Source organism: uncultured Gemmiger sp., from assembly GCA_944388105.1.
Lineage (GTDB): Bacteria > Bacillota > Clostridia > Oscillospirales > Ruminococcaceae > Gemmiger.
Map to the genome: position 1 here is coordinate 1 of CALXHN010000002.1, position 57671 is coordinate 57671.

General features: G+C 63.3%; 44 protein-coding genes and 1 pseudogene (1 of these 45 running past the window's edge). 43 read left to right on the forward strand and 2 right to left on the reverse strand.

The genetic code is table 11. The features are described from left to right. Nucleotides 1–569 (reverse strand): EFR1 family ferrodoxin (locus Q0K17_RS00330; RefSeq protein WP_294538430.1); only part of this gene is annotated, 569 nt, incomplete at its 3' end. 157 nt (nucleotides 570–726) lie between these two features. On the opposite strand from Q0K17_RS00330, the gene Q0K17_RS00335 reads away from it, so the two are divergent. Continuing rightward, complete coding sequence (locus Q0K17_RS00335) at nucleotides 727–1716, forward strand: Gfo/Idh/MocA family oxidoreductase (RefSeq protein WP_294538432.1); 990 nt, start codon at nucleotides 727–729, stop codon at nucleotides 1714–1716. Between the two features lie 78 nt (nucleotides 1717–1794). Here the strand turns inward: Q0K17_RS00335 and Q0K17_RS00340 are convergent, their stop codons facing one another. Continuing rightward, nucleotides 1795–2298, reverse strand: coding sequence for an HD domain-containing protein (locus tag Q0K17_RS00340; protein ID WP_294538434.1), 504 nt, complete (start codon nucleotides 2296–2298; stop codon nucleotides 1795–1797). A 365-nt stretch (nucleotides 2299–2663) separates the two neighbouring features. Here Q0K17_RS00340 and Q0K17_RS00345 point away from each other — a divergent pair, with 365 nt between their 5' ends. The 42 genes and pseudogenes from Q0K17_RS00345 to Q0K17_RS00550 form a co-directional block, all read left to right on the forward strand. After that, on the forward strand, nucleotides 2664–3590 hold the full coding sequence (locus Q0K17_RS00345; RefSeq protein WP_294538436.1) for an ABC transporter permease subunit: 927 nt from the start codon (nucleotides 2664–2666) through the stop codon (nucleotides 3588–3590). Then, nucleotides 3590–4471 (forward strand): carbohydrate ABC transporter permease, encoded by an 882-nt coding sequence (locus tag Q0K17_RS00350; RefSeq protein ID WP_294538438.1) that lies wholly within the window; start codon nucleotides 3590–3592, stop codon nucleotides 4469–4471. The genes Q0K17_RS00345 and Q0K17_RS00350 overlap by 1 nt, the downstream gene beginning before the upstream one ends. Before the next feature lie 85 nt (nucleotides 4472–4556). After that, complete coding sequence (locus Q0K17_RS00355) at nucleotides 4557–6050, forward strand: extracellular solute-binding protein (RefSeq protein ID WP_294538440.1); 1494 nt, start codon at nucleotides 4557–4559, stop codon at nucleotides 6048–6050. A 67-nt stretch (nucleotides 6051–6117) separates the two neighbouring features. Then, nucleotides 6118–8649 carry a glycoside hydrolase family 2 protein gene (locus Q0K17_RS00360; RefSeq protein ID WP_294538443.1) on the forward strand — a complete coding sequence of 844 codons (2532 nt, stop codon included), beginning with the start codon at nucleotides 6118–6120 and terminating at the stop codon, nucleotides 8647–8649. Then, nucleotides 8630–10504 carry a beta-N-acetylhexosaminidase gene (locus tag Q0K17_RS00365; RefSeq protein ID WP_294538445.1) on the forward strand — a complete coding sequence of 625 codons (1875 nt, stop codon included), beginning with the start codon at nucleotides 8630–8632 and terminating at the stop codon, nucleotides 10502–10504. Before Q0K17_RS00360 ends, Q0K17_RS00365 begins: the two co-directional genes overlap by 20 nt. A 27-nt stretch (nucleotides 10505–10531) precedes the next feature. Further along, nucleotides 10532–11632: a GntR family transcriptional regulator gene (locus Q0K17_RS00370; protein ID WP_294538446.1), complete on the forward strand. Its 1101-nt coding sequence runs from the start codon at nucleotides 10532–10534 to the stop codon at nucleotides 11630–11632. A gap of 7 nt (nucleotides 11633–11639) precedes the next feature. Further along, nucleotides 11640–12917, forward strand: a complete 1278-nt coding sequence (locus Q0K17_RS00375) for a glycoside hydrolase family 125 protein (RefSeq protein WP_294538448.1) — start codon at nucleotides 11640–11642, stop codon at nucleotides 12915–12917. A 153-nt stretch (nucleotides 12918–13070) separates the two neighbouring features. After that, a complete protein-coding gene (locus tag Q0K17_RS00380; protein ID WP_294538450.1) occupies nucleotides 13071–13784 on the forward strand; it encodes a YoaK family protein in 714 nt (237 codons plus the stop codon). 172 nt (nucleotides 13785–13956) lie between these two features. Further along, nucleotides 13957–14928, forward strand: coding sequence for a sugar ABC transporter substrate-binding protein (locus Q0K17_RS00385; protein WP_294538452.1), 972 nt, complete (start codon nucleotides 13957–13959; stop codon nucleotides 14926–14928). Then, complete coding sequence (locus tag Q0K17_RS00390) at nucleotides 14928–16253, forward strand: sensor histidine kinase (RefSeq protein ID WP_294538453.1); 1326 nt, start codon at nucleotides 14928–14930, stop codon at nucleotides 16251–16253. The genes Q0K17_RS00385 and Q0K17_RS00390 overlap by 1 nt, the downstream gene beginning before the upstream one ends. After that, nucleotides 16250–16918, forward strand: coding sequence for a response regulator transcription factor (locus Q0K17_RS00395; protein ID WP_294538455.1), 669 nt, complete (start codon nucleotides 16250–16252; stop codon nucleotides 16916–16918). Before Q0K17_RS00390 ends, Q0K17_RS00395 begins: the two co-directional genes overlap by 4 nt. After that, nucleotides 16915–18225 carry an extracellular solute-binding protein gene (locus Q0K17_RS00400; RefSeq protein ID WP_294538457.1) on the forward strand — a complete coding sequence of 437 codons (1311 nt, stop codon included), beginning with the start codon at nucleotides 16915–16917 and terminating at the stop codon, nucleotides 18223–18225. Before Q0K17_RS00395 ends, Q0K17_RS00400 begins: the two co-directional genes overlap by 4 nt. A 294-nt stretch (nucleotides 18226–18519) precedes the next feature. Continuing rightward, nucleotides 18520–18945 (forward strand): PTS sugar transporter subunit IIA, encoded by a 426-nt coding sequence (locus Q0K17_RS00405; protein ID WP_294538459.1) that lies wholly within the window; start codon nucleotides 18520–18522, stop codon nucleotides 18943–18945. A 43-nt stretch (nucleotides 18946–18988) separates the two neighbouring features. After that, the gene (locus Q0K17_RS00410) at nucleotides 18989–19480 is read left to right on the forward strand and encodes a PTS sugar transporter subunit IIB (protein ID WP_204648031.1); all 492 of its coding nucleotides are present in this window, start codon (nucleotides 18989–18991) and stop codon (nucleotides 19478–19480) included. 23 nt (nucleotides 19481–19503) lie between these two features. Next, nucleotides 19504–20349 (forward strand): PTS sugar transporter subunit IIC, encoded by an 846-nt coding sequence (locus tag Q0K17_RS00415; RefSeq protein ID WP_294538462.1) that lies wholly within the window; start codon nucleotides 19504–19506, stop codon nucleotides 20347–20349. A 2-nt stretch (nucleotides 20350–20351) separates the two neighbouring features. Then, nucleotides 20352–21179 (forward strand): PTS system mannose/fructose/sorbose family transporter subunit IID, encoded by an 828-nt coding sequence (locus Q0K17_RS00420; protein WP_366776578.1) that lies wholly within the window; start codon nucleotides 20352–20354, stop codon nucleotides 21177–21179. A 115-nt stretch (nucleotides 21180–21294) separates the two neighbouring features. After that, nucleotides 21295–21585, forward strand: coding sequence for a hypothetical protein (locus Q0K17_RS00425; RefSeq protein WP_294538464.1), 291 nt, complete (start codon nucleotides 21295–21297; stop codon nucleotides 21583–21585). 6 nt (nucleotides 21586–21591) lie between these two features. After that, a complete protein-coding gene (locus Q0K17_RS00430) occupies nucleotides 21592–22422 on the forward strand; it encodes a Cof-type HAD-IIB family hydrolase (RefSeq protein ID WP_294538466.1) in 831 nt (276 codons plus the stop codon). A gap of 344 nt (nucleotides 22423–22766) precedes the next feature. Then, the gene (locus Q0K17_RS11250; RefSeq protein WP_366776581.1) at nucleotides 22767–23963 is read left to right on the forward strand and encodes a LuxR C-terminal-related transcriptional regulator; all 1197 of its coding nucleotides are present in this window, start codon (nucleotides 22767–22769) and stop codon (nucleotides 23961–23963) included. Nucleotides 23964–24288: 325 nt separating this feature from the next. Next, nucleotides 24289–25761: a LuxR family transcriptional regulator gene (locus tag Q0K17_RS00445; RefSeq protein WP_294538468.1), complete on the forward strand. Its 1473-nt coding sequence runs from the start codon at nucleotides 24289–24291 to the stop codon at nucleotides 25759–25761. Between the two features lie 103 nt (nucleotides 25762–25864). Next, nucleotides 25865–26701 (forward strand): hypothetical protein, encoded by an 837-nt coding sequence (locus tag Q0K17_RS00450; protein ID WP_294538471.1) that lies wholly within the window; start codon nucleotides 25865–25867, stop codon nucleotides 26699–26701. Then, the gene (locus tag Q0K17_RS00455; RefSeq protein ID WP_294538474.1) at nucleotides 26673–28499 is read left to right on the forward strand and encodes an ATP-binding protein; all 1827 of its coding nucleotides are present in this window, start codon (nucleotides 26673–26675) and stop codon (nucleotides 28497–28499) included. Before Q0K17_RS00450 ends, Q0K17_RS00455 begins: the two co-directional genes overlap by 29 nt. After that, nucleotides 28496–35833 carry an FN3 associated domain-containing protein gene (locus Q0K17_RS00460; RefSeq protein WP_294538476.1) on the forward strand — a complete coding sequence of 2446 codons (7338 nt, stop codon included), beginning with the start codon at nucleotides 28496–28498 and terminating at the stop codon, nucleotides 35831–35833. The genes Q0K17_RS00455 and Q0K17_RS00460 overlap by 4 nt, the downstream gene beginning before the upstream one ends. 45 nt (nucleotides 35834–35878) lie before the next feature. Then, nucleotides 35879–37687, forward strand: coding sequence for a hypothetical protein (locus tag Q0K17_RS00465; RefSeq protein ID WP_294538479.1), 1809 nt, complete (start codon nucleotides 35879–35881; stop codon nucleotides 37685–37687). 40 nt (nucleotides 37688–37727) lie between these two features. After that, nucleotides 37728–38621 (forward strand): hypothetical protein, encoded by an 894-nt coding sequence (locus Q0K17_RS00470; protein ID WP_294538481.1) that lies wholly within the window; start codon nucleotides 37728–37730, stop codon nucleotides 38619–38621. Nucleotides 38622–38642: 21 nt separating this feature from the next. After that, nucleotides 38643–41312, forward strand: coding sequence for a methyl-accepting chemotaxis protein (locus Q0K17_RS00475; RefSeq protein ID WP_294538483.1), 2670 nt, complete (start codon nucleotides 38643–38645; stop codon nucleotides 41310–41312). Nucleotides 41313–41340: 28 nt separating this feature from the next. Further along, on the forward strand, nucleotides 41341–43170 hold the full coding sequence (locus Q0K17_RS00480) for a hypothetical protein (protein ID WP_294538486.1): 1830 nt from the start codon (nucleotides 41341–41343) through the stop codon (nucleotides 43168–43170). Between the two features lie 7 nt (nucleotides 43171–43177). Then, nucleotides 43178–43756, forward strand: a complete 579-nt coding sequence (locus Q0K17_RS00485) for a DUF4255 domain-containing protein (protein ID WP_294538488.1) — start codon at nucleotides 43178–43180, stop codon at nucleotides 43754–43756. A gap of 44 nt (nucleotides 43757–43800) precedes the next feature. Beyond that, nucleotides 43801–44505 (forward strand): hypothetical protein, encoded by a 705-nt coding sequence (locus Q0K17_RS00490; protein WP_294538491.1) that lies wholly within the window; start codon nucleotides 43801–43803, stop codon nucleotides 44503–44505. After that, entirely contained in the window at nucleotides 44490–44885 is a 396-nt protein-coding gene (locus Q0K17_RS00495) for a DUF4280 domain-containing protein (RefSeq protein ID WP_294538493.1), read from the forward strand. Before Q0K17_RS00490 ends, Q0K17_RS00495 begins: the two co-directional genes overlap by 16 nt. A gap of 71 nt (nucleotides 44886–44956) precedes the next feature. Further along, nucleotides 44957–46672, forward strand: coding sequence for a phage tail sheath family protein (locus Q0K17_RS00500; protein ID WP_294538495.1), 1716 nt, complete (start codon nucleotides 44957–44959; stop codon nucleotides 46670–46672). Nucleotides 46673–46711: 39 nt separating this feature from the next. Beyond that, complete coding sequence (locus Q0K17_RS00505) at nucleotides 46712–47161, forward strand: phage tail protein (RefSeq protein WP_294538498.1); 450 nt, start codon at nucleotides 46712–46714, stop codon at nucleotides 47159–47161. 76 nt (nucleotides 47162–47237) lie between these two features. Beyond that, nucleotides 47238–47609 (forward strand): phage tail assembly protein, encoded by a 372-nt coding sequence (locus Q0K17_RS00510; RefSeq protein WP_294538501.1) that lies wholly within the window; start codon nucleotides 47238–47240, stop codon nucleotides 47607–47609. A gap of 11 nt (nucleotides 47610–47620) precedes the next feature. Continuing rightward, nucleotides 47621–47785: pseudogene (locus tag Q0K17_RS11255) on the forward strand (DUF6760 family protein); the annotation flags it as partial. Between the two features lie 3 nt (nucleotides 47786–47788). Then, nucleotides 47789–48295: a phage tail protein gene (locus tag Q0K17_RS00515; RefSeq protein WP_294538502.1), complete on the forward strand. Its 507-nt coding sequence runs from the start codon at nucleotides 47789–47791 to the stop codon at nucleotides 48293–48295. Nucleotides 48296–48324: 29 nt separating this feature from the next. Continuing rightward, entirely contained in the window at nucleotides 48325–51120 is a 2796-nt protein-coding gene (locus Q0K17_RS00520; protein ID WP_294538505.1) for a hypothetical protein, read from the forward strand. A 3-nt stretch (nucleotides 51121–51123) separates the two neighbouring features. Beyond that, a complete protein-coding gene (locus tag Q0K17_RS00525) occupies nucleotides 51124–51939 on the forward strand; it encodes a hypothetical protein (protein ID WP_294538508.1) in 816 nt (271 codons plus the stop codon). A 21-nt stretch (nucleotides 51940–51960) separates the two neighbouring features. Continuing rightward, entirely contained in the window at nucleotides 51961–53061 is a 1101-nt protein-coding gene (locus tag Q0K17_RS00530) for a contractile injection system protein, VgrG/Pvc8 family (protein ID WP_294538510.1), read from the forward strand. Then, complete coding sequence (locus Q0K17_RS00535) at nucleotides 53058–53846, forward strand: phage baseplate assembly protein V (protein WP_294538512.1); 789 nt, start codon at nucleotides 53058–53060, stop codon at nucleotides 53844–53846. The genes Q0K17_RS00530 and Q0K17_RS00535 overlap by 4 nt, the downstream gene beginning before the upstream one ends. A gap of 40 nt (nucleotides 53847–53886) precedes the next feature. After that, complete coding sequence (locus Q0K17_RS00540; protein ID WP_294538515.1) at nucleotides 53887–54303, forward strand: GPW/gp25 family protein; 417 nt, start codon at nucleotides 53887–53889, stop codon at nucleotides 54301–54303. A gap of 20 nt (nucleotides 54304–54323) precedes the next feature. Then, a complete protein-coding gene (locus Q0K17_RS00545) occupies nucleotides 54324–57191 on the forward strand; it encodes a baseplate J/gp47 family protein (protein ID WP_294538517.1) in 2868 nt (955 codons plus the stop codon). 55 nt (nucleotides 57192–57246) lie between these two features. After that, on the forward strand, nucleotides 57247–57671 hold the 5' portion of the coding sequence (locus tag Q0K17_RS00550) for a baseplate J/gp47 family protein (protein ID WP_294538519.1). It continues 1654 nt past the right edge of the window; 425 of the gene's 2079 nt are visible here — the first part of the coding sequence; the start codon lies at nucleotides 57247–57249; the stop codon falls past the right edge of the window.

Consider the following 57671-nt stretch of genomic DNA (forward strand, 5'->3'; position numbering starts at 1 on the left):
ACACAGGCATCGGAGACGGTGAAAGGCTTGGCCTTGATCTGGAACCGGTAGAAGGCCTTGTTGATGAGCCCGGATTTCAGCCGGTCCAACGCACCTGCCGGCAGGGTGGGGAAGTCCTGGCCGGCCCGGATGTGTGCGGCGGCCGCTTCCAGGGCCGGGTGTGCCGCCCGGATGATGGAGCGGGCTTCCTCCGGCTCGGGGGCGCCGAACATGGCAATGTAGTTTTCCGGCATGACGATGGCCGCAGTGCCCCGGTACACCAGTCCCTTGTCACGGCACAGAAGCCGGTTGGCCGGTTCGGGGCTGCCCGCCTCACTGCCGCAGGTCATGACAAAATAGGCGTCCCGGCTGCCGCGGAACTCACCGCTGCGGATAAACCGGACAAAAAGGCGGGGCAGCTGCCAGGCATAGGTGGGGGACACAAAGACCCAGGGCTTGTCCGAGGTGAAGTCGGCGGCAATGCCCTCCCGGATAAAGCGGAACGCATCGGTGCACACATCCCCCAGCCTGTCCGCCAGAAACTCGGCACAGTAGCGGCTGTTGCCGGTGCCGGTAAAATAGACGATCATAGTTTTCCCTCCCGTCAGAAGTTCCCGTCCCGGGAACGGCTTCATTGTATATCGGGACAGCGGGCGCGTCAAGGGGCGGAGGTTGCCCGTTTTGTCCGCCCCGTGGTATACTGGGAGCAGACCGGAACACAAGGACCGCAACAAGGAGGAACCCGCAATGAAACTGGGAATTCTGGGGGCCGGACAGATCGCCGGCGTCATGGCCAGGACCGTCCGCATGCTCAATCAGAACGGCCACCCGGAGGTGGAACTGTATGCCGTGGGGGCCCGGGACCTGTCCCGCGCCCGGACGTTTGCCGACGCCAACGGGGTGCAGAAGGCGTTCGGCAGCTATGAGGAGATGCTGTCCGACCCGGCGCTGGATCTGGTGTACATTGCCACGCCGCACTCTCACCATTATGGACATATCAAGCTCTGTGCCGACCACGGCAAGCACATTCTGTGCGAAAAGGCCTTCACCGTCAGCGCCCGTCAGGCGGAGGACGCCATCCGGTATGCCCGGAGCAAGGGCGTGCTGGTGACCGAGGCCATCTGGACCCGCTATCAGCCCGTGCGCCGCCTGATCCGGGAGACCCTGGACGCCGGACTCATCGGCGAACCCCGGCTGCTCACGGCCAACCTGGGATATTTCATCACCGGCAATCACCGGATCGTGGTGCCGGAACTGGCCGGCGGCGCTCTGCTGGATGTGGGGGTCTACACCCTGAACTTCGCCGAGATGGTGTTCGGCCGGCCCGATTCCCTTCATGGGCTGTGCACCAAAAATGAGAACGGGGTGGACCTGACCGACAGCATCACCCTGACCTGGCAGGATGGCCGGGTGGCCAACCTGACCGCTGCCGCCAATTCGGTGTCCGACCGGTACGGCGTGATCTACGGTACCAAGGGATACATGATGGTGGAAAACATCAACAATCCCCAGGGCCTGCGGGTCTATGACGCCGAGAACCGGCTGATCCACAGCCTGGACTGCCCTGCCCAGCTCACCGGCTATGAGTATGAAGTGCTGGAAACGGTGGACTGTATCCGAAAGGGCCTGACCGAATGCCCCTCCATGCCCCATGCCGAGACCATCCACATGATGGAGCAGATGGACCATCTGCGGGCCCAGATGGGCATCCGCTACCCCTGCGAAGAGATCGGCTGACCTTGCAAGAACAGCCCCCGCCGGACGGGAATCCGTCCGGCGGGGGCTGTTTTGTTTTGGCGTCCGGGAAAAGGCGGGTCACTTCACCCCGTAGATCTCGGCGCACAGGTCCCGTCCGGCCCTGGTGCGGAAGATGGTATCCCTGGCATGACGGATGCCCTCCTCACCCACGCCGTCCTCGTACAGGTTGACCAGAAAATCCGCCTCTACCAGGATCTGATAGTCCGGGCCGTCAATGCCGGTGTAGGTGTGATGGTGGCCCACCAGATAGCAGATGCGGTCGATGTCGGGGGCTGCAAGCCCCAGCTCTTCCAGCATGGGACGGGCGTAGGCGGGGCCTTCCTGCTCCTGCAGCTTTCCGGTGCAGCTGCCGTATTTGGCTTCCGCAGGGCGGATGCCGATATCGTGCACCAGGGCGGCACATTCCAGCACCATCTGGGTGTGGTCGTCCAGCCCTTCCATGCGGCCGATGAGCTGGGCAAAGCGGTGTACCTTCATCAGGTGCTGGATGCGCTTGGCGTCTGCCGCGTTGAAGGCCAGCATTTTGCGGGTCAATGTATCGATCAGTTGTGTGGTGTCCATGGCTGAGCTCCTTTCCGGCGGGAGACAGTTTCTCCCGTACCCCTATGATAGCGCAAACTGGCCGAAAGTTCAAAACCCCGGACCGGAGCAAAAGGAATTCCCAGTATTGCCCCGGCGGCCCTTGCCTGCCGCAAAGAGGGAAAAACGAGGAAATGATATAAAGAGTATAAAATAAGAAATATTGGGTATAAGGCTTGAAATTGCACAAAATCAATGGTACTCTGGTGACAGAAAATAGTCGATATTTCAAATAAACGCCCCGAATGTTCCAGAAAACCATGGCGTCCGGCCGGAAAATGACTTCCCTGAAAAGAAGGAATGATCCGCAAATGATATATATGATATGTTAAAGGCGGTCGAGGAAAATGAAAACGAACAGGTACACCATATTCACCGACATCCGAAGAAACAAGGCAGCCTATGCCATGCTGATCCCGGCGGCGCTGTACACCTTTATCTTCGGATACTGCACCATCCCGTACATGGTCATCGCCTTCCAGAAATTCAGTTACCGGAAAGGCATCTTCGGCAGTGATTGGGTGGGGGTGGACAACTTCCGCTTCTTCTTCGGTTCCCAGGACGCGTGGCGGATCATCGGCAACACCCTCAAGCTGAATCTGCTGTTCATCTTTTTCACCATCCTGGCGGCGGTGGCCCTGGCCATCATGATCAACGAGATCCGCTGCCGGTATTTCAAAAAGGTGGCCCAGTCCACCTACCTGCTGCCCTATTTCCTGTCCTGGGTCATCGTCAACTATATCCTGTACGGCATCATCGGCAGCAAGTACGGTCTGCTGAACCGGGTCATCGAATTCTTCGGCGGCACTGCCATCAACTTCTACAACGCCCCCGGGTACTGGACCGCCATCCTGGTGGTGGCCAAGGTGTGGAAGGACCTGGGAATGAACATGGTCATCTATCTGGCCACCCTGGTGGGCTTTGACGATGAGCTGTATGACGCGGCGGCGGTCAGCGGTGCCACCCGATGGCAGATGTGCTGGAAGATCACCCTTCCCATGCTGATGCCCACCGTCATCATGCTGGGCATCCTGTCCATCGGCAAGGTGTTTTACGGGGACTTCGGCATGATCTACGCCCTGGTGGGGGACAACGGTGTTCTGTACAACGCCACCGACGTGATCGACACCTATGTGTTCCGGCTTCTGCGCTCCACCGGCAATCCCTCCCAGGCCATGGCCATCGGGCTGTTCCAGGCCATCATGGGCTTTCTCTGCGTGTGGGGCACAAACTACATTGCCAAGAAGAAATTTGAGGAAGGAGCGTTGTTCTGATGGGCGTCGCGGCCAGAAAAGTCACCTTCGGCAAGGTGCTGCTCTATCTGTTTACCACCCTGGCGGCGGCCTTCTGCCTGCTGCCCCTGCTGCTGATGGTCATTGTCTCCTTCACCTCCGAGCAGGCCATCGTCCGCAACGGGTATTCCTTCTTCCCGGCGGAACTGAGCCTGGATGCCTACAGGACCCTGTTTGAAAACGGCGCCGAAGTTGCCCGCTGCTACCTCAACTCGGTGGGGATCACGGCGGTGGGCACCGTGCTGGCGGTCATCGTCACCTCCATGGCGTCCTATTCCCTGGTGAACCCCTCGGTCAGATACCGCAACGGCATCGCCATGTATTTCTTTGTCACCATGGTGTTCAACGGCGGCATGGTGCCCTGGTACATGATCTGCACCAAGGTGGGCCTGACCGAAAACTACTTCGCCCTGCTGATCCCCAACCTGGTGTTCAGCCCCTTCAACCTCTTCCTGGTACGCAACTACATGCGGGAGATCCCCCTCTCCCTGATGGAATCGGCCAAGCTGGACGGTGCCAACGACGGGCAGATCGCCTTCCGCATCTATTTCCCGCTGTGCAAACCCATTCTGGCCACGGTGGGGCTGTTTTACGGCATCGCCTACTGGAACGACTGGTGGAACTCCATCATGCTGGTGTCCAATTCCAATATGTACACCATCCAGTATTACCTGATGAAACTGAAATCCGATTTGAACTTCATGCGCAATCTGCAGGGCGGCGGCATCGGCGGCGGCTTCCCGCCCACCGAATCCCTGCAGATGGCCACCGCGGTGGTCACCATCGGGCCGCTGATCCTTCTGTATCCGTTTTTGCAGCGATATATCGTGAAAGGTCTTGTGATAGGAGGTGTGAAAGGCTGATTCTTTCCCTGCTGCGCGCCGCGCAGACCCGGCCCCGTGACCCTGAACGGGGCGCAACCGATCATCTTCAAGGAGGAGCTTATCCATGAAAAAAGCCATTGCTATGGTGCTGACCGCCGGACTGTGCACGGCGATGCTCGGAGGCTGCGGCCAGTCGGGCAGCAGCAATGCCACCACCGAAAACGCCGCCGCGGCTGCCGCGTCGGGGGAAAAGACCGTTGTCACCTACCTGCGCCCCGGCACCGAGGTGGACCACAATGCCGAGCTGGTACAGGCCATCAACGACAAGCTGGACGCCGACGGCACCGGCCTGCAGCTGGAAATCATGTACATCCCCTCGGATGTGTTCCAGGACAAGGTCAGCCTGATGCTTTCCACAGGGGAAGCCTTTGACCTGCTGTGCGTCATGGAAGACCAGAAGCCCTTCACTTCTTTTGTGGCCAGTGAAGGCATCATGCCCATCACCCAGTATGTGAATCAGTCCGAAAACCTGAAGCGTGTCATCCCCGACTATATGTGGGATGCCGCCACCATCAACGGGGAGATCTACACCATCCCCGCCAACTGGTGCGAGCAGGCCGACCAGAACAACTGCATCACCATCCGCCGGGAAAAGCTGGAAGAGTTCGGCCTGGAAGACCCCCAGACCATGGATGACCTGCTGAACATGTGTGAAGTGTTCACCAAAAACTGGGACGGCCCCAACAAGCCGGTGGTCATCCCTCTGTACAAGGAACCCTTTACCTATCTCTTCCGCACCCTGGACACCTATCCCTTCACGGTGCAGAAGGACCTGATCTTCATTGACCAGCAAGGCAACGTGAAAAACTGGATGGAGACCGATGAATTCCGTCAGTGCGCGGATTTCTTCCACAAACTGTACCAGGGCGGCTATGTGCCCGAGGACGTGCTCTCCGCCGGATGGTCCAGCTGGAACACCATGCTCACCGGCGATTTCATCTGGGTGGACCAGTGCCAGCTGTGGGATACCGAGCAGGTCTGGAAAGAGCGCATCCCAGGCGTGCAGCTGGATACGATCTACCTGAATCAGGAGGCGCCCCAGTTCCGTTCCAGCTCTTTCCGCAACGACACCGCCGTCTCCGCCACCTCCGAACATCCCGAAGCCGCGGTGAAATTCATGGACTGGATGTATTCCAGCCAGGAAAACTATGACCTGATGGTCTACGGCGTGGAAGGCCTGACCTGGAACGATGCGGGCAACGGCCTGTACACCAAGAACGATCCCGCCTTTGAGTTCAACGCCGACTGGATGATCGGCAACCTGGACTATGTGCGGTATCAGGAAGGCACCTACGACAAGTTCATCGAGATCATGGGCATCGAAAAGCCCGACGCCGTCAACAGCGTGGCCCTCAACTTTGTCTTTGACCCCGCCAATGTGGCCGATGAGTACGCCGCCTGTCAGGCGGAGGTGGAGCAGAGCATCTACCCCATCAAACTGGGTCTGGTCTCCTATGAGGAAGGCTACGAGAATGCCCTGGCCCGGATGAAGGCCGCCGGCATCGACAAGGTCATTGAGGAATACCAGAAGCAGCTGGATGCCTATCTGGGCAAATAAGATCGTTTGAATGAGAACCGCCCCAGTCCGGCTGCGGCCGGACTGGGGCGCATTCCGGAGGAAGCCTATGGACCGCCTGTGTCTTGACGGGAGCTACAAGCTCAACTATTTTGACCACGAGACCTTCCAAATCCAGGATGTGATGCGCCCGGACTTTTTCCCCGACGGCTGGATCGACACCCAGGTGCCGGAGGACGTGCGCACGGCGCTGCGCCGGTACGGGTATATCGACGGACATTACTACGGCAAGGATCTGGACAAGGAACGCTGGATCGATGAGAAGGACTGGGTATATTACCGCAGTTTCACGGTGGACGAAAGCTGGCGCGGCCGTGCCTGTGCGCTGTGCCTGGAAGGGGTGGATACCGTCGCCCGTGTCTTTCTCAACGGCCGGCTGCTGGGTGTGTGCCGCAATATGTTCCGCCGCTACGCCTTTGATGCCGGCGCAGCCCTGCGCATCGGGCAGGAGAACCGCCTGGTGGTGCAGGTCCTTTCCCCGGTGAACTGCACCGCCGGCATCAGCCGGGAGGGGATCTATCCCCAGGAGGACACCACCCGGATGCTGATCCGCAAGTCCCAGATGAACTGGGGCTGGGATTTCTGCGGGCACTGCCTGACCACGGGCCTGTGGAAATCCGTTTGCCTGGAAAGCCGGGACACCCCCTGCCTGACCAAGACCCGCCTGACCACCCTGTCCCTGAGCGAGGGGCAGGCCTGCCTCCGGTTCGAGTGCGATGCCCGGGCGCCGGAGGACTGCCAGGCGGAACTGGAACTGACGGCGGAAGGAAAACCGGTATACAGCGGGCGCATTGCCGGTGCCCGCACATCCGGGCTGGATTTTGTGCTGCCGGAGCCCCGCCTGTGGTGGCCCCGGCCTTACGGGGAACCTTTCCTGTATGATGTGCGGGTCACCCTGCGGCAGGGGAGTACCCTGTGGGAGGAGCGCCGTTTCCGGTTCGGGGTACGCACCGCCGAACTGCTGCAGGACCGGGACGAGGGCGGACGGGGATTTGTGTTCCGCATCAACGGCCGGCGCCTGTTCATCCGGGGCGCCAACTGGGTGCCGCTGAACTGCGTGTATGCCGAGATTACCGACCGGGACTACGACCGCGCCTTTGCCCGGGTCCTGGACTCCAACCTGTCCATGCTGCGGGTCTGGGGCGGCGGTATTTATGAGTCGGAACATTTCCTGGACCTGTGCGATGAAAACGGGATCATGCTCTTTCAGGACATGATGCTGGCCTGCGGCATTTTCCCCCAGGACGACTGCTTCCTGCAGCAGGTGTATGAAGAGGTGGCCGAGGTGGTGGACCACTGCTACAACCGCACCTGCATCGTGATCTGGTCGGCGGACAACGAGCTGGATGAGGCCTACCGCTGGTACGACAAGCTGCCCGAATTCCCCACCAACCGGGTCAACCGGGAAGCCGTGCGGCGGGCCGTGCTGGAAAACGATTCCTCCCGGCCCTTCCTGGTCAGTTCGCCCTGCAGTCCCTTCCCGGAAGAGGAGGGGGGCGATGACCCCAACTCCGACCGGCAGGGAGACATGCACCTGTATCTGACCCGCTTCAAACAGGGGGATGAATACTACTACAAAAAGATCCTGGAATACAAACCCCGCTTCCTCAGCGAGTACGGGTTCAGCAGCCTGCCGTCCGAACCCTCCTACTCCCGGTTCAATTTCCGGCGGGGGGCGCTGGACCTGGTGCGCAACCCCTGGCTGGCCCAGCTGGACTGGCTGGCCCGCCTGGGGGAGGCAGGGGAGAAGGACCCCATCCTCTACTATTCCCAGTTCACCCACGCCCAGGGACTGAAATACTGGATCGAGTATCTGCGGTCCCTCAAGTGGCACTGCGGAGGGTCCCTGTACTGGAAGTTCAACGACCCCGTGGCGCCCAACCGGGAAGATATGCTGTTTCCCTCCCTCATGTCCTCGCTGGACTTCTACGGCCTGCCCAAGATGGCCTATTACTATGCCCGCCGTGCCTACGAAGACCGGATCCTGGCTTTCCGGGAGGAAGCCGACGGAAGCCTGTGCGTGTACGGCTGTTCCGAGACGGAGCAGGACCTGACCGGGGAGCTGACGCTACGGCTGATGGACTACGACGGCCGCCTGCTGTGGAGCTGCCACCAGCCCGCCTGCCTGCCGGCGGACAGTGCCGCTGTGCTGGGGTGCTTCCCGGCCCGGGTGCTGGCTTCGGCGCCGCCCTTCCGCTGCTATGCGGCGGCGGAGTTTGATGGGGGCGAGAGCCGGCTGTGCAACCTGTTCCATCTTACCGAGATCGGGACCTGGGACCGGGTCTGCCTGCCCAGGGCCACGCTGCAGGCGGAACTGCGCTGCCTGAGCCAGCGGGAGTACGAGCTGTCCATCCGGACGGATGCCTTTGCCCAGGATGTCATGGTGGAGATTCTGGATGCGGATGTATATTACTCCGACAATGCCTTCTGCCTGGAAAAGAATGATTCCCGCCGGGTGCATATCCGGCTGAGTGAAGCACCTCCCGCCTGGATGCGGGTGCGGGTGCGGGCCGCCAACGGGGACCCGGTCTGTTTTGGCTTTGCGCCGGAAAGGAACTGCCATGAAAATCCATCCCATTGACTGGAATGCCCGGGATCTGCGCTGTCTGGATGAGCTGGCCCCGCTCCTGGGGCTGGAACGGGCCGAGGACGGCATGCCCCTGCGTCTGTGCAGGGCGGCCTCCCCGGGCTGTGCCCTGCAGGCGGGGGAAGGGGTGCTGCGGTATGCCCACCGGGTACAGATCTGGCGGCAGCTGGGCATCCTGTGCGCCGAAGCCGCTTGTGGTGCCGGATTTGACCGCACCGAGACCCCCGCGTACCGGGAACTGTGTGCCATGCTGGACTGCTCCCGCAACGGGGTGCTCACCCCCGAAGCGGTGAAGGACCTGACCCGCCTGCTGGTCCTGATGGGATATACCTCCCTGCAGCTGTACACCGAAGATACCTACCGGATCGACGGGCAGCCCTATTTCGGGTACCAGCGGGGGGCCTATACCCGGGAAGAACTGGCTGATATGGATGCCTATGCGGCGGATTTCGGGGTGGAACTGGTGCCCTGCATCCAGACGCTGGCCCATCTGGACTGCGTGCTGCGCTGGAAAGAGTACGAGGACGTGCGGGACCTGGGCAACATTCTGCTGGCGGACGAACCCCGGACCTACGACCTGATCCGGCGCATGTTCGCCCAGATGGCCGGCAGCCTGCGCAGCCGCCGCATCAACATCGGCATGGACGAGGCCCATATGCTGGGTCTGGGGCAATACCTGGACCGGTTCGGGTACCGGGACCGCATGCAGATCATGCTGCGCCACTACCGCCGGGTGGTGGACATCGCCCACGAGTTCGGATATGAACCCATGATGTGGTCGGATATGTTTTTCCGTCTGGCCACCCATGGGGAATATTATACCGATGGGGAACTGGACATCGACCCCGCGGTCCGGGACCTGGTGGGCGGGGATGTGACCCTGGTGTACTGGGATTACTATACCCTGGAAGAGGAAAAGTACGACCGCATGTTTGCCAGCCACCAGAAGATCTGTGACCGTCTGGCCTTTGCGGGCGGCGCCTGGAAATGGGAAGGTCCCTGCCCCAACGCCTGGTACAGCCGCGCGGTGGCACCGGTGGCCCACCGCAGCTGCCGCAAAAACGGTGTCCGGCAGGTCCTTGTCACCGCCTGGGGCGACAACGGGGACGAATGCCCGGTGTATGCGGTGCTGCCGGCCTTTCAACAGTGGGCGGAATTGTGCTATACTGATGATAACGAGGACGAATCCTGGCTGGAGCGGCGCTTCCGTACCTGCACCGGCGGTTCGTACCGGGATTTCCTGCACCTGGGGGATGCCGCCGTCATGCCGGACAATCCGGCCCCGGGACGGTGCGGGGTGAACCCCGTCCGGGCGCTGCTGTACCAGGACCTGCTGGGCGGCCTGTTCGACGCCCATGCCGACGCGGCCCAGCCGGCCTATCTGCAGGCCTGTGCCCGCCGGATGGCGGAATGCCGGGACCGGGCGCCCCGCCGCTGGCAGTATCTCTTTGAGACCCAGCGCGTGCTGGACACGCTGCTGGCGGACAAGTGCACCCTGGGTCTGGAGATCCGGGACGCCTACGCCCGCCGGGATATCCGGGCCCTGCTGCAATGCCGGGAAAAGATCCAGGCCCTGCTGCCCCAGGTGGAAGACCTGCTGGCCGCGGTGGAGGAACAGTGGCTGCGGGAAAACAAGATCTTCGGTCTGGATGTACTCCAGCTGCAGCTGGGCGGCCTGAAAGAGCGGCTGACCTTTGCCGCCCGCCGTCTCCAATCCTTCACCCGGGGCAAGGTGACGCGCCTGGAAGAACTGGAAGAACCGCCGCTGCCTTTCTACGGCAGCCAATGCAGGGAAAAAGCGGTGGTCTCTCCGCCATGGCGCAGCATCGTCACCGCAGGCAGCCACTGAACCAAATCCGACAGGGGGCGTATCTGTATGAAACAGGTTCCGCTATATGAACAGATTCACGACACGATTTTGACCCAGATTGATACCGGGGTGTATCCTCCCGGGGAAAAACTGCCCTCTGAAAAGGAACTGGAAGGAATCTACCATGTCAGCCGGATCACAGCCAAAAAGGCCATGAATCTGCTGGCGGAAAGCGGGCGCATTGTGCGCATGCCGGGAAAGGGCTCCTTTGTGGCCGCCCATACGGCGGCCCTGCCGGGGGCTTCGGCGGGGCCATGCCCGCTCATCGGCCTGATCCTGGACGGCTTCAGCCCCAGCTTTGCCTACCATATCCTGCACAGCATTCAGTCGGTGTGCGAGGAGGAAGGCTACAGCCTGGTGCTGCGCTGTTCCGGCGGCAGCCTGGAACGGGAGACCAAAGCCATCGAAGACCTGGTGGCCCTGGGTGTCCGCGGTCTGATCATCATGTGCGTACATAATGAAAACTACAACGAGCGCATCCTGCAGCTGGTCATTGACAAATTCCCGGTGGTGACCATCGACCGGCAGCTCAAGGGGCTTTCCGTCCCCTTTGTGGGCACCGACAACGTCAGCGCTGCCCGGGAACTGACCCGCGGGCTGCTGGAACAGGGGTTCCGCCGCATCGCCTTTGTGCGGCCCGAAGCCCACGAGACCATCACCCTGCTGGATCGCCAGACCGGCTTTCAGCTGGCTTTCAACGATTACGGCCTCATTGCCGATGAATCTCTCTGGATCACCAATCTCCGCTCCACCCTGCCGGAAAGCACCGGCGAGGAATACGGCAAACAGGATATTGCCATTGTGGAGGAATACCTGCGCAGCCATCCCGAAACGGAGGCCTTCATGGCCAGTGAATACAATCTGGCGCGGATTCTGAAATACTGCCTGGAAAAGGCGGGGCGCTACCGCGAGGATATGATCGCCTGTTTCGACGGGCCGGAAGTGTTCCTGGGCGAAGCGGAATTCACCCATGTGGCGCAGGGAGAACGGGAAATCGGCCGTGCCAGCATGGAACTTCTGCTCAAAACCATCCGGGGGCAGGACCGTCCCATGGCTGTGCTGGCTCCCTATCGCATTATCCGACGAAACGAACGAAACTGGGGGTAACACGGGCATGAAAATACCCGAAATCCTGCAACAAAAAGCCACGGAACTGGAACAATACTATCTCAGCCGGCTGCCGGAAGCGGCGCCGCTGGTCCGGCGGTGCTTCCTGAACACCATCGAGACCACCGTCAAGCACACCGGGGATGATTATTTCGTCATCACCGGGGATATCCCGGCCATGTGGCTGCGGGATTCCACCTCCCAGATCTCCCATTATGTGCGGTATGCGGGGCAGGACCCGGATCTGCGGCAGATCGTGGAGGGGGTCCTGCGCCGTCAGGCCCGCATGGTGCTGGTGGATGCCTATGCCAACGCCTTCAATGAAACGCCCAACGGCCGCTGTTTTGCCCGGGACCGCACCGAGCACCATCCCCAGGTGTGGGAGCGCAAATACGAGGTGGACTCCCTGTGTGCACCGCTGTATCTGCTGCACCTGTACTGGAAGACCACCGGCCGCACCGGAATTTTTGATGGGGACATCCGCCGCATGATCCTGCGTATCCGGGAAGTCTTTGCCTGCGAACAGCATCACGAAAATTCCGCCTATTCCTTTGAGCGCACCGGCTGTGTGGAGACCGATACGCTGCCCTGTGCCGGCCGGGGCAATCCGGTGGCGTACACCGGCATGACCTGGTCGGGGTTCCGGCCTTCGGATGACCGCTGCGTGTACGGGTATCTGATCCCCGCCCAGCTCATGGCCGTCAAAGCCCTGGAATTCGGGGCGGAGATGCTGCGGGCGGTGTACGGGGACGAGCCCTCCGCTTCCCGCTGCGCAGACCTCGCCGGTCAGATCGAAGCCGGTGTGCGCCGGTACGGTCTGGTGGACCACCCCCGGTTCGGGCGCATGTATGCCTATGAGACGGACGGCCTGGGCCATTCTCTGCTCATGGACGACGCCAACTGTCCCAGCCTTCTCTCCCTGCCCTATCTGGGCTGCACCACACCGGAAGATGAGGTGTACCGCAACACCCGCGCCTTTATCCTTTCGGAGGAAAATCCCTGTTATTTCCGGGGCCGGGTCCTGCGGGGCGTGGGCAGTCCGCACACCCCGCAAAATTATGTGTGGCCCATCGGCATCACCATGCAGGCGCTGACCAGCCGGGACCCGGCGGAGATCCGTTCCTGCCTGGAACTGCTGCTGGCCAGCCACGCCGGCACCGGCTACATGCACGAGTCGGTGCATGTGGACGATCCCGCCCGCTATACCCGTTCCTGGTTTGCCTGGGCCAACAGCCTCTTTGCCGAACTGCTGATCCGCATCCGGGAGAGCGGAATGCTGGATTGAACATCCTGCCAGAAAACCAGGCCGGTGACGCTGCCGTCACCGGCTTTTGTTCTGTCCCCGTGCGCCCCTTGGCAGAACGGGAAAACGTGCTATAATGGAAATCACCTGACATGTGTTGTGGAAAAGAGGCTTCCTGTGGCAAAAAAGAACGATATGCAAAAACATTTTCTGACCTGTGAAAAAAACTGGGTCTACTTTACCCTGATCTGTGTGGCGGGGTTCTGGGGGGCTTATACCTATCTGCTGCGCGGGGGCATCTTCTGCAACGCCCAGACCGGCAACGTGGTGCTCATGGGTCTGGCCCTGGGTTCGGCCCAGTGGGGCAAGGCCCTGTATTACCTGGTGCCCATCTCGGCGTATATCCTGGGAGCCTTCGTCTCCGAACTGCTGCCCAATCCACTCAAACACCGGCTGAAGGTCCGGTGGGACACCATCCTCATCTTCATTGAGATGCTGGCGGTGCTGGCGTTGGGGTTTGTGCCCGACTCCGCTCCGGTGCAGATCTCCCAGGTGGTCATCAACTTCATCGCCTCCATGCAGTACAATACCTTCCGGCAGGCGGAAGGGGTGGCGGTGGCCACCACCTTTGTCACCAACCACATCCGGCAGGTGGGGGTGGGGCTGGCCACCGAGCTGCGTCACCGGCATAACCCGGACAAGTCCCACCGCCGCAAATGGGGCCGCCATGCAGGGATGCTCTTCTTCTTCATCACGGGCGCCGTGGTGGGCACCGTCTGCGGCAACCTGCTGGGCGGGCGGTCCATCTGGGTCACGCTGCTGCCCCTGTGCGTCATCTTTGTCACCCTCCTCCATGCGGACCTGACCACCGAGCGGGCCCTGGTGGAACAGAAACCTTCCGGCCACTGACGGCCGCAGCAAAAGGCAGGGAGCTTCTCCCTGCCTTTTTTTCATGGGTTCGGCTGTTTCCGGGCCGGTCCGGCAAAGGCTGCCCTTGCGCATCTCCCGTCCGGCGTACTATAATAAAACATAGCAAGGTGCAGTCGGGCGGAGCCCGGAACTGCAGACAAGGGGACGGCAGATGAAAGTGGAGAAGATGCTTCCGGCCATCGGCGGGCTGCTGGTGGTGGGGATGCTGGCCGCGATCCTGATACCGCTGCTGTGGCTGCCGGGGGACCACTCCGCCGACCAGATCGAAAGCCAGCGGCTGATCGGTGCGACCTACATGACCATGAACAATCCCTTTTACCAGGAACTGGATGCACGGCTGCAGGCGGCGGTGGAAGCCCGGGGCGACCGCCTCCTGACCCGGGACGGGGTCATGGACCAGGACCGCCAGAACCAGGAGATCGCCGACCTGCTGGACATGGGGGTGTCGGCCATCCTTCTCAACCCGGTGGACTGGGAAAAGGTAAGCGACGGGCTGCAGATGGCGGCACAGGCCGGGGTGCCGGTCATCGTCATCGACGCCCCGGTGAAGGATGACAGCCTGGTGGCTTCCACCATCCTTTCGGACAATTACCAGGCGGGGGTGCAGTGCGCCGAGCATCTGCTCAGCGTGCGGGATTCCGCCAACATTCTGCTGCTGGAACACATTACCGCCCGCTCCGGCGCCGACCGCATCCAGGGATTCCTGGACACCATTGCCGGACACGAAGGCTTTGCGGTGGTGGGGGCCGGCTCCTCCGACGGCCAGATCGAAAACGCCATGCCGGTGATGGAGCAGCTGCTGGCCGAACATCCGGAGGCGGACGTGGTCATGGCCCTGAACGATCCCAGTGCCCTGGGCGCCCTGGCCGCCATTGAAGGCGCCGGTCTCAGCGACAGGTTCCTGGTGTACGGGGTGGACGGTTCCCCGGAGGGCAAGGTCCTGGTGGCCGACGGCCTGATGACCGCCACCAGCGCCCAGATGCTGGGCAAAATGGCTGAGACCGCCGTGGAACAGGCCTATCTGGCCCTGGACGGCGGCACGCCGGAAAAGGAGATCGTGCTGCCGGTCACCCTGCTCACCCGGGACAATGTGGCTGATTACGGAACAGGCGGGTGGCAGTGATGAAGCAGGATAAGACATTGCGCACCCTGCGCGGGTTGATGCTGGCCATCAATCTGGTGCTGGTGGTGTATTACTCCCTCATCCGCGGCCTGACCCCCCTGCGGGTAGCAGCCGGGTTTGAAGCCCGGGACTTTCTGGCGCAGGCCGGCATGGTTCCGGCCCCGCCCTGGCAGATGGCCGTGCTTTCCCTGGGGGTGTTCATCCCCCTGGCGGTGCTCATGCTGGGCAAGGACCATCTGCCTGCGGACCGTCCGGCGCTGCGCGCCTCGGTGTTTGCCGCCGAGATCCTGCTGGCGGCGGCGGAGGTCATCACCCTGGACTTCTATTACCGGGCGCTGTTCCTCATGGTGCTGGCGGACCTGGTCTCCACCGTGCAGGAACGCTATGGCCGGGTGTGCATCATTGCGGTGCTCACCCTGCTGTATGCCCTGTCGGATTATGACATCGCCTCGGCGGTCTTTCCCAGCATCCCCATGCGGCAGTACCTTTCGTACTACACCGACGGATACCACAGCTGGTTCAGCGGGGTGGAAAGCCTGCTCACCTCCCTGCATGTGCTGCTCTTTGTGGTCTTTCTGGTACTGCTTTTCCTGGGCCAGAAGGCGGAAAACACCCGGGTACAGCAGCTGAACGCCCAGTTGCAGGAAAGCTACCGTCAGCTGCAGGAATACGCCGACAAGACCGCACATATGGCCGAACTGCGGGAGCGCAACCGGCTGGCCCGGGAGATCCACGACACCCTGGGCCATACCCTGACCGGGATCATCATGACCACCGATGCCAGCCTGGTGCTCATGGATGCGGCGCCCGACCAGGCCAAACAGCAGCTGCAGCTGGCAAACCGGACCGCCCGGGAGGGGCTCAACGACGTGCGCCGCTCCATCAATGCCCTGCGGCCGGATGCCCTGGAACACAGCGACTTTGCCGAGGCGCTGGAAAATACCATCGAAAAGTTCTGCCTGACCACCTCGGCCCGGGTCACCTATGTGCAGAATGCGGGAGAACTGGATTTTGCCCCCGATGAGGAGGAGGCCATCTACCGTGTCATTCAGGAAAGCCTGACCAACGGGGTGCGCCACGGGCAGGCCCGCAACATTGAAGTGCGGCTGGACCGGGAAGGGGATCAGCTGACCATCACGGTCCGGGACGACGGCATCGGCATGCCGGCGGGCAAAAAGGAAGGCTTCGGACTGCGGCATATGCGGGAGCGGCTGGAGCTGCTGCACGGAAGTCTGCGGTATGGCAATCGTCCGGCGGAGCAGGGCGGCGGTTTTGAACTGACCGCCCGCCTGCAGCCGCGGCAGAAAGGGGAGGAAAACATATGATCCGTGTGGTGATCGCGGACGATCAGGAATTGTTCTGCCAGAGCCTGAAGATCGTCCTCAACGTCAACCCCGATATGGAAGTGGTGGACACGGTGGGGGACGGCGGCGCTGCGGTGGAAAGCGTGGCCAGACACCGCCCCGACGTGGTGCTCATGGACATCCGCATGCCGGTGATGGACGGGGTGGAAGCCACCCGCACCATCAAGGAAAAATACCCCGCCACCAAGGTCATCGTGCTCACCACCTTTGCGGATGATGAGTATGTGTTCGGGGCCCTGAAGAACGGTGCCAGCGGCTACCTGCTCAAGGGTGCCGGGATCACCGAACTGGCCGAGGCCATCCGGGTGGCCCACAGCGGCGGCGCCATGGTCAACCCCAATATCGCCAGCAAGATGATCCAGCTGTTTTCCAGCATGGCCCACGGCGAAGGGGGCATCCCCGTGGAGGACCAGCGGGCTGCCAGCCTGACCAAAGGGGAGATCCCGGTGGTGCAGTCGGTGGGGCGCGGCCTTTCCAACAAGGAGATCGCCGCCGAACTTTGCCTGTCGGAAGGCACGGTGCGCAATATCATCAGCACCGTGCTGGGCAAGCTGGGGCTGCGTGACCGCACCCAGCTGGCCATCTGGGCGGTGGAGACCGGCCTGCGGCGCCGGGACATCCCGTGAAGCGGCGCACGGCGGTCCTGCTGGGGGCCGCGGCGGTGGCGGCGGCAGTCGGGATAACAGCTGTACTCTGCCGCCCCCGGCAAGACACGGTGCTGCACCTGGGTGTCTTTTCGGGCAGCTACTGGGGCACCCCCAACGGCAGCAGCTATCAGGTGCTGGATGATGCCATCTCCCGGTTTGAGTCCAGCCACCCGGGGGTCCGGGTGGAGTATGAGAGCGGGATCCCCACCGATGAATACAGTGAGTGGCTGTCCGGCAAACTGCTGGCCGGGGAAGAGCCGGATCTCTTTTTTGTGCTGCCGGAAGACTTTGGCCTGCTGGCCGAGACCGGGGCCCTGGCCCCGCTGGACTGGCTGATCGACGGCCAGAACGGGCTGGAACGCAGCATCTACTATGACGCCTGCCTGCAGGCGGGACTGTATGAGGGCAGCCAGCTGGCCCTGCCCTATGAGAGCGCGGCCATGGTCATGTTCGTCAACCGGACGCTGCTGGAAGAATACGGCATCCCCATGCCGGAAAATGACTGGACCTGGGATGATCTGTACACCATCTGCCGGACCATCGCCACCGCCCAGCCGGACAGTACCCAGCGGGATTACGGCATCTACGGCTATACCTGGCAGAATGCGCTGTACGCCAACGGCAGCACCCTCTTTTCGGAGGATGGCAGGCAGTGTTACCTGTCCGACAGCCGGGTGACGGCAGCCATCCAGTTTGTCCAGGGGCTGAACGCCCTGGACGCCGGCTACACCGTCACCGCTCAGGACTTCGACACCGGCCATGTGGCCTTCCGCCCCTTCCTGTTCAGTGAGTATCGGGCCTACCAGCCCTATCCCTGGCGGGTCAAGAAATATTCCAGCTTTGTGTGGGACTGCCTGCGTATGCCCGCCGGCCCGGAGGGCGGCAACACCAGTGAGCTGCATACGGTGCAGGTGGGCATCAGTGCCCGCAGTTCCCACACCGAGCTTGCCTGGGAACTGCTGTGCAGCCTGTGTGCCGACGAAGTCACCCAGGGACAGCTCTTCCTGCAGTCCCAGGGCATCTCGCCCCTGCGGGACGTGACCGAGAACACCGCCCTGCTGAACCGCATTTTTGCCGAGACCCAGGGCACCAGCACCTTCAACAGCGCCGCCATCGGCGAGATCATGCGCACCGCCGCCACGGTGCCCCAGTTTGCCGCCCGGGAACAGGCCGTTGCCATGGCGGAGACCGCGGTCTCCGGGGCCTTGGCGGACAATGCCTCCCTGACCACCTCTCTGGCGGCCGCCCAGCGGGAGATCGACCTCTACCTGCAGAATACGGGCTGAACCCATCCCGAAAACTGAAGACAAACCGCACCCCGGTTTCTTTTGTGAGTACCGCAAAAGGAACCGGGGCTTTCTTTTTCTGCCCGGGAACGGTCCTGGGGTGTGCATTCTGCACAAAAAGCAAAAGCGGAATACGGTCAATCCGGCACTTTCACGGAAAAAATCGGAAAAAGCGTGACATTTGTCACGCCCAAGTCGTGACAAACTTCAGATGTGATCACGGCCCGGATTTTCTACAATAAAGACAACAAAAGAAAGCCGCCGCAAGGCAAAAAAATAAAGGAGAGATGAGTAATGCGGTATCTTTTGCTGGTGGCCCACGGCGAGTTCGCACCGGGCCTGCACACGGCGCTCAACATGCTGGAAGGGGAGCGCGACGATGTGCTGGACATTCCCTTCCACGACGGCATGACCCAGGATGACTTCAAGGCGGAGATCCGGCAGGTCATTGCCCCCGTCACCGCCGACGATGAGGTGCTGGTCCTGGCCGACCTCATGGGCGGTTCCCCCCTCACCGGCCTGATGGAGCAGCTGGATGCCAAGGTGGGTCTGGACAAAGTCCGGGCCATCGGCGGCATGAACCTGCCCATGGCCATCTCGGCCTGCGAAGCCGAGGATATGGGCCTGGACGAAGCGGTCACCGCCATCCAGGCCGAAGCCGCCGAACAGATCCGCCCCTTTGCCGCCGCGGTGGATTCCGACGCGGACGACGACATCTGAGCCCCTTACACCCGTATACAAGCAAGAAGGAGGAAATCCCGTTATGATCAGCTTCATTCGTATCGACGACCGTATGATCCATGGCCAGACCTGCACCCGCTGGGCGCTGGAATACCCCTGCACCGGTCTGGTAGCCGTCAACGACGCCGCCGCCAACAACTCCATCCTGTCCGCCGCCTACAAGAACGCCTGCGACAAGAAGACCTTCGTCTGGACCCTGGATGCCTGGCAGAAGAAGAAGGACAAGGTGGTCGCCAGCAAGGACCAGTACTTCCTCATCACCAAGAACCCGGTGGATATGGCCAAGGTCCTGCTGGACCAGCCCTTTGACCCCGGCATCCACACCATTATCGTCGGCCCCTGCAACGACCGTCCCGGGGCCATCAAGCTGGGCAACAACCAGAGTGTCACCCCGGAGGAGGCCGCTGCCTTTGAAAAGCTCATGGCCGCCGGCTACGACATCGAGTTTGCTCTCATCAAGGAAGCAGCCATTGGCAACTGGAAGAAGTTCCGCGGCCAGTTCGGCTACAAATAATCATTTCTTGAGGAGGAATTTCCATGACGATCAATGTATTTCAGGCGGCATTGCTGGGCCTGTGCGCCTGCCTGTCGTCCATGCCGGGCATGGGCGGCACGACCTTCGGTAACTATACCCTGGGCCGTCCGCTGGTAGCCGGCCTGGTCGTTGGCCTGATCCTGGGCAACGTGCCCATGGGCATTTTCCTGGGTGCTGCGGTGCAGCTGGTCTACATCGCGCTGGTCACCCCCGGCGGCACGGTCTCTGCGGACGTGCGCGCCATCTCCTACATCGGCATCCCTCTGGCCATGCTGTATGTCAGCGCTGCAGGGCTTGACCCCGCCACCTCCGCCGCCCAGGATATGGCCGTGACCCTGGCCTCCACCGTGGGCACCCTGGGCACCGTGCTGTTCTACGGCACCGCCACCGTCAACCTGGTGTGGCAGCACATCGGCTGGCGCAATGTGGAAAAGGGCAACCTGAAGAGCCTGTACCTGGTGGATATGGTCTTCCCCTGGATCTCCCACATCCTGTGCTCCTTCATCCCCACCTTCATCATCTGCTACTTCGGCTCCAACATGGTCCAGCTGATCCAGAGCTACCTGCCCATGGACGGCATCATCATGAAGACCCTGTTCACTGTCGGCTCTCTGCTGCCGGCCGTCGGTGTTGCGATCCTGCTCAAGCAGGTCGTCACCAGCCCGAAGGACTTCCTGACCTTCTTCTTTGGCTTTACCCTGTGCGGCTGCATGGGCCTGAACCTGATCGGCTGCGCCATCGTGGCCGGCTTCTTCGCCCTGATCAAGTACCAGATCAGCTGCGCTGCCCTGCGTCCGGCGGCCGTCGGCACCGCCTCCGGGGACGATGATGACGAGGAGGATATCTGACCATGAAAAAGCTTTCCAAAAAGGCATTGAACAAGTCGTTCCTGAACTGGTTCTATGGCCATCTGACCTGCTTCTCTCAGGAACATATGCAGACCTTCGGTTACATGCTGGCCATGCTGCCCATCCTGCAGGATCTGTATGAGACCAACGAAGAACAGACCGAAAAGATGCAGACCTACACCGCCTTCTTCAACACCGAACCCCAGGTCGGCTCGGTCGTCGTCGGCATCACCGCCGGCATGGAAGAAGCCCGCGCCAACGGCGAGCCGGTGGACGGCGAGACCATCAACGGCATCCGCGCCGGTCTGATGGGCCCCCTGGCCGGCATCGGCGACTCCCTGGTGGTCGGCACCGTCATCCCCATCCTGCTGGGCATCGCCCTGAGCCTGTCCGGCGGCGGTTCTCCCCTGGGCGCCATCTTCTACATCCTGGTGTGGAACATCGGCATGTTCCTCATCATGCGCCTGCTCTACTTCAAGGGCTATGAGATGGGCGGCAAGGCCGTGGAGTTCCTGGTGGGCGACAAGGCCAACGCCATCCGTGAAGCCATCGTCATGATCGGTACCATGGTCATCGGCGGCGTCACCGCCAGCTGGGTCTCCATCAGCACCGCCTTCAAGATGGTGGGCAGCAACGGCGAGACCATCGTCGACCTGCAGAGCACCCTGGATACCGTCTATCCCCACATCCTGTCCGCCCTGTTCGTGCTGCTGTGCTGGTGGCTGATGAGCAAGAAGAAGATGAGCCCCATCGTGGTCATGCTTCTGCTGGTCGTCATCGCGTTTGTCGGCGTTCTGGTCGGCTTCTTCGATCCGGGTCTGAGCTACTGATCCCGTATCCATTCTGAAACGACATCCCGTCATCTCTCAAAAAGGGGCGGCCGGTCAGGAGTCATCCGGCCGGCCGCCCCGCTTTTGTGTGGATCACACCAAGGAGGTTTTTCCCATGCTCACAACCAAACAGGCACTGGACGAAGCGCGCCGCCAGGAAAAAGCCCTGCGCACCATCAGTGGCTGGCGCACCATTCTGTTTGTGCTTACCGCCTGCTTCGTGGCACTGGCCGCCTGGGGGTTCACCGCCGGGGTGATCGCCGCGGGCATTGCGGGGGTCGTTCTGGGGCTGGCCTTCATGGTGCTGACCATGGTGGTACACCTGAGCATCGTCCGCGGCCAGAAAAATGTGGAGGCTATTCTGGCGTCCCTGGAACCGGGTTCCAAGGCGCCTTCCGAGGGGTGAGTTTTTATGCCGCATTATTCCATTGTTTTTCTGGATGTGGACGGAACCCTGCTGGACAGCAGCCATCGCGTCTCGGAACCCACCCGGGACCTGCTGCGCCGTCTGAACCGCAAAAAGGTACCGGTGGTGCTGGCCAGTGCCCGCCCGCCCAAAGGGCTGGAACCCATCTACCGGCAGCTGGGCTTTCAGGGACCGGCCATCTGCTGTGCCGGCGCGCTGGCGGTCATGCCCGACCAGCATATCCTGTATGACCGGGGCATCCCCGCCGCCACCGCCGCCCGCTTTGAGCAGGCGGTGCTGGACGGCTGGCCGCAGGTCGCCCTCAGCGCCTATCTGTACGACGCATGGCTGACCCCGGATCCCAACCACCCGGCCATCCGCAACGAGGCCTCCGTCACCGGCTGTGAGGCGCTGGCCGCTTCCCTGGGTACCGGTGCCGAACGTCTGGGCGACGTGCACAAACTGCTGTGCATCGGTCCGGAACAGGCGATCACCGACCTGCAGCGCCGCCTGGGACCCCAGTTCCCGGAACTGACGGTGCTGCGGTCCAACCCCACCTATCTGGAGGTGGTGGCTTCCGGTGTCTGCAAGGAGCATACCGCCGCTGCGGTGCTGGAGCATTACGGGCTCAGCGCCAGTCAGGCCGTGGCCTGCGGAGACGGCGAGGTGGACGCCGGTATGCTGCGTCTGGCCGGCCTGGGGGTCGCCATGGGCAATGCAGCGCCCGGTGTGCAGGCCGCCGCCGATTTCGTCACTTCCTCCAATGACCAGGACGGGGTGTATGTGGCCTTGAGCCGCCTGCATTTCTCCCGCCCGGAGGAACAGGATCGCCGGTAAAGAAAGAGCAAAGAAAAACAGCCTCCGGAAATACGGTTCCGGTGGCTGTTTTTTGTTGGTAAGCGGAAAAAGAACCGTGGCCCGATGGAAAAATTGATCTGGAAGCCGGCGGCCGCACCGGTATGGCTTGCCCAAAAAGGTTGAAAGGGTGTACTATATAACTGTACGCAGCTCCGAACAGAAAGAGCGGCCCCCGGACAAAAGGGCTTCTGTGGGGCCGGAAAAGCGGAATTTTCGGGTGCTGCGGGAGGAAAAAAGCGGGGCGGACCGCACACATTCCGGGGGAAAAAGTGTGCGGAGCCGCGAACTTTGGAACATGTGAAAATATAACGGAGGGAGACGGCATGGAATACATCACAGTGCGGCAGGCTGCAGAGCGATGGGAAATCTCGGAAAGGCTGGTGCAGAAATACTGTGCACAAGGGCGCATTGCGGGTGCCCGCAAGTTCGGCGTTTCCTGGGAGATACCGGCCGATGCGCAGAAACCGGGGGACCCCCGTCGGGAAAAGGCAGCGCAGACCGAAACGGCAGCGGCGGGGGTGGGAAATGAATCCGGCCTGATGCCGCTGATGAACACCCCCTTTGCGCCCGGGCACTGCCTGGAATTCGTGCAGTCCCTTCCGGTGGGACCGCGCCGGGATATCGCCATGGCGGAATACCATTATTTCAGCGGTCAGGCGGAGCAGGCAGTCCAGGAAACGGAACTGTACCTGATGGACCGGGACGCGGAGATCCGCCTTTCCGCCTGCCTGATTTATGCCTATGCCAACCTTTCCCTGGGCCAGATCCAGCGGGCCTCTTACACTCTGGCGGAACTCAAGCGCACCCTGTCCCAGGCATCGGAGGTATCCCCCCAGCTGCAGGCGGCCATGGCCTTTGTGGGCACCGCAGCCATGGTGCTGCTGCACCTGCCGCTGCCGGAATCCACCCCGGCGCCGGAAACCTTTCTTCCGCTTCTGCCGCCGGGGCTTCGTGCCTTTGCGATGTACGTACAGGCGCACTATCTGTACCTGCAGGGGGCGTATGCCAAGAGCCTGGGGGTGGTGGAAGCCACGCTGGCCATGCAGCCCAAGGTATGTCCCATTCCGGCCATCTATCTGCACCTGGTGGCGGTCATGGACTGCATGAGCCTGCGCAGTTCCGAACAGGCGGAAACCCACCTGCTGGCGGCCTGGGACCTGGCCCGGCCGGATAACCTGATCGAAGGGTTCGGCGAGCACCACGGCCTGCTGGGCGGCATGCTGGAAGCCGTTATCAAGAAAGACTGGCCGGAGGATTTCAAGCGCATCATCAATATCACCTATCGCTTCTCGGCGGGGTGGCGCCGCATCCACAACCCGGTCACCGGACATGATGTGGCGGACAACCTGACCACCACCGAATTCGCCGTGGCCATGCTGGCGGCCCGGGGCTGGACCAACCAGGAAATCGGGGAGCACATGAACATCTCTCCCAACACGGTCAAACACTATATTTCTCTGGTGCTGCAAAAGCTCAACGTCAGCCAGCGCCAGGATCTCAAGCAGTATATGCTGCAGTAAACAAGGCTTTTCCTGCACTTTGCAGGAAGAATTCTTCTGTATATTTCCGTGCCGCGGCGTACCCGGAACAGGGCGCCCCGCGGTATTTTTTATGCATTTTCAGTAGAAGGTCCTGCGGCGGCCAACCCGCCGTATACGGCCCGTTTTACCCCCCTGAATGGGTGATGGCAAAGATTGTCTTTTGTGATATATTGGAAAAAATAGTCGGTTTTTCGACCAGGACGGGTCCTGGCCGGAGGCGGCACAGACAGCCGTGGTATGGCTGCCGCGCAAAAGTACGGCGGACGCAGTCAGGAGGTCGGAGATGGAAAAGAGCGGAATGTTTATGGATCAATTGGAAGAATATGCAAAACAGGAAGAATGGACCGAAGCCGCAGCTCTTCTGGAATGCACCGACGTACAGCGACTGCCCTGGCCGGAACGCAAGCGCGCCGCCCAGGTCCTGGCGGACCTGCCGGAAGAACTGTATCTGCGCATGCCGCTTCTGAGTGTGCGCCGGATCCAGCTGGGGGCCGGCCGCGGTGACCGTGAAGAGGTGCGCCGCGGTTTTTCCGTTCTCACATCCCTTCGGGAGCGCAGCCGGGAGAACACCCCCGAGCGCCGGAAGCTGGACAACCTTCTCAGTGCGGCATCCCTCCTTAAACGGGGGATCGATAACGCCCAGCTGCTGCTGACCCTCTCTGTTCTGTACAACGAACTGCACGGCCAGACCCCCCAGGTGGTGCTCAGCGCCACCGCCGGACGTCCCAGCGTGCTCAGCGGCGCCAAGGACCTGTCCCAGTGGGGGCGCAACTGGCGGGCGGTCAGCAGCATCGTGCGGCCCATGCTGGGAGCGCTTCTGCCCCATGGCGGGGAAGGCGCCGCGGCGGCGGCCTGCGCCGAACTGCTGTACCTGAAAAATGACATCAACAACGCGGCCCTGCAGGTGTCGGCCGCCAAATCCTCCCCGGACCCGGAGATCCGGTTTGCCGGTCTGGCCGTGACCATCCAGCTCCATCGCCTGGACCCGGCCGCCAAACAGCCGGAAGAACTGGCGGGCCGCATGGCGGACTCCCTGCGGGAAGCCGGTGCGGACTGGCTGCTGCCCAACGCCGAGGCCCTGATCACCCGCCTGGATATCGGCCGGGGACGTCTGGACCAGGTGGAACAGTGGTTGGACCGGTATGACGGAGTGGAACTGGACCGCTGCTGTCCGGACAATGCCTATGTGGTGCACACCAAAGCCCAGGCCTATCTGGCGCTGGGACGCTTCCGGGAAGCAGCCATGCTCACCGAGGACCTTTTGCATATGATCGAAGGCGACTGCCGCCCCATTGACCGCATTGAGTATCTGCTGGACGGGGCTCTGGCCTGCGAACGGATGGGGGATGGGACCGCGGCTGCCGGCAAGGTGCGCAGTGCCCTGGACCTGGCCCAGCCTTACGGGTATGTGCGCCTGTTTGCCGACCGCGGCGCCGCCATGCTGGCCCTGCTGGACCGCTGTGCCCGGGAGGACCCTCTGCCCGAAGAGCAGCTGCCTTTCTGGCGCAAATGTGTGGAAGCCGCGCGGCAGATGTCGCTTCTGCATCCGGCGCTGTACCAGCCCGTCACCAAGGAGGCGGACCCGCCGGAGCTCACCCGCACGGAAGTGCAGGTCATGCACCTGCTGGCCCAGGGCAAGACCAACCGGGAAATATGCGATACCCTCAGCGTCAAGCTGCCCACGGCCAAGTTCCATATCCACAACCTGTGCGAAAAACTGGGAGCAGCCAACCGGACGGCGGCTGTTGCTGAGGCCAAAAAACAAGGACTTTTGTAGAAAAAAATTATAAAAATCGCCGAAACCTATACTTTTGGACAGTTAACGGGTTTCGGCGATTTTTGTAAAATAAAGCAAACAGCGGAAAAGGAGGGATGGGGCCGTGGCTGTGCAGAAGGCGACTTCCGCCCGGGAAGATGCCCGGGAAACCGCTGCGCGGCTGAGCGCGCCGCAGCATCTCACCACCACCCGGTTCGAGGAGCACAAGAGGATCGAAGGCTACGAGCAGGACCGGGCGGTTCCGGAGTTTTACGGCTGTGACCGGCTGTGGAAGATGGACACCCTGTACGGCCGCATCCAGATGGGATACCACCCGGGCCGGGGACAGAGCTTTCTGTTTGCCAACATCAAGACCTCCATCTTCGATACGGCGGCCTCGGAATACCAGCACCGCATGAAGGAGACCCAGCAGATGCGGGCGCTGAAAAGCGGCACCCAGAATATGGCGTACAGTTCCCGCCGCTGGCGCAACAGCACCGTGCTGCTGTACAAGGCGGAAAACAAGCCCTGGTCCGAACAGTCCATCGCCCCGTATCTCAAGCGGATCAACCTGGAGACCCTGCGCAAGACCATGCCCTTCCTGGAACGCAGCGAAGCCAGGGACCGGGAGGAAGGACGGCAGGAAAAGAAACGCCTGGAACAGCAGATCCGCAGCAAACTCCGGGAAGGAGACGGGGCGGCGGTGGCGGCCCTGCGCCTGCAGGAGCGGGAACTTTCCCGCCGGCAGGACACGCTGGGGGCGCTGCTGGTCCGCAAACAGACCCAGAGCCAGCTGTTTTTCCGCAAGATCAACATTGCCTTTGACCTGCAGAAGGCCAAAATGTTCGAATATTACCGCCGCGTGCGGGACCGCCGTGCCCAGCGTGCGGCCGAAGCGCGTGCCATGACGGGTACCGAGGAGACAAACCCCAATGCCAACACCGACCGCCGTGACAACTGAACAGTACATGGAGGCTGTATGCGCCGCCGGACGTGCCGCGCAGCGCGGCAGCGCTTCCGCGGAGCTGCGCGCTCTGGCCGAACTGGAACAGGGCGCGCAGTGCTTTTTGCCGGCGGCCCACCTGCGGGATGCCTGGGGCCTTACCCGGGCGGAGACCCTGCTTCTCTATGTCTGCATTGCCTGTCTGGCCGAAGGCAAGCCTCTGCCCGGTCGGGCCCAGGCCGCCTCGCTGCTGGCCGGTTTCGGCCAGGATTTCTGGCAGGGAACGGCAGGTTTGTTTGTCCCCGGCGCCGATGGCGGCTGTCTGCACCCGGCGGCGGTGGATTTTCTTTTGCAGCGCACGCCCCGGCCGTGGCCGGGGGCCCGTCTGGTCCTGGGAACGCCGGACACACTCTACCATTCCCAGGAGGTTCTGGAACGGATGGAGCGGTTTGTGCAGGCCCTGACCCGCACCCCACAGCCGGTGGATACCGCAGCCGTGGTGCTGTGCGGTCCCGACGGAAGCGGCCGGCGGTTCCTGCTGGAACAGCTGGCGGTCCGCCAGGGATTTTCCCTGCTGCTTCTGGAAACGCCGGACGCGTTGTCCGCCGCCGATCTGGAAGTATACAGCCGCATTTACAACGCGCTTCCCTGTGCCGTCAACGCCCGGAATGCATGGCCGGAACTGGCCGGATTGTCCCTGGCGCTGTACACCGCCCCCGAGCAGGGGCTGGAAGGTCCGGCACCGGCCCGGACGGTCCTGTGCTGCACGGTGCAGCCCATGACCCCGGCGGACAGTGTGCGGGCGGTGGAAAACCGCTGCGGAAAGGACGCGGCGGCCGTGTGGGCCCAGGCTGCCCGGGTCTGCCGCCCTGCGGTGGGCCGGCTGCTGGCTGCCTGCGGGCGGGCCGAAGCCCAGGCCCTGTGCGGCGAGAAGAAGGAATCCGCCTTCCTGCAGGCGCTGCGGGAGGAAAACGGTGCCGCCCTGCGCACCGGTGCCCAGAAGCTGACCACCGGCTACCGCTTTGCCGACCTGGTGGTCTCGGCGCCGGCGGAACGCCAGCTGCGGGAGATCTGCACCTTCGCCCGGGTCCGGGGCACCGTGTACGGCGACTGGGGCTTCGGACACAAATCCGGGGCCGGCCGGGGGATCACCGCTCTGTTTTACGGTGCTTCCGGCACCGGCAAGACCATGGCCGCCGGCGTGGTGGCCAATGAGCTGGGCCTGGAACTGTACCGGGTGGACCTGTCCCAACTGATCAGCAAATACATCGGGGAAACCCAGAAAAATATCGGCCGCATCTTCGATGGGGCCAGCCGGGGCGACTGTGTGCTCTTCTTTGACGAGGCAGATGCCCTGTTTGCCCGCCGGTCGGACGCTTCCGACGCCCAGGACCGGTACTCCAACGCCGAGATCGCCTATCTTCTGCAGCGGACCGAACAGTATGACGGCATCATCCTGCTGGCCACCAACCTGCTGCAGAATTTTGATGAAGCCTTCCGCCGCCGCATCGGGTTCATGGTGCATTTCACCCTGCCCGATGAATCCCAGCGCCTGCGTCTGTGGCAGGCGGCCTTCCCGCCCCGGACGCCGGTGGAAGGCCTGGACCGGGAACTGCTGGCGGCACAGCTGGAACTGTCCGGCGCCGGCATCCGGTCCTGCGCGGTGTATGCGGCCTGTCTGGCCGCGGCCGCACAGGCACCGGTGACCATGGACCTGGTGGTCCGGGCGGCCCGCCGGGAATACGAAAAAGAGGGAAAAGCCTTCCCGCCCAGACTGGACGCAATCTATCCGCAGGAAAGGAGTATGCAGGGATGAAAAAGATCTGGCAACGAATGCTGAGCCTGCTGCTGGCGCTGTTCATGCTGCCGGTGCTGGTTCCGGCGGAACTGGCGGCGGTGCTTCCGCTGACCACCGCCTACGCGGCAGACCCTGTGACCATTTCCTCCGAGGCGGAGTGGAAGGCATTTGCCAAGAGCGGCCCCGAGACCGGGACCGTGGTGCTGGGGGCGGACATCACCCTGACAGGTGAGATCCCCTCCAAGGCAAATTTCAGCGGCACGCTGGACGGGCAGGGCCACACCATCACCCTGGCCAACGGCAGCGTGTTCCGCCCCACTGCGTCGAATCAGGCCCAGATCGGGCTGTTTGGCACACTGAACAGCGGCGGCAAGGTGGAGAACCTGATCATCCGGGTGGACGGTATGGTAAACGGCACCTCCCTGACTTCGATGAAGATCAGTGCGGGCAACGAAACCGACAAGGCGGCCATTCACATCGGTGTGCTGGCGGGCCTGACCAATGAAAATTCCGAGATCCGGCGGGTGGCCGTGATGGCTGGACCCACAGGCGGCACCTTCCGGGCCGTCGTCAACCGGTGGCAGACCCAGGATGCCAATGTGGGCGGCCTGTGCGGCGGCTCCAACGGGGGCGTCGTGGACCAGTGCTATGTGGGAATCAACGTGCAGGGCTGGCGCATGGTGGACTCCGGCAATGAGGCCAAGCTGCGCACCGCCGGCCTGATCGGCTATACGAACAACAACTCCATCACCAACTGCATGGTCACCTCCTGCGAGATCAGAAACTATCATTCCAACCCCGACTGGCAGGAAAACAGCATAGGGCAGGCAGCCGCCCTGGTGGGGGAGATCACCAGCAACACCATGATCGACAACTGTGTCATGGATGGGGTGACGGTCTATTCCCATGACATTGCCGAAACCACCGCACCGGAAAACACCCCGGTGGACGGATTTCAACTCAACAGCAACAACCGGGGAACCACCGGTCTGGCCTATGCCCGGTCGGGCAGCAGCGTCTTTGTTACCAGATGCTTTGCGTACAACGGCACGACCATGAAGAACGGCGGCCTTTTCACGCCCGACCATACGACCACCGGACAGAACGCCCTGAGTGAGGCGGAGCAGACGCTGGTGGGAGACGGCACCACCTGGCTGATCGAGAGCAACGGCCGCCTGGGCCTTTCCTGGATGTACCAGGTCCCCCAGATCACCATGGAGCACGATGACAACAACCGGGATGTCAAGGTCACCGTCTCCCAGAAAGAACCGATCACCGTCCGTTCCGGGCAGACCACCTGGGAATACACCCTGCAGGCCAGCCTGCAGGGGAAAAATGCTACCCCCGCCGCACCCACGGCGGAGAAGGGGTACGTTCCTTCGGTGGCGTCGGTGGATATCCGGGAAAGCCGCACCACCGGCAATGACATCGAACCCGGCAGCCAGACCTATTACAGCGGCGGCAGCTATCAGTTCTATGCCAAGGTGACGGGCACCAACCTCACCGCCGAAAATACCCCCGTCAGCTGGGAACTGGTGAATGTGCCCATGAACGGGGGTACCCCGGCAGCCAGCATCGACGCTGCCGGCAAACTGACCGTGGCCGAGGGGTATTTCGGGGACCTGACCCTGAAAGCCACTGCCAGCGGCAAGAGCGATACCAGCACCATCACCATCCGTCCGGCCATCCTCACCATCCTGACGCCTGCGTCCGTATCTTCGGTACAGCAGGGCGGTTCGGTGGATTTCGGCGTCCGGATCCAGCGGTATTTCACCGGCAGCGGTACCGATGCCATCGAATGGACGGTATCCGCTACCGGCGGCAGCGTGAAGGACGGGACCAAAATCGACGATAACGGCGTCCTGACCGTAGACCCCGCCGAACCGGCCGGCACCACCCTGACAGTCTCCGCCACCCTGAGCGTGCAGGGGGTGAAGCCGGGAGAGGAAACGCTGGTCCCCACGGCGCAGACCACCATTCAGGTGGCGGCCTTCGCCACCCCCGAATCCGCCAAGCGGGATGTCACCCCCACCGCGGCGGGAGAAAAGGTGCAGGCATCACTGGTCCCCGGCCAGCAGCTGGAACTGACCCTGAAACAGTCCCGGGAACCCACCGCGCCGGAGGGCTGCACGGGAAAACCCACCACCCAGACCACCTATACCTGTGCCGAAAGCAACATCCTGACCGACAGCGGTTCGCCCAGCGGCAAGAAGATCTATACGGCGGCACAGGCGGGCGCGGCAACGGTCAGGGTCGCGCAGGACTTCACCTTCAGCAAGACGGAGGGCGGCGGCACCGAGACCGTTACCTGGACCTCGGAGGTGGCCGTTACCGTGAACGACCTGCCGGTGCCTTCTGCAGCGGATGAACAGGTCACCATGCAGTCGGTGGCCGGCACCCGGAACACCGCCCAGCTGGACACCACCTCCTCGGCGGCGTACCGGCTGGAGTTCCCCGCCGGAGACGCCAACCGGCAGTATCAGCTGACCATCACCGCCGACAGTGCCGAACCGACGCCCGCCGGCGGATGGCAGAGCCTGGGGGCGGATGCCTCCACCGTCACCCTCAACGCCCAGCAGGTCAAGGCCTTGCAGGAAGGCAAACTCTGCCTGTGGATGCGGCAGGCCAGTGCCGGGGGCCTGGCGGCCAGCAGTGTGGCCGGCTACAACGTGACCGAAGCCAGCGGCAGCCTGTATCTGGCAGCGCTGGACGACTATCCCGCGGATAGCGGCCTGGAACCCAAGAGCAATATCGTTGTGACCGGCCAGTGGACCGTGGACAACGGCCAGGTGGAAGGCCAGCCCACCTCTGTCCTGAAGCTTCTGGCGCAGGCGGACCCCAGCCTGGTGGGATATACCAGTCTGGATACCGGGGAAGTGTCCATCACCGTCCGGCAGGCAAGCGGCACTTACCAGAACAAGGGCACGGACCTGATCGTGGAGACCACCCAGTCCGTGGCGGTGGGGGATGCGGTGCTCAAACCCACCATCCAGCCCAACGCCAACGGGCAGCTCACCGGCAACTACTTCACCATCGATGTGCCCGACCAGGAAAACGTGGCGGTCTATTACCAGATCTACACCAACACCAGCACGGTTTCCCCGTCGGACTACCCCAGCGCCGACAACGGCGGCATCCTGTACACCAAAGGCACCCAGATCCCGTATCCCCAAGGCAACTACAAGATGGTCACGGTGGTGGCCATGGCATATCCCACCGACGATTCCGGCAAACTGCCCAGCAATGCGGACATCGTGACCTACACCCAAAGCAACCTGATCGCGCCCGATCCGCCGGAACTGCAGATCGGCAGCGACGGCAGTGCCTATGTGGGCAGCCATCTGTATGCGGAAGGGGAAGTGTTCCGGTTCGTCTATGACGCCACCTCGGCAGGCGATCAGGGCAAACCCTATGAATTGTACTACACCACCAACGGCAGCGACCCGGTGGCCGGCAGCGATTCCCGCCGGTATGACCCCGAAAACCCGCCCACCCTGCAGTTCAACCTGTCCAGCGAACTGGTCATCAAAGCGATCGTCTATGACCCCAGCTACGGGGTGCAGTCCAGCGTGGCCAGTTTTACGGTGCAGCGGCTGGGGGATGCGGGCAAACTGACCGCCTCGGTGTCCTCCGGTTCCCAGGTCCGCCCCGGACAGCAGGTGGCCCTGGAACTGTCCCAGGAGTTTGTGTCCAATCTGCCGGAGCTGGCCAACTTTGTGTCGGTCCAGTATGCCGAATACACCGCCGACTCTCCGGTGTTTGCCGCTTATGAGTCCTACACCGTGGCCGAAAATTCCGATACCCCCACCGAGGGGGTGCGCTACCTGGTGGTGGATTCCGGCACCAGCGTCAGCAGCAGCGAACTGCCCAACATCCGTTACCTGCTCAACGATGAGACCGGCGTGCTGTCGGATGTGGGCACCCAGTATCGCTATGCGGTCTGCCAGGTCTGGACCACCACCGACACCCAGGACCAGGTCACCCATCATATCCGCTACACCAATCCGGACCCCATCCTTCTGGAAGGCGCTTCCGGAGACAAGCTCACCCTGCGGGCGGCGGCGTTGGCCCCCAGCAGCGTCACCAGCTATCTGGACGGCGCGGAGACCACCTTCACCTACACCATCCGCGGCACGGTGGCCACCCCGCAGTCGGTGCCCCAGACCGACGCCCAGGGCAGCACCGCCGTGGATATCGGCGAGCGCATCGCCCTGATCGGTGCGGCCGATACCGAGATCTACTACACCACCGACGGCACCCAGCCCCAGGTGGTCTGGGTGGAAGCCGCCACCCCGGAAACCGCCTCGGGCGGACACTGGGAACCGGCCAGCGAAAGCACCATCCGGTATGAGGAAAACCTGCAGGTCCCCAACACCGATTCCAAACTGTTCATCCTCAACGCCATTGCGGTTTCGGTGAATGATTCGCTGGAAAACAGCCCGCTGGCCAGCTTTGTCTACACCGTCAATCCGCTGCCCCAGGCGGCTGCGCCCAGCGCCAACCCCACCACCGACGCCAGCAATCCCACCCGGCTGGCCAACGGGGAACGCATCAGCCTGACCACCAGCACCCTCAATACCGATATCTACTACACCACCGACGGCAGCGTGCCCAACTACGACGCCCGGGATGCCTGGGATGCCGCCTATGCCGCCGCTGCCCCGGAGGACAAGGGCCAGAATGCGGACGGCACCCGCTGGTACACGGACGGGGCCGGCATGCAGCAGACCGAACCTGCCACCCGTATCTATGACGTGCAGCAGGGGATCTCCATGAGCGCCACCGAGACCCAGCAGTTCTTCACGGTGACCGCCCTGGCCATTGACAGGGACCGTGTGGCGCCGTCGTCGTCGGTGTCCGAAGCCGTCAGCTACGTCTACCGTCTGGCGCAGGTGGAGGCGCCTGCCTCCAGCCCCGAAACCACTTCCGCCCAGGTGGCGGTGGTGGAACCGGGCACCACCATTGTGCTGACCAGCGGTACGGTGGGGGCCAAAATCTATTACACCAAAGATACCACCATGCCGGATCTGTCCGATACGGACGCCGTGGACAAGGCCTACGCCGAATGGTACGCGGGCTGGAGCGCCGCAGCGGAATCCAGCCGCGGGACCGACGCCAAAGGCCTGCGCTGGTATACCGTGGGCAGCACCCGCTACAGTGAACCCTCCACCATTCCCTATGACGCGGCGGAAGGCATCACCATGCCCAAGACCATCACCACCTTCCTGACCCTGCGGGCGGTTGCCGTGGTGACGGACGGTTCCCGGGCCGCCAGTGATGTGGTGACCATCAGCTACCAGCCTCCGGCTCCGGTCCAGGCAGTCTATGCCAGCCCGGTGGACGGAAGCTCGGTGGAATACGGCACCGCCGTCACCCTGAGCTGTGCCACCGAGGACGCCCAGATCTTCTACAAGGTCTATACCTCCGCCCCCGCTGACGGGGATGTGCCGGTGGTCAACAAGGACCTGGGCTACACCGAACCCATCTCCATCACCCAGGAAGTCTGGATCCGGGCCGTGGCGGTGCGCAGCAATGTGGAAAGCATCGTCACCACCTATCACTACACGGTGGCGCCCACCGCGGACGCCCCCACACCTTCCCTGCCCAGCGGCAGCGTGGTGCCCAAGGGAACCCGGATGGAACTGTCCGGGGAGGGCACCGTGGTCTATACCCTGGACGGTTCCGACCCCAAGGCAGCCGACAGCGAAAAGCTGTACGGCAACACCGTCAACCTGGACGGCAGCTACGGCACCACCCTGACGGTGCGGGCCTACATCCAGCGGGACGGGTATACCCCCAGCGATACGGTCTCCTTGGGCTACACCATCTGTGCGGAGGAGGATTACCTGAACATCTCGGTGGACAGCGGTTCGGTCATTGCCGACAACACCGCCGTCACCCTGAGTACCGCCATCACCAACGGCCGCATCTTCTACACCCTGGACGGCTCCACGCCCCAGGTCACCAATGTGTTCTCCGACGGCACCGGCAAAAACTACACCACCTATGAGTGGGCGGCCGGTTCCTCCTCCACCGTTGAGGGCAGCGGCTTCACCCTGTCCGGCACACCGGACGGCACCGTGACCGTGCGGGCCATCGTGGTGACCAACGGCGGAGACGGCGGTCAGGTCAAGACCTTCACCTACCGGTTCCAGCCCCAGGCTGCCGCACCCACCGCCAGCATCCCCACGGGGGCGGTGGTGTTTGACGGAGCGACCGTGACCCTCACCGCCAAGGAAGGCACCATCTACTACACCACCGACGGCAGCACCCCCAGCACCTCCTCCGCCATCTACAGCACGCCCATTGACGTGTCCGGGGCGGCAACCACCGTGCTGCGAGCCATGGCCGTGGTGGAAAACAAAGCGCCCAGCGCGGTGGCGGAATTCCGCTACACCCGTGCGGGCCAGGTGGCGGCCCCGGTGTTCAGCGTTCCTTCCGGGGAGATCGACACCGGCACCACCGTCACCATCACCAGTGCCACCCAGGACGCGGTCATCTACTATTCTACCGACGGCACCGAACCCACGGCGGACAATGTGAAGGAACTGACCATGTATGTGGCCCCCATCACCATCACCCGTGCGGTGACCATCAAGGCCATCGCCGTCAGTGACAAGCTGGATGAGAGCACGGTACAGTCGGCCACCTACACCGTCCGCAAGCCGGAGCCCCAGCCCACCGAGAATCCCGATTCCGAACCCGTACAGAATACCGTGACCGACCGCCTGACCAGCCGCCGCACCTACAACAGCGTGGACGACGGACCGTCCTACTCGGACGTGGTACTGCGGGAAAGCGCCAGCAACACGGTCCTTTCGGCACAGACCGGCGTGGTCCCGGAAGGCGCATTGCTCAGCGTCAAGCAGGTGGAACCCACCCGCAGCGACCAGACCTCGGTCCGGAGCAGCCTGGGCCAGAACATCGCCCTGGTGTATGAAGCACAGCTGACCCTGGACGGGGATACGGTCCGGCCTTCCGGCGAGGTGGAACTGGGATTCGCCATACCTGCCGAATACCAGAACGGTGTGGTCACCGTCAGCCGCATCAACGATGACGGGACCCTGACCCAGTTCACGGCCCGCCGTTCGGGCGGCATGGCCTACATCAAGACCAGCGAGATGGGGCGTTTCGCCCTCAGCGTTCCCCAGACCGAAGGCGCGGTTTCGCCCATCACCCGCATCCTGCTGTGGATCGGCGGGGTGGGGGCCGTGCTCCTGGGCCTGTTCCTGCTGCTGTGGTATCGCCGCCGCCGCAGGGAGGCCGAAGAACCGGAACCGGTTTCCTCCGACCCGGAATACCAGAACCTGGCGGAGTTCTTTGTGGGAACCGACCATACGTCCACCGAATAAGGGAACCACCCTTTCCATCCATTCACACAGAAAGCAGGCGGACCGATGCTGAATCGCAAATATTTTCCGTTCCAGCGCAACAACTACTATTACGGCAAGCTGCTTACCGCCCGGGATTTTGAGGAGGAGCAGCGCTACTACAACGACAAGCGCCGTCTGGGCAACCGCCTGACGGGGGCCAACGGCATTGTGGCCGGTCTGGGGGTCATCCGGGCCGACGACCTGTCCCTGGTGATCCAGGCCGGCTGTGCCTACGACGCCTCCGGGCGGGAGATCGTGGTCCCGGCCACCCGGGTGGTCAAACTTTCCACCATCGAAGGGTTCGCCCAGCTGGCCACCTCCTGTGCGCTGCTGGGGATCCGGTACGATGAACAGCCCGCCGAGGAGATGTACGCCGTCATGGACCCCAGCGGGGAGACGCGCTACAACCGGGTGCGGGAACAGTACAGCCTGATGCTGCTGGATGAAAACCTGGCCCCCGCCATTTCCACCCCGCTGTCCGGATTTGTGGGCACCACGGTGATCTACTCCGATCAGGAGGTGGAAGTGGTGCAGGACACCCCGCTGTATGTGGCGCGGGAAAGCCTGGTGCGGATAGCCACCACCATCCGCCGCACCGGCGCCGGCACGGGGGAATATTCCTTCGCCTACCGGCTGGACGCACCGGGCTTTACGGGTCCGGAGGGCGCGGGTGCCGAAGTCGCCTGCAACAACCTGCGTCTGGCCCAGGGGGAGGAATACACCGTCTACACCGTCCTCACACCGGAAGAATACCTGTGGGGCGGCAACAGCGCGGCCCTGACCCTGAGCGACTTTGCCATCCGCCGCAATGACGAAACCTTCGTGCTCAACCAGAACATGGAGATCGCCCTCAAGCCGGTGGACAGCGATATCGAAAACCGGTACCTGGCGGAGTACTACCAGCGCTCCATGGACACCGAGCTGGAAGAAAGCTACGACGAGCGGCTCTGGCTGGCCCGTGTGCGGCTGATCCGCCAGGGCAACGCGGTCATCATCGACCGGGTGGAACCGGTCCCTTACGGGCAGTACTGCTACAACGCCCAGCAGCTCATGATGCTGCGGCGTCTGTCGGAATACTATCCGCCCCAGTCCATGGCCCCCGCGGTCAGCGCCGATCCCGGCGTTGCGCCTCCGCGCCCCGGTGTGGCCGCCGATCGCCCGGAACCGGCCCGCAGCACTTCCTGCGGCGTGTTTGATTTCCCGCTGGGGATGGGCGGCTCCACACGGCAGCCCCTGTTCTCGGACGAGATCATGCACGGGCTGGGACCCGGCCCGGTCTGCGTGCAGATCGGGGTGGAATACATCACGGCCGACGGCCACGGCGGCACCACCGGTGAACTGCTGTTCGGTGACACCTCCATCTTCGCGGGGGAACACCGCCAGAGTGCCGCCGAGCGGGTCTACCAGCTCAGCACCGCCGTCAAGGTCCTGCCGGAGCGGGGCACCTTTGTGGTGGGGCTCCGCCTGCTGGAGGACACCGGCCTGATCAGCCTGCGCATCCGCTGGTTTGCCTTCCGCGCCGGGGAGCTGGACAAGCAGTTCCAGCAGCACCGGGCGGGCGAGCCCATGCTGCTGGTCAACCCGGATACCATCGTTCTGCAGCCCAAGGCCACGGCGCATATCTCGCCGGTGTTCATCAACATGCCCAGCGAGGCCTGCAACTTCTCCATCCGTGACCCGGAAGGCGGCAGCATCGACAACAACGGCACCTACACCGCGCCGGCGCGGGAAGGCGTGTACGAGATTCGCGTGGAAGCGGTCAGCGACCCAACGGTATGCGCCTACGCCTTCGCCATCGTCAGCCAGAAAAAGAAAGAACAGCCCGAGACCTGAACTTCCGGGCTGAATCCCGGGAAAGGGGGAAGAACGTCGGATGATCGCGGTGCTGAACATGGACCTGGAACCGGTCCGTCTGGTGCTGGCCAATGAAGTGGAACGCATCCAGGTCTGCGAGGACCGTCGCCGTGCGTCCGGCGTGCTGTACACGGTGGTGTCGGTCACGGCCCCGGTGGTGCGTCGGGCAATGGCCTCCCTGGTGGCGGGGGATGCTTTCGGACAAAACGGAGAGTTCCTGGGCAGTGCCTCCCAGGGAGAAGCGCTGCACCTGGTGTTCCGTTACCGGCCCGAAAGCCTGCTCACCAGCCGGGAATCCATCTACGGTGTGGATTTTCCCCACCGCCGCGCCATGGCGGAGCGGCTCCTGGCCGCCTGCGCCGAGACCCAGCTTCCCCCGTCCCTGGCCCTGCTTCTGCTCCACAACCGCTGTGTGAACCTGAGCGAAACCGGGGAAGTCTATTTCAACTATTTCTTCGATCTGGCGGATTACCGCCCCGGCCGGGACATGGCCGCCTTCTGTCGGGCCGCCGCCGAAAAGGTGTTTGCCCTGCTCAGCGCGGCCTATGAACCGGAAGCGGAAGGGCAGCTTTCCCGCTATCCCCGGGAGCTGGTGGCCTTTTACAAAAAGATGCAGGCCGGCGGCTTTACCACGGTGGGGGCCATCCTGGCGGCGGTGCGGGCTATGCCCGACAACCCGGAACCGCCCCACCGGGGGCTGCGCCGTCTGTGGGACCGGGTCCTGGCATTCTGGGCCTTTGTGCGGCGCCATTCCATGGCCATCTTCCTGACGGCCCTGGTTTGCCTCACCCTGGTTTATGCGGTGTACCAGATCACCCTGCGGATGTCCGCCCAAAGCGCCGCCAAAGAAAATACGGCGTACGGGGGCATGCAGACCATCGGGGAAGTGTCCCTGATGGACGAAAATGAGTAAAAGGGAAAGGGGGGACGAGAGGTGAAAAAGGAAGGCAGAGGCATCCTCATTGCGGTGTTTGTGCTGGCGCTGTGCCTGAGTGTGGTGCAGAACATTGTGCTGGCATCCCACAGCTATTCCAATCTGGCCGCCGTACAGTACACGGAAGGCGGCGCGCTGCTGGCCCGCTACGGGGAGAACGGCCTGATCGTGGAGCGTGTGGAACCGGACTCGACGGTTTCCCAGCGGTTTACGGTCCCGGAAAAGATCGGCGGCAAGCGGGTATCCCTTCAGGATATGGCGGCCGATACCCTGGGCAATGTCTATCTGCTGCTGGAACTCAGTGATCCGCTGTCCGGCAGTCCGGTTTCCCAGCAGCTGCAGGTATACCGGCCGGGACGGCTGCTCTTTCCCAAAATTTCGTCCCATACCCTGGATCCCGGCGCCACCAACGTGCGCTGGCGCTGGCTGTCCGTCACCAGTTCGGTCAGCATCATGGGCACCACCGCCGACGGCAGCAGCCTGGTGCGGGAAGTGTACGAACCCGCCGCCCTCACCCAGGGCGGAGACCTGACCGCCAAACTCAACCGGGGCTACACCATCGACCCTGACGAGGGCATCTGGCGTGCCTGGGCCATGGGCAGCGACACCGCCTATATCTCCGGTTCCGGCAAGCTGTTCCTGGCCAAGGAAGGGCAGGGCACCACCGAGATCTATCCCGCCCGCGTGCTGGAAGAGGTCATGTATCCCATTTACGCTTCGCCCATCGACACCGGCACCATGTATCTGGGCGAGCAGGAAAGCGGCGATCTGCTTTCCATCGACCTGACCACCCGGCAGACCACCGTGCTCAAATCCGGCACCGAACCCTTTGCCGGTTCTGCCAGCTATGCGCCGGCGGATCTGGTGCAGGCGTCCATAGAAAACGAGCAGAATTTCGTGGGCGTGGTGAAAAATGAGACGGAAAACCGGTATGAGCTGATCCTGTCGGTGGACGGGCAGGTGGAAGTCATCTCCACGGTGCGTCCCGGCATTCCCATCCTGCTGGGCAATACCCTGCTGTGGACGGTGATCTGGCTGCTGGTGTTCGCCGCAGGGGCGGTGCTCCTGCCGGCGGGGCTGAACGCCCTGCGCAGCCGCCGGACCCTGGCCGCCAGACTCATGGTGGCCGCCGTGCCGCTCCTGGCGCTGTCGGTGGTGCTGTTCGGTGCCTTTGCCTACCGGACCTACGCCAACGCCATCCGCCAGAGCTTTGAAAAGCAGGTGGTGGATGAAGGCAACATGCTTATGGCCCTCTTCGGCACCGAGAGCTTTGACGGCATCGAGTATCCCTACGATTATACCGGCGACGATTACGGGTATCTGCTCAACCAGATGAACACCCGTTCGGTCTACACCCGCACCGCCTACTATGAGCGGGGCATGCTGTACACCGGCGTGGACCGGGATGCCCCCTGCTTCTATCCCTTCACCGTCAACATGAACGCGGAAGCGGATTCCCTGTATCTCAAGGCCGCCTACACGGGCGCAGCCCAGACCGGCGTCCTGCGGGACAAAAACGGGGAGCGGCTGGTCTGCGTCACGCCGGTGGGCGGCATGTCGGGCAGCACCGTCTATCTGCTGGAAACCGGCATCCAGATGGACAACGTCCGGCAGTACACCCGGGCATACCTGCTGGGCTTCTGCCTGGTGGGGGCGGTGTTCCTGGCAGCGGTCAGCGCCGTGCTGGCCCTGGTGTTCCGCCGGGTGCTCAGTCCGCTGAGCAAGATCCGCAGCGGCCTGGAACAGTTTGCCCAGGGCAACCGCAACGTGCGCCTGGAAGATGACGATTCGGAGGAATTTTCCGGTATCGTGCGGGTCTTCAACAAGATGGCCGGCGATATCGACGTCCAGATCTACAACCTGCGCCAGACCAGCGCCACCTATTTCCGGTTCATTCCCCAGAAGGTGTTCCAGCTGCTGGGCAAGGAGAACCTGGGCGATCTGGACCTGGCCAGCGGCAAGCACGCTTCCTACCACATCCTGAGCGTGGACATGACCCTGAGCGCCCGTCTGGCCCAGGACGAGGTCAAGGAGCGCACCGACCGGTTCTTTGCCATTGTGGATGAGCTGTGCGAGGAGTACGGCGCCGTCCTTCTCACCGACAGCGTCAACCTGCGCCGACTGCAGGTGATCTGCCCCTCCGGCGGGGACAGCGCGGTGGACATCGCCCTGGCGGCGTTGTCCCGCCTGGACAGCGTCAATGCGGCAGCACCGGTGCAGAGCCGGATGGAAGCCTTCTTCCTGGTCCACCGGGCCGAGGTGTATTACGGCATCTGCGGGGACGAAAAGCGTCTGGTGCCCGCCATGATCAGCGGGGAGATGGACGCCCTGGCCGCGCAGGCCGGAGAGCTCCGGCAGTTCTCCAGCCGTCTGGTGGTCACCCGGGCCGCCCTGGAAGGCATGGACGAGAGCCACTACTTCCATCGGTTCATCGGCTGTCCCGAAGGCGCGGATGAAACCCGCTTCGGTCTGTATGACTTCTATGACAGCTGTACGCCGGAAGAGATCCGCCTGATCAACGAGACCCGGGAGACCTTCGACAAGGCGATGGAACTGTACCGGGAAGGCCGCTGGTACGACGCCAAGAACATGTTTGCGGTGGTTCTGCGGGAGAACCAGTATGACAACGTTTCCCGCACCTACATTTTCCGCTGCGAAAAGCGGCTGTGACACATTCTGACCGGAAGGGGGTGAGCCTTTGTTCAAGCTGCTGGCAAGTATTTTCAAGCGTGTGGTGACGGCCGTCACCAACCCCTTCCGCATGCTGGTCGTGCGGATCCAGCGGATGTTCAACGTCAACATCCTGACGGCCAAGCTCATCCCGCCTCTTACCAAAAAGGTCAAGGCCCTGGTCACCCTCAAACCCCAGTCGCCCCAGGATTATTTCAGTGTGGGGCGGTACTGGGTCTACAAAAAGCTGTTCCTGACCCTGATCCTGGTGCTGTGTGCGGCGGTGTTCCTGTACTTTTCCATGTTTGCCCCAAAGGTGACACCCAAACCCTCCCAGCCGGAACAGGTCATGACCACGGTGACCTTTGATTTTGACGATATGGCCCTGGCCGACTACACGGGCGTGGCCAACATCCGGGCAGCGGACGGCACCGTGGTGTATGTGGGGGATGTGGTGGCCGGCGTATGCACCGGCAACGGCACCCTGCGGGACCGCAAGGGCCGCCTGGTGTATGAGGGCGGCTTTGAAAACAACCAGTACAGCGGCCAGGGGGTGCGCTACTGGCCCTCCGGCAATCCCATGTACGAGGGCGGGTTTGAGAAAAACCAGTACAGCGGGGAAGGGGTCCTGTACGCGGAGGACGGCCGCACGGTCCTGTATGCAGGCAGCTTCAAGGGCGGCCTGCGGGACGGCGCCGGCAAAGCGTACGGGGAATCCGGGACCCTGCTCTATGAGGGCGAGTTCGCGGAGGACCTCTACCACGGTTCCGGCACGGAATATTACGAAAACGGCATCATTGCCTACACCGGCCAGTTCTTCCGCGGGGAACCCCAGGGCGAAGGCACCCTGTACAGTACCCAGGGACGTGCCCTCTACACCGGCTCGGTGTACGCCGGCAAGATCAATTACAGCGCCCTGGTGGGGGCCACACTGGCCGACCTGGAAGCGGCCTTCACCGAGACCCCCTGCATCTACTACAACGACACCGAAAGCGTGTTCCTCTACCAGGAAGCCGGCGTGGTCATTACAGTGGACTGCCGGGTCCGGGTGGATGTGTGGGAAAACGCCAACGCCGCGGCGGACCAGAGTGCCCCGCTGTATTACATGCCCGCCTCGGTGCAGACAACCGGCGCCACGGTGCGGGCGGTACACGCCCAGGGCGGAACCGGCATCCGCACGGTGGGGTGGGTGAATTCCGGCGGGGAATCCTCTTCCGGCGGGACTTCCGCCACCCCGGCACCGGCCACCCCGGCTCCCACGGCGGTGCCGGCCACGCCGGTCCCCGCCGCGATGGCCCCGTCCGGGAGCACCGCTTCCGGCGGTACCGCGGCTTCGGTCACCGCGCCGACCCCCAGCCCGACACCCAATCCGACCCCCATCCCGTCGCCCACCCCGTCGCCTGTGCCGTCGGCCGCTGCGGCCCCGGATTTCATCCAGAAAAACCTGACCCTGTATTTTGAGATCGACAGCAACATCTGGCAGGCGGAGGCCGACCTGGACAAGACCAAGGTCTTTGTCAGCGAGGTCACGGTATGTGCGGACAACATCCCGCTGGAAACTCTTTCCGCGGACGTGTATGAGGAGGACCGGCCTCCGGCCATCCAGGATTGCGTGGCCATTGAGCGCCTGCGCCGGGACGAGGCCACGGCATTTTCCAATGTGACCTTCCAGCTGGACCAGCAGAACAAGCTGTTTGTGGAGGTCAGCGGCGTGAGTTATGCCAACCAGATCCAGCGCTACGGGCTGGAAAAGGATGGTCTGGTATACGAATACTGCTATCCCTACGACACCGGCACCGTGCTGGATACCGACACCGCCGGCACTGCGCCCATGTATTATTCCATCCGAAAGGGGTGATGCGTCCATGGCAGATTTTTCCGTTGTGGCCGATGTGAGCGCCGGCCTGCTCCGGCTGCTGCGGGCGCAGATGTGCCCCTCCCCGGTCAGTGCCCCGGAGTCCATCCGGCTGGCGGCCCCCACCGACAAAAACGGGGACTTTCAGCTGGGGCTGTACCTGTACGATCTGCGGGAACTGGGCGAATACCGGGCCGGGGCCCTGCAGCGCGGGGCGGACAACATCCGCCGCCGTCCGCCCCGTCCGCTGACGCTGCATTACATGCTGTTCCTCAACAGCAAGGCGCAGATGGCCACCGGTGCCGAGGCGGAACAGCGCATCCTGGGCAGGGCGCTGCAGGTGCTGTCGGACTACCCCGCCGTGGATGTGAACGAACTCCATCCCTATTCCCCGGAACCGGAGGAGGCCGCCGCCATCTCCCTGCTGACCCTGACCTTTGAGGAAAAAACCAAGATCTGGGCGGCATTGTCCACCCCCTATCAGCTGGGAATCTACTTTTCCGTGTCGCCGCTGATGCTCTCCTCCCGCCGGGAGGAATCCTTCGCCCGTGTGCGTGAGGTGGAGATACGGGGCAAACGTCCTCTGTGAGGGCGGCGCGCCGCAAGGCGTCCGCCGAAAGAAGGTGATGTGTTTTGATTCATATTTCCCTGCGTTTCGCGTTGCTGCTGAAAGACGATTTCAGCGGTGCGACCATAGCGGACGGCGGGCAGCGGTTCTTTGTCAACGGCCGGCCCGTCCGTCCCATCCGCAAGCCGGAAGGATTCTTTGTGTTCACCGCAGAGTCCGCCCCCGGACCGGAACCGGCCGACGGCTGGGAAGTGCGGATCGAAAGCACCCGCTATTTTGCCAGGACGTTGTCCGTCCGGTCGGACCAGCTGCCCCCGGACATGCCTCTGCGCCTGGTCCAGATGTACCGCCGGCCCCACAGCGGGTTTGCCGACTGTGACTGGTTTGAGGCCAAGGGCCCGCCGGGAAGGCTGGCCGCGCTCCTGTTCCGGGAGGACCCGCCCCTGGCGCTGAAAGCTTTTTCCGGCAACGGAGAGGCCATCAGCCTGCGCGGGTACATGGCGGCCAATCTGGTTTGGCGGCGTATCTGCGTGGGCAGCGGCTCCAAAGCGGAGCTGTTTACCCTGACGGCCCGCCGGCCGGACGGCGGATACCGGGTGGATCATCCTGCCCGGAAGCGCTGGAAGGAAGGGGCGCCCGTCTATCTGACGGCCTGCGCTCCGGCCCAGCCCGACGGACGCTGCAGTGTTCCCATCCCGCCGGGATGGGCGGACAGGGACCCCGTTGTCCGCTGGTATGATGAGGAGGCGATGCGATGGCAGGAAATCTAGTCTGCGCCGGTGCCCAGCTGATGTGCAGCTTCGGCATGGCGCCGTCCGCGCTGGTGGTCACCCCGCAGAACAAGGTCCTGTGCGGCGGTCCGCCCGCAGCCAACATCATGGATATGAAACCCATGACCAACATCGTGCCCTTTGGCATGTGCAGCTCAATGGCCAATCCCACGGTGGCCTCGGCCACTTCCGCCGCCATGGGCGTGCTCACGCCCATGCCCTGCGTGCCGGTCATCACCGGACCCTGGGTACCGGGCAGCACCACCGTGCTGCTGGGCGGCATGCCGGCACTGAACAGTACCTGCAAACTGATGTGCGCTTACGGGGGAGTGATCCAGATCGTATCCCCCGGGCAGATAAAAACGACCGTAGGCAACTGACCCACGCAACAAAAAAACAAATCGAAAAGGAGGAGTGGTCCGGCGCATGACCGGCCGGACCCAGACAGATTATGGCTGAGTATTTATCCCCCGGAGTGTACGTGGAAGAATTTGAATCCGGCATGCGCGCCATGGAAGGCGTCAGCACCAGCACCGCCGGTTTCGTGGGCATGGCGGAGCGCGGCCCCGTGGTCGGCACGCCGGAATTCCTCACCAGCTTTGCCGACTACAAACGCAAGTTCGGCGGCTATTTGTCCGAAAACACCCATGGCGGCAACCGTTTCCTGCCCTACGCGGTGGAGCAGTTCTTTGCCAATGGCGGCGCCCGCTGCTATGTCATGCGCGTGGCCCCCGCCGACGCCAAGGCCGCCAGTGCGGTGATGAGCTGCGTGGTGCTCACCGCCAAGAACCCCGGCAAGTGGGGCAACGGCATCCGGGTCACCGTCACCGCGGCCTCCAAGGGCAAGACCCAGGCCGTGGCCGTGACCGAGGATGCGGCCGCCGCCAAGACCTACACCCTCAAGAATGCCTCCGTCTTCAGCGTGGGCGATGTGGTGGCCCTGTATGAGAGCGGCCGTCTGGCCGGTCACAACCGGGTGGCCCGCGTCCAGGGCAACGAAGTCTCCTTTGAAAACGAGTTCGAGCAGGACATCGTGGACGCCGGTCTGGTGCCCCGCCGTATCCTGGCCAGCTGCGAAGTGAACATCGAGATCAGCTGCGAAGACGTGGCCGAAACCTATGAGAACGTTTCCCTGAATCCCCAGGATGCCAGCTACATCGAAAACAAGCTGGCCCGGTCGGCCCTGGTCTCGGTCAAGGTCACCCCGGTGGAGGATGTCTGCCCGCCCATGCTGGCCCTCACCGGCGACGCAGCCGGGGAAAAGGCGGTCTTCACCCTGTCCGGCGGCACCGACGGCGACTGCCGGAAGATGGAAGATGCCATCTACATCGGCGGCGGCGACGCCCCCGGCAAGCGCACCGGTCTGGCCGCCTTTGAGGAAGTCAGCAACGTGAGCATCATGGCCATCCCCGGCATCACCAGTCCGGCCGTGCAGCTGGCGCTGGTGGCCCACTGCCAGAACCTGGCCAGCCGGTTTGCCGTGCTGGACATGCCTCTGGAACTGACCAAACCCCAGGATCTGCTGACCCACCGGGAGATCGTGGATTCCGACTACGCAGCCATGTACCATCCCTGGCTGGAAGTGTACGATATGGCGGCCAAGCGTCCTGCCTACATTCCGCCTTCGGGGGCCGTGTGCGGAATCTATGCCCGCAGCGACAACACCCGCGGCGTGCACAAGGCGCCCGCCAATGAGGTGGTCAACAACTGCATCGGCCTGTCCTGCATGTACAACAAGGGCGAGCAGGACCTGCTCAATCCCGCCGGCGTCAACCTGATCCGTGCGCTGCCCGGCCAGGGCATCCGGGTGTGGGGCGCCCGCACCTGCTCCAGCAACAGCCTGTGGAAGTATGTCAACGTCCGCCGTCTGTTCATCTATCTGGAAGAGACCATCCGCACCCAGACCAGCTGGGCGGTGTTCGAGCCCAATGACGAGGTCCTGTGGCTGCGCGTGCAGCGCACCATCGTTTCCTTCCTGCGGGATATGTACCGCTCCGGCGCGCTGGTCGGTGCCACCGAGGACGAGGCCTTCTTCGTCAACATCGGCCGCGACACCATGACCGAGCAGGATATCGCCAACGGCCGCCTGATCTGCGTGATCGGTGCCGCGCCCAGCCGTCCTGCCGAATTCGTCATCTTCCGCATCACCCAGAACATGAAAGAGTGACGCCCCCGGGCAAGCTGAACGAAAGGATGGAACATAACCATGGCAGTCAATACCTATCCCTTTAAGAAATACAACTACCGCGTGGAGATCGACAGCATCGACGTGGCGGCCTTCTCGGAGGTCAGCGGCTTTGATGCCAGCGTGGACGTCATCGAATACCGCGAAGGCACCGATCCCATCAACTCCCCCCGCAAGATGCCCGGCCTGACCAAGTATGGCAACGTCACCCTGAAATGGGGCATGACCGAAAACCTGTCCTTCTATGAATGGGTGGCGGGCATCTCCGACGGTTCCAAGGCCGCCGCCGAGGACCGTGTCCAGGACATCACCATCTACCTGCAGGACGACGCCCACAACGACATCGCCAGCTGGACCCTGGTCAATGCCTGGCCCTGCAAGTACACCGCCCCCGACTTCAACGCCTCCTCCAGCGAGATCGCCTTCGAGAGCGTGGAACTGGCCTTTGAGGAAATGCGCAGAGACCAGTAACCGGCCTGCGCCACTGCGTCCCGGATCCCCGCGCGGCCCCGGTGCCGCGCGGGTGCGGGACTGAAAGGAAGATACCATGGAAGATTTTGCCACCGAATTTGAGTTCGATCTGCCCAAAGGGTACATCGATGCGGCCGGCACCCTGCACAAGCACGGGGTCATGCGTCTGGCCACGGCGGCGGACGAGATCCTGCCTTTGCGGGACCCCCGGGTGGTGCAGAATCCCGGTTACCTGACCATCATCCTGCTTTCCCGGGTCATCACCAGTCTGGGCACCGTTCCCAAGATCGATCCCCGCGTCATCGAGCGGCTCTACTCCTCCGACCTGGCGTTCTTGCAGAGCATGTACCAGCGCATCAACGCCGTGGAGCCCATCGTGGAGACTTGTGTCTGCCCGGAGTGCGGCCATACCTTTGAGCATCAGGTAAATTTTACTTCAGCGGAGTAACCCTCTATCCCGAGCAGGAACTGTACAAGGAGGTCTCCTTCCTGGCCTACTACTACCACTGGGATTACAAGACGGTTATGACGCTGGACCATCAGACCCGGCGCCGGTTCTGTGCGGAGATCTCCGCCATCCACAAGGAACTGAACCAGACGCCCAAAAACATCTTTGAGGTATAAACCATGGGGAATGCCAACACACCGAACAAACGGCCGGAACCGGTTTCGGGCTATCAGTTTCAGGTTTTTGTCAGCAATATCCGCATGGGTTTTTCCAAAGTGACCAACATCGAGGAATCCATCGAGACCCAGGCGTTTCAGGAAGGCGGCGTCAACGACCGCGTGTACTCCCTGTGCCGTCCCGCCTCCGCCGAGCGGACCCTTGTGCTGGAACGGGGACTGGGCAACAGCGGTCAGGTGACCGACCTGCTCAGCCCGCGTTCCGCCGTGGGCCGGCGCATCCTGCCCGATATCCTGATCATGGTGGGCGGACGCGGCGGCGCTGTCAGCAACATTTATCAGGTGCACGGTGCGGTCATCAAGCGCTGGAGCCTGGGGGAACTGGATGCCCTGAACAGCCAGGTGGTCATCGAGCGGTTCGAACTGACCTACGAAACCCTGGAAACCTGTCCCGTCAGCAAAAATCTGGCCGGACGGTCCCTGGCCTCGGTCAGGGCGGGGGATGTGTGACCCGGCAGGATTGAAATGGAGGTGGGGATATGCTGCGGCCTGTGCTGGACCCTGTTCTGAGCAGGGAGATCCTTGCCCGCTATACCACCTTTGCCGGTTCGGTGGGGGCACCCGCTCCCATGGAACACCTGGCCCCCGCCGCGGCGGCACAGCCTGCCCGGTATGAGACCTATGTGGAAAACCTGCACCAGGTCACACAGGCCATCCGCAAAAACTATCTGATCAACCTGCAGCTGGATCTGCGGTTCCTGGCCCTGCAGCTGGCTTCGGCTGTGGAACAGGAAAGCCGGACCGAATCCCGGCGCATGCAGATGCTGGAACAGCAGGTCACCGTCCTGCGGGAGGAGAGCGGCCGGCTGAAAGCCGCCCTCCGCACCGCCCCCCGCCGCCAAGGGGGCCGCTCCCGCGGACCGGACCGGGCCGCACGGCCCGCCGATGTCCGGTCTGTGGTAGAGAACGCCCGTCTGGCGGCAAAAGCCCCCTGGCCGCTGCTGCCCCAGCCGGAAACACCGGAAAAGCAGGGGACGGCCCCGGCATCGGGTCGGACGCCTGTCCCGGCGGAAACGGTTTTTCCCCACCCTGGCCGCATGCCGGTATCCGGCACGGCGGTGACGGAAATCCGTACTTCCTCCGCCCCGCAGGGCGGTCCGCTGCCGGTCCCGGCGGCGGAGTCTGCCCCGGCGGGTGTCCTTCCCCCCGGGGAGCCCAAGGCGGCGGTATCTCCCATGATGCCGGTACAGCGGGTACTGCCCCGGCAGGAACCGCCGACACCGGAAAACAACGCAGCGCAGGAAAGCCGCCGGCAGCCCCTGTCCGCCGATTCCCACGGCAGGGCTTCCGCGCCGAAGGCGGCCCCCTCCGCCCCGGCTCCCGGGGAAAAAGCCCCGTCTCCCGCATCCGCCGCCGCGGCTTCCCCCCGTGTCCCTCTGGGACATACAGAACCTGATGAGCGGGACGCCTGGAAGGCGCCCCTGCCCGATCCCCGTCCCGCACGTCTGCAGCGGCCGGAACCGGCCCGACGCATCCTGCGCACAGACGTGACGGAACGGGCGTCAACCCGGCAGGACGCGCCCGCAGCTACCCGGCCGCCGGCCCCCGTGCGGGCGGACGGACCCCGCCAGACCCCGGAAACAGCGCACGCCGTTTCCGCTTCCGCAGCCCGGACGGACAGTCCGGTGCCAATGCCCAAACCCGAAAGCCGATCGCTTCCGACCCTCCGGCAGCAGCCGTCGGCAGCGGCGCAAGACCAGGCTTTGTCGGAAAGCCCGGAACCCCGGGAAGGGGTTGCCATCCGCACCGCGCCGCTGGTCCATGCCGCACCGGCCCTTTCCCCGGCCGCACCCTCTGCGTCACAGGCGGAACCCTGGCACAGTGACCGGCGGGACGGACTTGCCGCACCCCGGCAGGAAAAAGAAAGCCTGTCGGTCCCGGTGCAGCCGGCCCGTTCCGCGGCGCCTCCGGCGGAGGCGGCATCGCTGGTGCACGCCGCACCGACGCCCACGGTATGGGAACAACGGCCCGGGCAGAAGATTTCTCCCCGGCCTTTCGCTGTGCCGGCCGCTTCGTTGCCGGTTCCCGGAAATCCGTCGGTGGGTTTTTCCGCAGGAGAGACCGGCCGGACGCCTTTGCGGGCGCCCACGCCGGCATCCCCGGCCGGTATCCCTGCCGCACAGCGGGTACTGCCCCGGCAGCAAATGCCGCCGGAACAGACCGCTGAAACCCGGCGGATCCGGGCCCCGGAACCTCTGGCGGCGCCTGCATCCGGGCTCCGGGAGGGAGGGGGAAAGACCCCCGACAGTCTCCGGAAAACGGAAGCCCCCAGAACCCTTAAAACTGAGGAGTCCGCCCGCACCTGGACGGCAGAGGCCCGGACCCCGGACCGGTCCATCCGCCCGGAAAAGGTGGCGGCCCCGGAAACCGACCTGCCTGCCCGCACCGCTTCCGTTCCCGCCATGACAGCCACACCGCTGCTCCACCGCCTCTCTCCGGCGGAGGAAAAAGCGGCCGGTGCCCGGGAATCCGCCGCGGGGAAGGCACCGGATGTCCGCACTCCGGCGGCAATGTCCTTTCCGATGCCGGAGCGGGTGCCGGCCGTCTCTGCGCCGGCTGCTTTCCGAGGAATGTCCCGCGCCCCTTCCCCCGGTGGGCGGAAGGCGGAAGAAGGCAGTACCGTTTCCACGACGGAAGAGAATAACCGGCCCGCCGCCCGGTGGGATGCCGCCCCGCTGCGCACCCTGCCGGATTTTGTGCGCACGCCCATGATCCCCCGCGGGGGGATGGCATCGGTCCTTTCCGGGAACGGTACTGTCACCCGGCCGGAAGCCGGATATGGGCTGCCCGCAGGGGCAGCCGCCGGACCAGCCCTGGTCCGTACAACGGCGGGCCTCACCCCTCCGGCGGTGCCGATGGCGCCGCTGGCCGCCGCCTCCCCGGTGATCCCGGCCGGCCAGACCCCGGCAGACAAGGCACCTTTGATGCCCCTGCCGCAGGGGAAAGCAGGAATCGGCATGCCGCCCGCCATACCGGCGGGCAGTCCGGCGCCCATGGAATTGCGCCGCACCCCGGTCCCTGCCCAAGGCACGGCCCCGACGGGCAGTGCAGAATGGCAATCCGACGGCATCCGGACGGTGCACCGCACCCGGACGGTACACCGGGAGACCATACAGCAGCCCACGACCGATGCCACGATCCGCCTTCCGGGAGAGACCCTCTCCGCTCCGGTATCCCGGACCCTGGGCCCCGCCGAGGTGGAGCGGATCGCCGACAAGGTCTACCGGCAGATCGAAGAACGCCTGCGCAGTGAAAAGATGAGAAGGGGGATGTGACCCATGCTGACACCGGACGCCGCCAAACCTGCGGCCAACAACAACACCAAAGGGTCCAACACCCTGACCCCCGCCAAACTGGAAAAGGCACGCCTGGAAATCATAGCCGGGTCCAACGCCCGCACCACCACCGAAAAAAAGACGGTGACGGTGCAGTTCAACCCTTCGGAATATACCATTGAGCGGCATGCGCATCTGTCCCGCCGGCAGAGCCTGGGCAACAACGGCAGCCCGGACCAGGGCCAGGTCCCGGCGGGAGAGCCGGCCCGCCTCATCGTGCCCCTGTACTTTGATACAGTGACCGAACTGCCGGCCCTGGGCACGTCGGAGGCAAAGAGCTCGGCCAGAGGTGCCGAAGGCCTGGTGCCGCTCCTGCGGGAATCCGCCACAGCCGGCTCCAAGGAGAACCCGGCCGCTGCCTGTGCCGAGATCATGCAGCTGGTGAAATTCGTGCGCCAGTGCCACCAGCCCCCCAAGGTGAATTTCCTGTGGGGTACCCTGGATTTCATCGGGGTGGTGGAAAATGCCACCGCGCAGTATACCATGTTCGCACCGGGCGGCACGCCGGTGCAGGCCCGGGTCCAGCTGGTCATTGTGGGGGAGGAACGGGCGGTGATCCAGCAGAGCACCCAGCAGCCCAATGAATCCCCCAACCGTACCAAGGAACGGACCCTGGCCCAGGGAGACCAGCTCTGGATGATCGCCGGCCAGGAATACGATGATCCCGGCCAGTGGAAGGTCATTGCCGAAGCCAACGGCATCCTCAACCCCCGCCGGCTGGAACGGGCGGTGGTGCTCAAGGTACCGTCCATCAAATAACACCCGGAAAGGGGGCGCCCCATGGACCTGATGACAGCCGGCACCAGTTACCAGCAGCTCAAGAGCAAGTATCAGGATTTCCGCGCCCCCACCGTGCGGATCCTGGTGGATGGCACCGATATCACCGAAAGCCTCAAGACCCGCCTGTCCCGGGTCACCGCCGATCTTACCTGCGGGTATGCCGCATCGGGGGTCTCCTTTGATGTGATGGGGGAATACGACTATGAGCAGACCTCCTTTTCCGCCAAAGGCGCGGTGAAGGTGCTGCAGTTGGGCGCGCGGGTGGAACTGCAGCTGGGGTACATCCGTACCGAAACGGTGTTCAGCGGCCTCATTGCCGAGGTCCGGTATGAGTTCGAGGAGGACGACGCCCCCTACATCCATATCGAATGTATGGACGCCAAATGCCTGCTCATGAAGATGCAGCGCCTGGAGATCCGCAGCGAAAAAAAGATCGCGCCCGTGGTCAATGCCCTGTTGGGGACCCAGCCTGTCAGCACCTATCTGAGCGGGCGGACCGTCCAGCTGCAGGAAGCCGAACGGGAGCCGCTGCCCTTCAATATGGAAAGCGATTACGACTTTCTGGTGCGGCAGGCCCAGTACACCGGATGTGAGTTTTTCATCTTTGCGGGCAAGGCCTACTTCCGCCGCCCGCCTGCCGCCTCCACGCCCATCATGACCCTGGAACCCCGGCAGGGCATCTCCCGGGCCAGCTTCTCTCTGCGGGGCGCGCCGCTGGTCAAAAAGGTGACGGTGGTGGGGGTGGACCCCACCAGCGACGAACCGGTATCCGGCAGCGCCACGGCCCAGGGCAGCTTCGGCAAGGGCGCAGGCCCCAACCGGATGCTCTCCGGCACCGAGCGCACCTACTTTGATCCCCGCACAGCCAGTGCCCGGGATGCCGCAGACCGGGCCAAGGTCCTGATGGGCGGCATCCAGCAGCAGTTCGGGGTCCTCAGCTGCCGGTGCATCGGTCTGCCGGAGCTGGTACCGGGCCGCTGGATCAACATCAAGGGGCTTGTCCCCGAAGCCGACACCGGCTTTTATATCACCGATGTGCGGCATGTCTATTCCAAGAACGGCTTTACCACCACCTTTGATGCGAGGATCAGCAGCCTATGAGTGAGATTACCCAACTTCTGGAACCCGGCGGGGAATTCGCCCGGGACCCGACCCTGCGCCGTCCGCCTCAGTTTGTGCAGGGCAAGGTGACCGACAACGCAGACAAAAACAACCCCGGCATGGTCAAGGTGGAGTTCCTTTCCTGGAAAAGCGGCAGCAACATCTGCGAATGGATGCCCCTGCTGCACCCGTATGCCGGAAAAGCCTACGGCGCCTACGCCGTGCCCGAGATCGGGGACGTGGTCCTGGTGGGATTTATGGGTGCCGAGATGCGCCGCCCCTTTGTTCTGGGGGTGCTGTATCCGGCGGGAGCCCAGTATCCCGGCCGCTGTTTTGACAAGAAGAACAATGTCAAGGCCCTGCGCACCAAGGGCGGACACGAGGTCGTGCTGCGGGACGAGCAGGGCAAGGAAAGCTGCACCGTCACCACGCCCAAAGGGCTGACCGCCTGTCTGGACGATGAAAAGCAGTGCATCACCCTTTCGGACAAAAACGGAAAAAACCTGCTGCGTCTGGATTGCAAATCCGGGGAAGCCCAGCTCAACGCCGATGCCAAAATCGTTCTCAAGACCGGCAAATGCACCGTCACCCTGGACGGCCGGGGCGGGGAACTCAAGCTGGAATGTGACCGCCTGACGGCCAAAGCCACCCAGCAGGCCAACGTGTCGGCCAACCAGATGATGCAGCTGTCCGGCGGGATGCTCAAGGCCGAAGGCAAACAGACCGTCCAGGTCAAGGGCGGCGCCATGACCGAAATTTCCGGCGGCATGGTCAAGATCAACTGAGAAAAACCGGCCCCGCCGGGACCGGAGGAAGGAGCCGAACATGGCAGGCACACGGGATTTTCTGGGTACGGGATGGGCATTTCCCCCCCGGGTGGACGCGGCGACCGGCCGTCTGGCCACCAGCAGCGAGGAGGAAAACATCCGCCAGTCGGTGCTCATCATCCTGACCACCCGCTGCGGGGAGCGCGCCATGCGCCCGGATTTCGGCTGCAACCTGCATAACTATGTGTTCGAACTGCCCGACCTATCGGCCCTGACCCGCATCAAGGCGGAGGTGGTGGAGGCCCTGACTCTGTGGGAACCGCGGATCATGGATATTGCGGTGGATGTGGACATGCACGACCTGGGCCGCGGCGTGCTCACCTTCACCATCGGCTACACCGTGCGTTCCACCAACAACCCCAACAATCTGGTGTTCCCCTATTATCTGTATGAGGGCGTGGGGGACGAACTGTGACCGCAAGGGAGGAAGCGCGTATGAAACAGGAGAACCAGGCACTGCGCCGCAGGCTGCAGCAGCTGGCCGGCGCCTACGTGCCCGAATGGCGCTTCGACCCGCAGGACCCGGACCCGGGCTCGGCGGCGGCGCTGCTGCTGGAAGATATGCTGGCCGACAGCGAAAAACGCTTCGCCGATGTGCTGCGCATGCATAAGGTGCATTACCTGAACCTGTTTGACCGCCTGCGGCCGGACCCGGCCCTCTCGGCCCGCAGCTATGTGCGGTTCGACCCGGTGGCCGGGGTGGAACAGCCTGTCTATGTGCCCCGGGGCACCGCACTTCTGGCGGAGGACGCCCAGGGCAGTCCCTCCCTGGTATTTGAAACCACGGAGGGCATCACCGCAACGCCCGCCCGCCTGACGGCCATCGTGGCGGCACGGCGGGAACAGGATCACATTGTCACGGTGCTGGACGGGGATGACGCCGAACACTGTGTCTTCACCGCCTTTGACCCGGAACCGGAAAGTGAAGCCCACCATCTGCTGACACTGGAATTTGACCGGGGACTCAGTACCCTGGAGGCAGGGGAGCTGGGCCTGCAGATCCGTACCCCGGACCCGCAGGATGCCCCGGCGGCCGCCCAGCGGCTGGGGGAGGAGGACGTATTCTTCACCCTGTCCGGACAAGGGGGAACCGAGCTGCCCCTGCCCCGTCCCCGGGTACAGGAGGACATCCTGTGGTTCCGTCTGGAGGAAAGCTGGCCCGCCTGTACACCGCCCGAGACCGCCCCGCGCTGGCGGCTGTGCGCCCGGGCACGCCATGCCATGGAACTGAGCGTGTGCGGCGCGGCCCTGGTCTTTTCCCGCACCGGGCTGGTCCCCCAGGAGGTCCGCAGCGCGGATATCACCCAGTCTCCCGGCCGGTTCTATCCCTTCGGGTCACCGCTGGAACTGTATACCGAATGCGGCATCGAGTGTCCGGCAGCGCTGGAACGTCCCGGCGCCGATGTGACCATGGAATTCGACCTGGACTTCGAGACGGTGGAACAGACCCTGCCCGAGGTGGAGGTCGAGGTGGATTACAAGGTGATCATGCGCAAGGTCACCCAGACCCCCCGCCCGGAAATGCGGGATGTGCAGCCGGACTACGTCCTGATCGAATACCTGAGTACCCGCGGCTGGAAACGGCTGATGCCGGATGAACACGCGGCCCTGCTCTTCAACGGGTCAGCCCGGGGCCATCTGGCGCTTTCCTTCCGCTGTCCCGGGGACCTGCTTCCCGCCGACCAGCTTCCGGAAGGATACCGCCTGCGCCTGCGCCTGCTGCGGGCGGACGGTCTGTACCAGCTGCCATGCCGGCAGCATGTACCGGTCATCACCGGCCTGTGTTTCTCCTACAGCTATGCATCCGCGCCCCTGGAACCCTGCGCGGTGCAAACCCGCAACAACTTCGCGGAGCAGGACCTGCTGCCCCTGTGGCGTCAGGGCCGGGGCACCCCTCTTTTTACCTGCAGCGAACGGCGGGGCGCCTGCCTGTATCTGGGGTTTGACGCCTGTCCCCAGGGCAGCCCGCTGAGCCTCTACTTTGAGGTGGAAAACCATGAGGACCTGCCCCTGAACTACGGGGTGGAATATCTTTCCCCCACGGGTTTCGTGCCGGTGCAGGCCCAGGACGGTACCGGAGGCCTGCTGTACTCCGGCTCCCTGCTGGCCCTGATCCCGGCCGATGCCGCCCGCGCCGTGCTGTACGGCAAGGACCGCTACTGGCTGCGGATGGTGTGCGGGGGGGACCTCACCCGGCGCTCCGGCCTGCCGGTGGTGCGCGGCATCACCCTGAACATGGCCCGGGTGGAAAACCGCAGCACCCGCACCGAGACCTTCTTTGTGGACGATCCCCGGGCGGCGGTGCGGTTCAAACTGGGGGAAAATCACATCCTCATGGCCCGGGTCTATGTGAATGAGGAACAGCCGGAAGACCCCGGCCGGGATCACTGGGTCCTGTGGCAGCGCCGCACCTACGCCGCCCAGCGGGGGCGGTTCTATGAACTGGACACCGCCGCCGGTGCGGTGCTCTTTGACCGGCATACTTTCTCGGTCTACGCCCCGCCCGAAGGCGCTCCCGCCGTGCGGGTGGAATACCAGAGCTACCAGGGCACCCAGGGCAATGTGCCGGCGGGGGCCATCCATACCATGGCGGAGCCCATCCGGTATATCAGCCATGTGAGCAACCCCATGGCAGCGTACGGCGGTACCGACGCGGGGGATGAACAGGTGGCCGCCGGACTGGTCTCCAACCTGCTGCGCACCCGGGGCAGGGCTGTCAGCGAGCGGGATTACTTTGATATCATCGCCCAGCTGGGCTGCGGCGTGCGGCAGATCAAATGCTGCAGCGGCATCGACCGCCAGGGCCGCCCCGCCGCCGACACCATCACGGTGGCCCTGCTCATCGACGAATACGAAAAAGGAAGCCACATCTTTTCCGCCGTCAAGGATGCTGTGCGTCAGGCCCTGACCGACGCGGGCGGCATGGTGCCCCTGGGCAAGACCCTGGTGCTCTGCCAGCCCCGGTTTGTGCGGTTTTCGGTGCGCATCTGGCTGCGCTGCTCCGATATGGAAAAGGTGTACGAGATACAGCGCCGTACCGAACAGACCATCCGCCGGTTCCTGGACCCGCTGGAAGGCGGATTTGACGGCCGGGGCTGGAAGATCGGCTCCCTGCCCACGCCCCAGCAGCTGCTGGCCTGCCTGAAAATGCGGGACAGCGCCCTGCGTGTGGAGCGCATGGCCATGGTGGCCAGGGCCGGCGGCCGGGAATATGCGGTGGACGATGATTTCCTGACCCGCATGAATGATCCCTTTGTCATGGCCATCAACGGTACCCATACGGTGTACGTGGACCTGAGCTGAAGGCGGGCGGACCGCCGCCGGCAAAATCAACGGGCGGACGCCCCGGAGGTGTTTTATGCTGCAAGTGCCGCGCCTGGACGGCGACGATTACGAATCCATCTTTGAGCGTGCCAAGGCCCGCATCCCCACTCTCACCGAAGAATGGACCAACTTCAACGCGGCGGACCCCGGCATCACCACCCTGGAGACCTTTGCCTGGTTGTTTGATACCCTGCATTATTACATGAATGCTTCGGGGGAGGTGCACCGGCTCAAATATTTCAAACTGCTGGGCATCCGCCCTGTCCGCCGGGAAGCGGAATGTGTGCTGGCACTGGAAGGCCCCGGCCCCCTGGATCTGCCCAAAGGCACCCGGGTGTACGCGGGGGATATCTCCTTTGAAACCGTGGAATCCCTGCGGGGACAGGCCAACCGCCTGACGGCCCTTTACCTGGAAGAGCAGGGCCGGCGGGTGGATCTGTTCCCCCGGGCCGGTGTGGA

Excerpts from the sequence above, each read along its gene's own strand:
- Q0K17_RS00515 (WP_294538502.1), top strand. The coding sequence starts at position 47,789 with ATGGGGAATGCCAACACACCGAACAAACGGCCGGAACCGGTTTCGGGC.
- Q0K17_RS00535 (WP_294538512.1), top strand. The coding sequence starts at position 53,058 with ATGAGTGAGATTACCCAACTTCTGGAACCCGGCGGGGAATTCGCCCGG.
- Q0K17_RS00485 (WP_294538488.1), top strand. The coding sequence starts at position 43,178 with ATGGCAGATTTTTCCGTTGTGGCCGATGTGAGCGCCGGCCTGCTCCGG.
- Q0K17_RS00370 (WP_294538446.1), top strand. The coding sequence starts at position 10,532 with ATGAAACAGGTTCCGCTATATGAACAGATTCACGACACGATTTTGACC.
- Q0K17_RS00365 (WP_294538445.1), top strand. The coding sequence starts at position 8,630 with ATGAAAATCCATCCCATTGACTGGAATGCCCGGGATCTGCGCTGTCTG.
- Q0K17_RS00470 (WP_294538481.1), top strand. The coding sequence starts at position 37,728 with ATGATCGCGGTGCTGAACATGGACCTGGAACCGGTCCGTCTGGTGCTG.
- Q0K17_RS00390 (WP_294538453.1), top strand. The coding sequence starts at position 14,928 with ATGAAGCAGGATAAGACATTGCGCACCCTGCGCGGGTTGATGCTGGCC.
- Q0K17_RS00510 (WP_294538501.1), top strand. The coding sequence starts at position 47,238 with ATGGAAGATTTTGCCACCGAATTTGAGTTCGATCTGCCCAAAGGGTAC.
- Q0K17_RS00465 (WP_294538479.1), top strand. The coding sequence starts at position 35,879 with ATGCTGAATCGCAAATATTTTCCGTTCCAGCGCAACAACTACTATTAC.
- Q0K17_RS00420 (WP_366776578.1), top strand. The coding sequence starts at position 20,352 with ATGAAAAAGCTTTCCAAAAAGGCATTGAACAAGTCGTTCCTGAACTGG.
- Q0K17_RS00445 (WP_294538468.1), top strand. The coding sequence starts at position 24,289 with ATGGATCAATTGGAAGAATATGCAAAACAGGAAGAATGGACCGAAGCC.
- Q0K17_RS00430 (WP_294538466.1), top strand. The coding sequence starts at position 21,592 with ATGCCGCATTATTCCATTGTTTTTCTGGATGTGGACGGAACCCTGCTG.
- Q0K17_RS00380 (WP_294538450.1), top strand. The coding sequence starts at position 13,071 with ATGCAAAAACATTTTCTGACCTGTGAAAAAAACTGGGTCTACTTTACC.
- Q0K17_RS00395 (WP_294538455.1), top strand. The coding sequence starts at position 16,250 with ATGATCCGTGTGGTGATCGCGGACGATCAGGAATTGTTCTGCCAGAGC.
- Q0K17_RS00360 (WP_294538443.1), top strand. The coding sequence starts at position 6,118 with ATGGACCGCCTGTGTCTTGACGGGAGCTACAAGCTCAACTATTTTGAC.
- Q0K17_RS00505 (WP_294538498.1), top strand. The coding sequence starts at position 46,712 with ATGGCAGTCAATACCTATCCCTTTAAGAAATACAACTACCGCGTGGAG.
- Q0K17_RS00405 (WP_294538459.1), top strand. The coding sequence starts at position 18,520 with ATGCGGTATCTTTTGCTGGTGGCCCACGGCGAGTTCGCACCGGGCCTG.
- Q0K17_RS11250 (WP_366776581.1), top strand. The coding sequence starts at position 22,767 with ATGGAATACATCACAGTGCGGCAGGCTGCAGAGCGATGGGAAATCTCG.
- Q0K17_RS00500 (WP_294538495.1), top strand. The coding sequence starts at position 44,957 with ATGGCTGAGTATTTATCCCCCGGAGTGTACGTGGAAGAATTTGAATCC.
- Q0K17_RS00495 (WP_294538493.1), top strand. The coding sequence starts at position 44,490 with ATGGCAGGAAATCTAGTCTGCGCCGGTGCCCAGCTGATGTGCAGCTTC.
- Q0K17_RS00545 (WP_294538517.1), top strand. The coding sequence starts at position 54,324 with ATGAAACAGGAGAACCAGGCACTGCGCCGCAGGCTGCAGCAGCTGGCC.
- Q0K17_RS00335 (WP_294538432.1), top strand. The coding sequence starts at position 727 with ATGAAACTGGGAATTCTGGGGGCCGGACAGATCGCCGGCGTCATGGCC.
- Q0K17_RS00540 (WP_294538515.1), top strand. The coding sequence starts at position 53,887 with ATGGCAGGCACACGGGATTTTCTGGGTACGGGATGGGCATTTCCCCCC.
- Q0K17_RS00455 (WP_294538474.1), top strand. The coding sequence starts at position 26,673 with ATGCCAACACCGACCGCCGTGACAACTGAACAGTACATGGAGGCTGTA.
- Q0K17_RS00415 (WP_294538462.1), top strand. The coding sequence starts at position 19,504 with ATGACGATCAATGTATTTCAGGCGGCATTGCTGGGCCTGTGCGCCTGC.
- Q0K17_RS00525 (WP_294538508.1), top strand. The coding sequence starts at position 51,124 with ATGCTGACACCGGACGCCGCCAAACCTGCGGCCAACAACAACACCAAA.
- Q0K17_RS00410 (WP_204648031.1), top strand. The coding sequence starts at position 18,989 with ATGATCAGCTTCATTCGTATCGACGACCGTATGATCCATGGCCAGACC.
- Q0K17_RS00385 (WP_294538452.1), top strand. The coding sequence starts at position 13,957 with ATGAAAGTGGAGAAGATGCTTCCGGCCATCGGCGGGCTGCTGGTGGTG.
- Q0K17_RS00350 (WP_294538438.1), top strand. The coding sequence starts at position 3,590 with ATGGGCGTCGCGGCCAGAAAAGTCACCTTCGGCAAGGTGCTGCTCTAT.
- Q0K17_RS00425 (WP_294538464.1), top strand. The coding sequence starts at position 21,295 with ATGCTCACAACCAAACAGGCACTGGACGAAGCGCGCCGCCAGGAAAAA.
- Q0K17_RS00460 (WP_294538476.1), top strand. The coding sequence starts at position 28,496 with ATGAAAAAGATCTGGCAACGAATGCTGAGCCTGCTGCTGGCGCTGTTC.
- Q0K17_RS00530 (WP_294538510.1), top strand. The coding sequence starts at position 51,961 with ATGGACCTGATGACAGCCGGCACCAGTTACCAGCAGCTCAAGAGCAAG.
- Q0K17_RS00340 (WP_294538434.1), bottom strand. The coding sequence starts at position 2,298 with ATGGACACCACACAACTGATCGATACATTGACCCGCAAAATGCTGGCC.
- Q0K17_RS00375 (WP_294538448.1), top strand. The coding sequence starts at position 11,640 with ATGAAAATACCCGAAATCCTGCAACAAAAAGCCACGGAACTGGAACAA.
- Q0K17_RS00520 (WP_294538505.1), top strand. The coding sequence starts at position 48,325 with ATGCTGCGGCCTGTGCTGGACCCTGTTCTGAGCAGGGAGATCCTTGCC.
- Q0K17_RS00345 (WP_294538436.1), top strand. The coding sequence starts at position 2,664 with ATGAAAACGAACAGGTACACCATATTCACCGACATCCGAAGAAACAAG.
- Q0K17_RS00355 (WP_294538440.1), top strand. The coding sequence starts at position 4,557 with ATGAAAAAAGCCATTGCTATGGTGCTGACCGCCGGACTGTGCACGGCG.